The following is a 47266-nucleotide window of genomic DNA, read 5'->3' as shown; positions in this document are numbered from 1 at the left end:
TTTAACCTTTTGGACGGATTGGCTTGTGACCTCGAGGGGCAGGACGCTTGCGCTGGACAATTCTCGAAGCCGAATTTTATACTTTCTTATCTCATGAAAAAGATCAGATTAGAAATCTGATCTTTTTCATTGCTTTTTGTACATGCGGTTATATTTTTTTGAATAACGCTTTTGCACCTAAATATAGAATGGCGAGTGCAAATACCAACATAGCAAGTGCTCCAATAATATGGAATAAAGGTGCAAGGCCTGCCAAGAATGAAACTGCCGGTAGATGAACTAGTGCGTAACCAGCTATAATAGAAACTAAAAATAGAATTGCTAAATCTTTCATTTTAATCCCCTCCTTAATAATAGAGTATGTTTAAGGTGGACAAGCGGTATAATTAAAACGCACATTTATAAAAAAACAGACCAATTTTTTTATTGGTCTGCTTGCTTACATTTTATATAAGAAATCGACTTCGAGAATTGTCCAGGTACAGCGCCTAGCCCCTCGAGGGAAAAAATGAACTGCTTTTTTCCTAGGTTGCTTCCGCTTTTCTTACGATAATACTTCTGATTTGGATAAAGCGATATTTTGAATGTTCTGTTCCTTATCATTCACCTTTTTTGTTACTTCAACATATTTGATATGATGTTCTTCCATATCGAGGATTTTAAAGGTATATGGTTCATAGTGGACGATGTCGCCCTCTTTTGCGTCATAGTTTTCAGTGAGAATCCAACCGCCGATCGTATCAACATCTTCATCCTCAATTTCTACGCCCAGCAAGTCATTAACCTCACTGACTAAAACCTTAGAATCTATTATATAATGATTCTCATGAATTTTGCGGATCATCGGAATTTCATCCATATCCGTTTCGTCCCGAATTTCACCGACAATTTCTTCAAGAATATCTTCAACAGTTACAAGTCCTGAGGTTCCGCCATATTCATCCATTAAAATGGCCATATGCATCCGGTCCTTCTGCATTTTAACAAGCAAATCATGAATAGGAATCGTCTCAATCACTCGAATAATCGGGCGGATAAAATGTTCTAATGTTTGGGTGGCAGGTGTTTCGTTCCCAATCAAATCCGTTGTCATTTCTTTGATATTCACTAGCCCAATAATATGATCTTTATCCCCATCGATAATCGGATACCTGGTGAATTTTTCTTCCCGTAAAACCTTAAGAAAGGTTTCTAGTGTATCGTCTTTGGACAGAGATACGATTTCAGTCCTAGGAACCATAATTTCTTTAGCAATCCGATTGTCAAATTCAAAAATTTTATTTACATACTTAAACTCAGATTGGTTAATTTCACCACTTTTGTAGCTTTCTGATAAGATAATTCGAAGTTCTTCCTCTGTATGAGCTATCTCATTTTCAGAGACAGGCTTTAAACCAAAAAGGCTTGCTGTAACTCGAGCAGATCCATTTAATGCCCAAATGACGGGGAACATCACCTTATAAAACAGGATAAGCGGACGTGATGTAACCAGCGTAATCATTTCTGCTTTTTGGATGGCTAAAGTTTTCGGTGCAAGTTCTCCGATTACTACATGCAAAAAGGTGATGGCTGCAAAGGCGATACCAATCGCCAGCACATGGGTGACGCTCTGAGGAATATGCAAAGCCAGAAATAACGGGCGGAGAAGTCTTTCCAATGTTGATTCCCCGAGCCAACCTAGACCTAGAGCAGTGATAGTAATACCCAATTGGCATGCAGATAGATATTCATCGAGATTGGATATAACCTTTTTGGCTGAAATTGCCCTGGAATTACCTTCATCAATCAATTGATCAATTCTTGTGCTACGAATTTTAACAATTGCAAATTCAGAAGCAACAAAAAATGCCGTCAAAGCAATTAAAATGGCTATAATAACCAAGTTAAATATGTCCAAATAAGTTTCCTTATCTCGCATTTAGACGAGTAAGGAGTCACCTCCCAATTTTATACAAAAGTTAATTTGATACATTCAAAAGAGATTTTAATAACGCAGTTCTTAATAAACTAAGATTATTGGTTAATTTTTCTCTTTGCCTGTCATCCAATTTTTCCAAGAGTGGAAGAAGGTCGAATAAATCATTGTGAAGCTGTTTCATTTGCTGTGTAATCGATTTTACGTATTTATCAACTTCAGAATCAATAATTTTCTCTTTCTTAATATCTAGCTTTCTTCTAATCTCGTCTAATGGATAATGTAAACTCTTACATTCCTCGATAAATTGTAAGTCCCTTAATGACTCTTCGGTGTATATACGGTAATTGGATTTAGAACGTTTCGCATTTAAAAGTCCAATCGAAGTATAATAGTCAATGGTCCTTTTGGAAACATTCGCTCTTTCTGCTAATTCACCGATACGATAGACAGCCCCATCATACCACCTCAATCATCAATAAAATTAACAATAATTATAAAGAAATTAAACTGTACAGTCAAACGTTTCGGTTATGCAACTGGTTGATAATATTATTTTATGGTAAATCGTTAAATATATGAACAGTAAAATTGAAATATTCGAATAATTTAATTGGAGCTAACGCCTTCTTATTCAGAAGGCGTTTTGGTATTGGTTACATTAATATACAGGATATGATGACCCTCGATTTCTGTTATTTCGAAAAGGTATCCATCCCTTTCAAGTGAATCCCCTTTATGTACATCAAACTTTTGCGTTAAAAACCAGCCTCCAATGGTATCAACATCTTCCTCTTCAAGTGCTGTTCCTAATAAATCATTTACTTCCTCTATAAGGACTTTTCCGTCTAAAATATAATGATCGTCGCCTTTTTTCTGGATTAATGGAAGTTCATCAATATCAAATTCATCGCGAATCTCACCAACAATTTCTTCAAGGATGTCTTCAACCGTTACAATTCCTGCCGTTCCTCCATACTCGTCCGATAAAATGGCCATATGGGATTGATTTTTTTGCAGTTTCACCAGTAATTCCTGAATGGGAATGGTTTCAATAACATGAATCACTGGTTTTAAATAAGTCATTAATGGTTCTTTTTCAAGGCATTTTTGTTGAATGCAATCCGTCAAGACTTCCTTAATATTTACAATCCCGTATATATTATCTTTGTCCCCGTCGATGATAGGGTAACGAGTGTACTTTTCTTCCTTAACGGTCTCAATAATCTCTTCCATGGTTGCATCCTTGGACAATGCGACTATTTCTGTTCGCGGAACCATGATTTCTTTTGCAATCCGATTGTCAAATTCAAAAATTTTATTCACATAACGGTATTCTGACTGATTGATTTCGCCGCTTTCATAGCTCTGCGAAAGAATCATCCGTAACTCCTCTTCCGAAAGAACCATGTCATTCCCTGATACAGGTTTTATACCAAAGAGTCCGCTTACTAATCGTGAAGAACGATTAAGGATCCAAATAAAAGGATACATCAGCCGATAAAACCAAATAAGCAGAGGGGAAAAAAGTAAAATAATTTCTTCTGATTTCTGAATCGCAATCGTTTTTGGCGCTAATTCTCCAATGACTACATTAAAAAAAGTAATAATTAAAAAGGCTATGATAAATGAAAGAACTTGTATTAGGGAAGAAGGCAGTTGACTACTATTGAAAACGGGTTCCAAAATTTTTCGAACGGTAGGTTCCCCCAGCCAGCCCAGGATTAATGATGTGATGGTAATGCCCACCTGGGTTGCGGATAAGTACCCATCTAAATTGGTAATCACTTTTTTGGCCAATTGTGCCTCTTTTTTACCCTCTGATATTAATTGATCAATTCTTGTTGTACGTACATTAATCATTGCGAATTCTGAGGAAACAAAAAATGCCGTAAACGCAATGAGTATTGCAATAATCACTATATTCATCCAAACCATTGAACACCTTACATGTGGTAAGGCAGCCACCTCACTTAAAAATTACTCTTTGTATACATTATATCCTCTAATGATCTTTTCTACTTGACATCCTTTAAGAAACCTTATCTATATTATTTCAAAAAAAAGATATGAGGGCAAATAGTTTAGAAAAGCGGAAGCGCCTTGGTCAGACTCAGGCATAGAACAAGCCTAGCCGCTTGCGCTGGACAATTCTCGAAGCAATTTATTTATTCTTATAGTATAAAGCAAGCGAAAGCTTCGTAAGCTTCCGCTTGTTTAACCCGCCCATTCTCTCGCAAGCTTACTATAGATAAAGAGATCATGGAAACGTCCGTATAATTGTTCTCCATCCCTGATAATACCTTCTTTAACAAAACCCAATTTTTCAGGAATGGCGCGGCTTTTTAGGTTTTTTATCCCGCAGCGGATTTCTACACGATTTAAGCTTAATTGAAAAAAAGCATAATTTAACATCGTCCGGACGGACCGTGTCATAATTCCATATCCTTCTGCATGTTTCGCCAGATAATATCCAATACTTGTAAAGCGGTTATGCCAATCAATTTGCTGCAAGCCAATTGAACCGACAAGTTCCCCCTTATAAAGAATTCCGGCATACAGACCATTATTTTCGGCAAATTGTTGGAGCCAGATGGGGATGATTTGTTCGAATTGAAAAGGAGATGTCATGCTGTCCACCCATGGCAGCCATTCTCTTAAATGTTCCCGGTTTTCTTCCACCAGCTGAAAAAGTTTTAACGCATGATGAGGCTGAAATAATTGAAGCTCAATTTCATGATCTACCTTTAAAGTAAACATGTCTTCTTCTCCTGGTTTTTTTATACATCATATGCAGGAGTCAAGAATTGGGTAATTAGAAAAGCGTAAGCGCCTTGAGCAGCCCCGCCAAGTGCTGGAGCTAGACAAACAAAAAATCCCGGAATAGCCGGGATTTCAATCTCTAAGAAAAAATTTATTTATCCATATCAATAGGTAGAGTAATCGAAAAAGTTGTAATTTCCGGTGAGGAATAACAGGATAGACTGCCTTTATGTTTCTCAATGATTTCCTTACAAACAAAAAGACCGAGCCCAGTTCCAAGTGTTTTGGTAGTAAAAAATGGTTCGAAAATGGTCTTTTGCAGTTCTGCAGGAATCATTGGTCCATTATTGGAAATGGTAACTGTAACAAATTGATGGTCTTCGATTGAACTGGTGATGGAAATCGTTGGCTGAGAATGCCGATGATGATTAAGGACGTCAATCGCATTAAAGATAATATTGATAAAAACCTGCCGAATTTCATCCGAATAGCCAATAAGAGTTAAATCCTCTTGTAAATCATTTTTAATTTTGACTTTGCTGTCAAGGATACTTGGATAAAGAAAATTGAGTACGCCCTCAATCAGTTTATTAAGCTTAAAATATTCTTTATCCTTTCCGATAATCTCCTTTTTGGATAAAAGCAGGAATTGTGAAATCCGAAAATTAAGCTGATCTAACTCACTGGAAATGATATCTAAATAACGCATATTTGGAAAATCAGCCTTTAGTAATTGAATGAACCCTTGAATGGATGTGAGCGGGTTTCGAAACTCGTGAATAAAACTGGATGTCATTTGACCAAGAAGGGTCAACCGGTCCTGATGGGTGGAATCAATAAACCTAGTCTTTTCTTCAATAATTTTATTTTTTGCTTCAGAATAGTGAGAAGCGGCAAAATAGATAAACTTATCAAAGCAAAAATTGATCTGATTGATAGATTCCTGCAGGTCCGGCCATTCCAAGCCTGTTTTTCCTAAATAACTATATAAAACTGAACGTCCAAGATTTACATTGTAGACAAAATCTCCAATGTTGACATCTGCATTTACTCTTTCCTCTGAGACCTCGATGGCGAGCTTATGAATCATTTCGATAAGCTTCTCTTCGGTCAAATTATTTATATTAACAATTATATTGAACAGACCTTCCCCATTCGTGCGGATTTTCAGTTTATAGGGGTCCCCATTCGAAATAATTATTAATTTTTCCCATTCTTCTATTAGATTATCTTTATTTTTTGCAAAAAAAGCGAGTAAATCTGACCTTACTTCGGATAACATGCGGAACTTTCCCCCTATGGTCTTAGTACCAAATTAATTCGCTGAAATAGGGGGAAATTCCTTGTGGAAAATGATTGAAAATTTTTTTCGAACTTTTGTCACATTTTTTTAATGCAGAAATACTGCATTTAGTGATAAAATAACCTTATAATAAAGATAATCATTCTCAATTAACATAAAAAAGGGTGATAAACATGTTTGGATTGTTAAAAGCAGGGGAAAAAGGAAAAATTACTGATGTATCACATGTCGGTCACCTTGTTCAAAGACGCTTGCTTGATTTGGGTATTACAGAGGGCTCTGAGATTTGTGTTAAGTGTGTGATGCCTTTTGGCGGACCAATTATGATTGAATCTTGCGGTCAGTGTATTGGTATACGACGTAGGGAAGCCAATCAGATTGGAGTGGAAAAATTATAATGGAAATCGCTCTTATCGGTAACCCGAATACAGGGAAAACATCACTGTTTAATAACCTAACAGGATCCTATGAGTATGTGGGGAACTGGAGCGGTGTAACGGTTGAAAAAAAAGTCGGGGTTTTTAAAAATAATATCGGCAGATTAATAGATTTACCTGGTGTTTATACTTTAAATCCACTTTCAAAAGATGAAGGAGTTGTTACCTCTTTCTTTTTAAAGGAATCGGTTGATCGTTTACTAAATATTTTAGATGCTTCTCAATTAGAAAGGAATTTACATCTAACGCTCCAACTGCTTGAATTTGAAAAACCGGCATTGATCGGTTTAAACATGATTGATGTGGCAAAAAATCGTGGGATCCAAATAGATGTACAAAAGCTTTCCGAAATTCTTGGAGTACCAGTTGTTCCGGTTGTAGCAAGAACGGGAAAAGGTTGCGATCGCCTGATTGAAGCGATTGGAACAGAGTCCTTTCAGTCAAATCGAAAAAATCTGGTTTTTTACGGAAATGAAATTGAAACAGCGATTTCGGAGCTGGGGGCTGAACTATCAGGTAAAACGGAACATTCCACCAGGTGGCTTGCATTGCAATGGTTAGAAGGAAATGAGTACGTCAAAACCTATCTCGCAAAACTAGTCAATGAGCAAAGAATTGAGACTATTTTTACGAATGTAGAATCAAAGATTGTACAAAATTATGATGTTAAATCACTTCCAAACTATATTTATTTAAAAAGAAAAGAAGTCATTGAGAAAATTATTGCAGATTCAGTTATTAGAAATGAATCACATGTTCCACTTTCAGAAAGAATCGACGGGATTGTTACAAATCGTTTTTTGGGAATGCCAATCTTTTTGCTGTTAATGTACTTCATGTTTATGTTGACGTTTGATTGGCTTGGTACACCATTATCAGATGGACTGGACGCTCTTATAAATGGTCCGGTTGCAGTTGGAATTGAAAAAGCTTTGAACCTTGTGCATGCATCTGCTTTTATTCATGATTTAATTTTGCAAGGGTTAGTTGCCGGTGTGGGCGGTGTCCTAGTGTTCGTCCCGCAAATTTTTATTCTATTTTTCTTTATATCATTGTTAGAAGACTCCGGGTATATGGCGCGGGTTGCCCTTGTAATGGATAGGATTATGGAGTCTGTCGGTTTAAATGGTAAAGCTTTTATTCCAATGATGATTGGATTTGGCTGTAATGTACCGGGAATCATGGCAGCAAGAACCATTGAAACCCCGCGTGAGAGGCTGATAACCATATTGCTGACACCATTAATGTCCTGCTCCGCCCGCTTACCTGTATATGCTTTATTTGTTGGCGGCTTCTTTGTTGGACATAAGGCCTTAATTGTTCTTAGTCTCTATGTGCTTGGGATTGTTGTCGCATTAATTTTAGCTAAATTGTTTTCTTCAACGATATTCAAGTCGGAAACATCGTTATTTGTAATTGAGCTTCCACCATATCGTCTTCCTCAATTTCAATCCTTATGGAGAAGTACTTGGGACAAAGGGAAGGGATTTGTTCGGAAAGCAGGAACCTTTATTTTTGGGGGATCTGTTTTTATCTGGCTTTTATCGTACACAGGTCCAAGCGGTTTAAAAGTAGATATGGATCATAGCTTTTTAGCAGCCATTGGGAATGCAATAGCACCGATTTTACATCCGCTGGGATTTGGAACATGGCAGGCGGCTGCCTCGTTAATAACAGGATTCCTTGCAAAAGAAGCAATTATCTCAACGATGAATATAATCTATTTTGTTCCTGAGAAAGCCACCTTGCAAGGGTTGTTGACCAATTATTTTACGCCGCTTTCTGCTTACAGCTTTATGGTGTTCATCTTATTGTATATTCCATGTTTGGCAACTGTTGCTACAATTTTTAAGGAAACAGGCTCGAAGAAGTGGACTGTCTTTTCAATGGTGTATGCATTTATCATTGCTTATGTGTTAGCTTTAATTGTTTATCAGGGCGGGAAATTATTCGGACTGGTATAAACTTTAAAGGAGATGGAAAATATGGTTGCTAGCATCATTATTGGTGTAGCAGTATTTGGATATGCGTCTATTGCAGTGGTCAAATTCATTAATAAATCGAAAAAGGGAAAATGCGCTGCATGCGAGTTGCGAAAATCCTGCTCGAGCGGGTGCGTAACCCCACCGCAAATGAAATAACTTTACTAAAGGCTATTTTCGCATAGATTGTGTTTTTCGTATAAGTTCATCAACCCATATAACTAAATGCTTCGTGGCATCTTTTCGTAAGAACATTTGCGAAAACTGCCTAGAAATTTAGTAAATGACCCTTATTAAGGTTCAAAAGTAACAAAGTTTACGAAAAGAACCTTACTAAAAAACTGCTATCCAATAATGATAGCAGTTTTTTACTTTTAAAAGTGATAAATCTTGTGTAAAATTGCACTAGAATCCACTGAAGGAAGGGTTTCATGTGACCAGGGATGATATTATAAAACTAGTTTCTGATAAGCTCCGTTTGATTCGTACAGAAGCGGGTTACACTCAGGATAAAATGGCCGAAATAATTGGTGTGTCCAAGAAAACACTGGTTCAAATTGAAAAAGGCAGAGTTCTTGCCAACTGGTCAACAGTCGTAGCCATCTGCGCACTATTTAGGGAAACGGAAACCGTTCAATTTTTATTTGGGAATGAACCACTTGAAGTCCTTGAGACGGTAGCTCGTGAAGGAATTGATTACCGAAAGATGAAAACCCTTGGCGGCCGTATCTGGTGGCGGGTGGTTTCAATGAAAAATGGATTTATTCTTCAGCAAAATATTCTTAGTAAGCATTTTCGAATATTGGATTCGAAGAATTATCGAATATTTAGCAGCTTTGATGAAAAACTTTCAAGGCTGCGTTTCAAAGAATTAACAAAAATGAATGAATAAAGCTGAATTTTAAGACGGGCTCTCCCGTCTTTTTTTGTTTTATGAGTAAATTTACTAAAATTAGGGAAAAAGAAAATGATGCCCTAAATCGGTATTTTTTTACTTTAAGGAGATTTTTATGAAAATAGCGATTCGCGAGATATGGAAAAATTGGAAAAGATGGCATATGAGTCAAGTGACGGTATTATCCGTTTCTACGATTGTTCTTTGCTTTATGGGAGTATTACATTTTTATGCAAAGGATGTTGATATATCGGGATTGAAGAATGAATTGCCACAAGCAACTATTTTTTACGATCAAAATAATCAGATAGCAAGTAAAGTATCGGCCAATAAAAATGAAGGTGTATCCATCAAACAAATTCCCGAATCAATGAAAAACGCAGTTATCGCCATAGAGGATCATCGATTCTATCAGCATCACGGAGTGGATTTTGTTGGTACATTAAGAGCATTCATCCGTGATCTAAAAGCAGGCAGGATGATAGAAGGCGGCAGTACCATCACCCAACAATTAACGAAAAATACGCTGCTTACCTCGAAAAAGACTTTTAAGCGAAAAATCGAGGAAGTTTTCTTGGCATTGGAGATAGAGCGGAAATATACCAAACAGGAAATTCTGCAAATGTACTTAAACAAAATTTATTTTGGTGCCGGAGCGTGGGGGATTAAACAGGCAGCTCTTAAATATTTTGCAAAGGATGTAAAAAATTTAACCCTCAGTGAGTCTGCCTTACTTGCAGGCTTAATCAGATCCCCTTCCGCATTAAATCCTTATGAACACATGGAAAAAGCAGTAAAAAGAAGAGACCTCGTTTTGGATGAAATGAAAAAGCTGGGATATATCTCAAATCAGCAATTCGACCAAGCAAAAAAAGAAAAAGTTGTTTTGAATGATAAAGGCGGGGATCCGTTTAGGGGAAAATATCCTTACTATGTGGATCAGGTTTTTGAAGAAGCTCACAACGATTACGGTCTTTCACAGGATGAATTATTAACGGAAGGGTATCGAATTTACACTGAACTTGACCAAACCATGCAAATGGCAATGGAAAATGCTTATCAAAATGATGCCTTATTTCCGAATGGTCATGATCCTCTCCTGCAAAGCGGAGGTGTCCTGGTCGATCCAAAGACTGGAGGAATCCGGGCACTTGTCGGCGGAAGAGGGGAACATACTTTTCTAGGGTATAACCGTGCTTCTCAATTAAAGGCACAACCCGGCTCTTCCATTAAGCCAATTTCTGTTTATACCCCGGCACTTGAAGAAGGCTGGAAGGTCACCGATATGTTAAAAGATGAGCCGATGAAGTTCGGCGATTATGCACCAAAGAATTACGATTTCAAGTATGCCGGAGAGGTACCGATGTATGATGCGGTTAAAGATTCGAAAAATGTTCCTGCCGTCTGGCTATTAAATGAAATAGGAATTAATAAGGGAATTGAATCGATGAAAAGATTCGGGATCCCGTTGGAAAAAAGTGACCGTAGTCTTTCCATCGCACTCGGAGGATTGGAAAGGGGCGTATCGCCGATGGATATGGCGGAAGCGTATATGGTTTTTGCCAATAATGGTTTTCGAGAAAGAACACATGTCATTAATAAAATCGTCGATGCCGATGGGAAAATTGTCGGGCAGTGGAAAGAAGAAAAGATAAGAGTGACAACGAAAGCTGTTACAGATAATATGACTACCATGCTTTTGGGGGTGGTAGAGCAAGGATCTGGGCAGGGTGCCCAAATTCCGGGAAGAGAAGTAGCCGGTAAAACAGGTTCTACTCAAGTACCTATAAAAGGAATCTCTGGAGTCAAGGATCAATGGTTCGTTGGCTACACCCCACAACTCGTTGGTGCCATTTGGGTAGGATATGATAAAACAGATGAAAATCACTATTTAACCACTACGAGCGGCACGGGGGCGGCGATTGTATTCCGTGAAGTGATGAATGATGCACTTGAAAATGCGCCAGTAGAAAACTTTCAGGTCCAGCATATCTCTTCCTACATCGAAGAGAGGAAACAAAAGGATAATAACTTCTTCCACCAGTTTAATAATGAGGTGAATAAGTGGGAGGAGAAGTGGAATAAACAAAAGGAAAAGTGGAAAAAGAAATGGAATAACCGGCAGGGACAGGGCTGGGGTTTTTAAGGAGATTATATAGGAATTTTCTGAAAAATGGGAATTGACATTCGTCTAAACTGGTGATAATCTTACAAAGTAAGAAAAAAAAGGAAAAGGGGGGTTACAAAATGAACATGAACGTAATGAATAAAATGTTTATTAAAAATGAATATTTTAATGTAACCTGTCCGATTAGGCTCTCTAAATGATCCATTCCTTTGATCGAACTTTTTAGAACAACACAGGTTACGTTCTTTACTGATGCGTAATGTGTGTTTTTTTGTCTCGTTTTTTAATTTGAGGCATACTGCACATCTGCCGTGCAGTATGCCTCTTTTTATTTTTATGGCTGTGTTAAATAACATTGTTGATTTTTAAACCTGTTGATTGGAGCGGAAGGCACGCAGACTCCTGCAGGAGTACGGGGCAGGGGAGACCCCACAGGAGCGCAAGCGACGAGGAGGCTCCCCGGACCGCCCTAAGGTGCGCAAAGTGCCTGGAGCGAAAATCAACAGCCAAGTTTAACACAGCCATTTTTATAAAAAAACAAGGAGGAACAGATGATGATGATATTTGGAGGAGTTCGACTTGCAGATTACAAAGGTGAGCTCGATGGCGGTTAGTTGAACAACCAAAAGGAGGAGTAAATATAATGTTTTCGGTCTTGAAAAAATTAAGCTGGTTTTTTAAAGAAAATTGGAAAAGATATACAATTGCGATTTTCCTTTTAATATTTGTGGGGATTTTGGATGTTCTCCCGCCCAAATTAATTGGGATGGCAATCGATGATATTCATTTCGGCGAAATGAGTAAAAATAAAATTTTTCAATACTTAGGAATTCTATTGGTAATAATGGTTTCTTCCTATGGAATTACTTATGTTTGGCAATATCAATTGTTTGGTGGAGCTTTTCTAGTAGAGAGAAAACTAAGATCAAAGTTTATGAGGCATCTCTTAAAAATGACTCCGGCATTTTATGAGAAAAATCGAACAGGAGATTTAATGGCACGGGCCACGAACGACTTAAAAGCCATTTCGATTACAGCTGGTTTTGGAATTCTTACATTGGTGGATTCAAGTGCCTGGATGCTGACACTCCTCTTTACAATGGGGATTTTTATTAGCTGGAAATTAACATTGGCTGCGATTATTCCTTTGCCAATCATGGCGGTGCTTATGAAGATTTACGGAAAAAAAATTCACAGCCGCTTTATGGAAGCCCAGGATTCCTTTGGCGAGTTAAATGACCGGGTGCTTGAGTCCGTTGCCGGCGTCAGGGTCATCCGTGCTTATGTGCAGGAAAAAGCGGATGCGGCTAGATTCCACCAATTAACAGAAGATGTTTTTAGTAAAAATATTAAAGTCGCAAAGATTGATTCGTTATTTGATCCTACTATTAAGATCCTTGTTGGAATTAGCTACTTGATTGGACTCGGATATGGTGCCTATTTAGTGTTCCACCAGGCGATTACATTGGGGGGGCTTGTATCCTTTAACGTATATCTTGGAATGCTGATCTGGCCGATGTTCGCCATTGGTGAGTTAATCAACGTGATGCAAAGGGGAAATGCATCACTTGACCGAGTGCATGAAACACTTTCTTATCGTGAAGAGGTAGGGAATCCACACCAGCCAATCGAGGTTTCTTCTGTTGATTCACTTCATTTTAAACAAATGAACTTCCGTTACCCTTCATCGAAACATGATAACTTGCAAAATATCAATCTTCAATTGCTTCAAGGCCAAACACTTGGCATTGTCGGAAAAACAGGCAGTGGCAAAACGACTTTTATTAAACAGCTATTAAGGCAATACCCGCTTGGGACAGGAAATTTATTTATTTCCGGGGCACCTATAGAAGGATTGAGCTTATCTCAGGTTCGCAATTGGATAGGGTATGTTCCACAGGATCATGTTCTATTTTCAAGAAGTGTAAAAGAAAATATTCTATTCGGCAACAAAGAAGCAAATGAAGTGGATTTGGAGAAGTCAATTGATTTAGCTGCATTCCGTAAGGATTTACAAATGCTTCCGGAAGGACTGGATACACTTGTTGGTGAAAAAGGGGTTGCTCTTTCGGGAGGGCAGAAACAAAGAATCTCGATTGCAAGAGCTTTGATTAAAAACCCGGAAATTCTGATTCTAGACGATTCTTTATCAGCGGTAGATGCCAAAACGGAGAAAGGAATTATTGAGAATATCCGTAATGTAAGGCAGGATAAAACAACGATTATAACGACCCATCGAATGTCAGCTGTCCAGCATGCGGATCTCATTATTGTCCTTGATGAGGGCAAAATTGTCGAGGAAGGGACGCATGAACAGCTCATGCAGGAAACCGGCTGGTATCGGGAACAATTTGTTCGCCAGCAGGTTGAAAATAAGACCGAAGAGGAGGTGTCAGCATGACAACGGGGAAAAGATTAATTCAATATGCATTATCTTATAAAAAGATCATCATCGCAGCACTTTTGATGCTGACCATTTCCGTGGCAGCAGATTTAGCAGGTCCGTTCATCGCAAAAAAAATAATTGATCATCATATATTGGGAATTGAATCGGATTGGTATGAAGCAAGTAATGGCAAAATGGCCGTAAACTATCATGGGAATTTTTATAAACGGGGAAAGTATTTTGCGGACGGTGAACAAAAAGGAAAGCATGTCCGGATTCTCCAGGCAGGGTCAAAATTTGTATTTATTGAACAAAAACTTGATTTCGACGGAAAAAGAAGTTTTCAAAATGGAATCTTGACTGTAAAAAAAGGTAATGAAAAGAAAGAATATAAGGCTGAAATACTTAAAGGCCCTGAATTGCTTGCTTTTTATCAGCCGGAAATACCTGGGATTTTCCAATTAATTTTCATTTATTTCGGTTTATTGGTGGTGTCGGCGTTATTTCAATACGGTGAAAAATATTTCCTGCAAAAATCAGCCAACCGTATTATCCAAAAAATGCGTGAGGATGTATATGGCCATATTCAGCGGCTGCCGATTCAATATTTTGATAACCTCCCTGCAGGAAAAGTGGTAGCCCGTATTACCAATGATACAGAAGCGATCCGCGAGCTTTATGTAACAGTACTGGCGACCTTTTTCACAAGCGTCATTTATATTACAGGAATTTATATTGCCCTGTTTATCCTAAATATAAAACTTGCCGCAATTTGTCTGCTGTTATTGCCGATTCTTTATGCCTGGATGTTGATATATCGGAAATATGCATCGAAATATAATCGGGTCATCCGCTCGAGAAACAGTGATATTAATGCAATGGTGAATGAATCGATACAAGGCATGAGTATTATTCAAGCGTTTAATCGGGAAGAAAATACACAAGCGGATTTTGAAAAATTAAACCGGGAACATTTTAAATATCAAAACAAATTGTTAAGTTTAAATTCTCTTACTTCCCATAACTTAGTTGGTATTTTGCGTAATCTGGTGTTTGTCGCGTTTATTTGGTACTTTGGCGGGCAATCGCTCGTCCCTTCTGTAGTCATCTCTCTTGGAATGCTGTATGCCTTTGTTGACTATGTGAATCGGCTGTTCCAGCCTGTCCAAGGGATTGTAAATCAGTTAGCGAATTTAGAGCAGGCACTGGTTGCCGGTGAACGGGTATTTAAGCTCATGGACGAACGAGGAGAAAATGTTAGCATGGAACGGGTCTCACGCTTTAAAGGAAACGTCAAGTTTGATCACGTTTCTTTCGGTTATAAAGAAGGGGAATATGTGCTGAAAAATATTAATTTTGAAGCGAAACAGGGGGAAACAGTGGCGCTCGTTGGTCATACAGGTTCAGGGAAGAGCTCGATTATGAATTTGCTGTTCCGTTTTTATGATTGCAAAAAAGGGAAGATTACAATTGATGGAAAGGATATTGAAAATATTTCGCGGCAAACGATTCGAAATCATATGGGAATTGTTTTACAGGATCCGTATTTGTTTACGGGAACCATTGCCTCCAATGTAAGCTTGGATGATCCGTCCATTACAAGGGAAAAAGTGGAGAAGGCACTCAAGGATGTTGGGGCTGAAAAGGTGTTTAAAAATCTAGAAAACGGCTATGATGAGCCTGTTATTGAGAAAGGCAGCACGTTATCAAGCGGGCAGCGCCAGTTAATTTCGTTCGCCCGAGCGCTTGCCTTTAATCCGGCGATTTTGATTTTGGATGAAGCCACATCCAGTATTGATACGGAAACAGAAGCTTTAATTCAAAAAGCGATGGATGTTCTGAAAAAAGGGAGAACCACCTTTATCATTGCTCATCGCCTCTCAACGATTCGAAATGCAGATCAAATTCTTGTATTAGACAGGGGAAAGATTGTTGAGCAAGGCTGTCATGAAGAATTGATGGCCTTGGGTGGAAAATACTATCAAATGTATCAGCTCCAGCAGGGCGGAAAGGGGCTTGCTGGATAAGTTGGAAAGGGGACAAAATCGTTTTGATTGGTCCCCTTTTTGCGCTATATAGTATGGCTTTTTTGATTCGCAAATAAAACTTATCAATTCACAAATAAATGATTCAGATTCGAAAAATAAAACCCGAAAATTTATAAAAAAGTGTAATCTTACAATTAGATTCTTTTCTTAAAGAGACTAACTATTACTATAAACAGGAAAACGAAGTTTTAATAAGTCAATCCCACCCGAAAACCGATAAACTCCTCACGAAACAATTGCTGATAAGCAAAATCCCCTGTATCAAATACCGAAATCGACGATGGGTGATTCGGTAGAATGTCCTTTTCGTACCGGTAAACACCCATTCTTTCTCCAATCGGCAAATATGTAGGACAGACAATCGTCCAATTAAGCCCCGATTCTTTCAAAATTAAATAAGCACGTAAATGTTCCTCCGCATCACGGATCGTTTTTCGCTTTGATTCCTTTGATTGGAAACGATAAAGATGCGGTGCCGAACGAGCCTGAAGAATCCCAGCTGTACCAATGGTAACAATTCGTTTAATCCCCTCTCTTCTCATCGAACGGATAATCAGTGGTATGGAATTGGAAAGCGTGGTTGTACCGTCCGTATTTAAAGCACTAACAACTACATCCGCTCCTTCCATCGCCTCTGCTATTTTTATCTCGTCTAACGCATTCCCCTCAATAATGGAGAGTCTGGTATCGGCAACGGATAATTTATGTTGATCTCTCACAAGCGCTTTTACATAGTGTTCATCGGAAAGGGCGTTTTCTAAAATAATCGAGCCCACTCTCCCAGTTGCTCCTAAAAGACAAATGTTCACAAAAAATTCACTTCCTATTAATAAGATGTTGATATTTGTCACAGGGCTAATTCGTTTCCTGTGGTAATGTAAAATTGATTATGTATATTTTAAAAGGAGGGCATGGGGATGTCTGAGTATTCAGTCGTGCTTACAATCGGAAGCTTTTTAATCCTTTCCTATTATATTATATATACCATCGTGAAAGCATAGGGCTGCAGACAAAATGTCTGCAGTTTTTTATTTTGAAACTTGCTCAAATCCAAACACTTTTATAAATAAAATGGATAAGAATGGGAATATATATGTAGAGGAAAAATTATGTGAGGTGGGTTTTTTGGAGAATTTCAGAATTGAAAAGGATACACTAGGAGAGGTGCAAGTGCCTGTAGACAAATTTTGGGGGGCACAGACACAACGCAGTAAGGAAAACTTTAAAATAGGAAAAGAAAAAATTCCACTTGAAATGGTTTATGCTTTAACCTACATAAAAAAAGCAGCCTCCATCGTCAACCAGGAGCTTGGTAAGCTGAATGAAACCAAAATGGAAGCCATCAAGAGTGTTTGCGACGAAATCCTTAACGGGAATTATGATGAGCACTTTCCACTGGCCGTTTGGCAAACAGGAAGCGGGACACAAACCAATATGAATGTAAATGAGGTGATTGCGAACCGGGCAAATGAACGACTCGCTTCCCAAGGAAAAATGGAGAAAATCCATCCAAATGATGATGTAAACATGTCGCAAAGTTCGAATGATACCTTTCCAACCGCGATGCATATTGCGGCTTACAAAAAAATCATCGAGTACCTCATCCCTTCGTTAAAGGAACTTAAAAACACGCTAAAAGAAAAGGAAAATGCTTTTAAAGGATTAGTGAAAATTGGGAGAACTCATCTTCAGGATGCTACCCCTTTAACGCTGGGGCAGGAAATTAGCGGCTGGAGAGCAATGCTTGAAAAAAATGAAAAAATGATCGCCGATGCTTGTAATTATTTACTTGATCTTGCGATTGGCGGGACCGCAGTAGGTACCGGGATTAATGCGCACCCGGAGTTTGGCGCAAAAATGGCTGAAAAACTTTCAGAGCTTACCGGACATCCATTTAGGCCTTCTAGTAATAAATTCCAATCCCTAACTAGTCATGATGAAATTGTCTTTGTTCATGGTGCTTTAAAAGCACTTGCCGCCGATTTAATGAAGATTGCCAATGATGTGAGATGGCTTGCCAGCGGCCCCAGAAGCGGGATAGGGGAAATTTCTATTCCTGCGAATGAGCCGGGGAGTTCAATCATGCCAGGTAAAGTAAATCCTACTCAAAGTGAAGCCTTAACAATGGTCACTTGCCAAATATTTGGGAATGATGCCGCCATCGGCTTCGCAGCAAGTCAGGGGAATTTTGAATTAAATGTTTTCAAACCAATAATTATCTTTGATTTCATTCAGTCCATAACATTACTTTCCGACGGAATGCGCTCGTTTAATGAAAACTGCGCGATAGGAATTGAGGCCAATTTACAGCTGATAAAAGAGCATGTGGAAAATTCGTTAATGCTCGTTACAGCATTAAATCCGCATATCGGCTACGAAAAGGCAGCTGAAATCGCTAAACTTGCATTTAAAGAGAACACAACTCTTAAGGAAGCTGCCGAAAAAACCGGTTATGTTTCACCGGAGCAATTTGATGAATGGATTAATCCTGAAAAAATGGTTTAACTAAATTGAAAGCCCCCTCTGGAAAGAGGGGGCTTAAGCCAGAATATTTATTTTTATTTACCAAAATTACTTTGAATTAACGATTAAATGCTCCGCCGCCAAGTTGAGATTCTGCCATTGCAACTAGACGTTTTGTGATTTCTCCTCCAACAGATCCATTTGCACGTGAAGTAGTATCTGCACCAAGATTTACGCCAAACTCTGAAGCAATTTCATACTTCATTTGATCAAGTGCCTGTTGAACGCCTGGTACTAAAAGTTGATTAGAGTTGTTGTTAGCTGCCATAGTTGAATAACACTCCTCTTAATAAATTTGGGGTCAGTATGGAATTGAACCATAATGGTTGAACCATTGCCTCCTTGGCCTAACCCATTGTTGAAATGTTTCTGTGGTGTTTGTGTTGCTTTGTATTCTCTATTATGTTTAAAAATGAAAGGCTTATGCGGTTGATTGATTGGTAATTTATTCCACTAGTTTTGTTTTTTAAAACGAGCAAACTAAATTCATCTTATAAACTAAAAGGGTGAGAGCCATGTCTGTATGCCCGGTATGTAATGGATTACGGGATATATACTTACTATGTACGAATTGCGGGAATCCTATGTTGGAAAATGGCAGGTTGATGGACTTTTATGATAATTACAGTCCCTATATGGAAATTGATTTAATGAAAATGGAAGATGGTTATCCAGATACCTATTCAGGGAATAAGTGTCCGCACCTTTATCGGTGTCCATCATGTTTGGAAGATAAAGTTGTATTCATAAAAGAATAAGCCCGTATTGAACGGGCTAATAAATAAAAATTTATTTTTCACTGTTTGGACGAATACGAAGTTCACTGTCAACATCGAAGAAATGTGCTTTATTTAAATCAAATGCAAGATCAACAGTATCACCAGGTTTAACATCTGCACGCGAGTCAAGTCTGGCAACGAAATCCTGTTCACCAAATGTTGAATAAACCATTAATTCTGCACCTGTTAATTCAGCTACATCCACTTTTGCGGAAATTTTTGTACCGCTAGAAGCTTCAATGAATACCGGTTCATCATGAATATCTTCCGGACGAACCCCTAGAATGATGGATTTTCCTACAAAGCCTTGTTCGCGAAGGAATTTCATTTTTCCTTCCGGAACAGCAATTAAATTTTTGCCAATTACAAATTTTCCATCTTCTAGTTTACCATTTAAGAAGTTCATCGCAGGAGACCCAATAAAGCCGCCAACAAAAACATTTTCTGGTTTTTCATAAACTTCTTTTGGTGAACCAACCTGTTGGATCACGCCATCTTTCATGACAACAAGTCGAGTTGCCATTGTCATTGCTTCGGTTTGGTCGTGGGTTACGTAAATTGTTGTTGTGTTTAGACGGCGGTGAAGCTTTGCAATTTCTGCACGCATTTGAACACGAAGCTTGGCATCTAGATTGGATAAAGGTTCGTCCATTAAGAACACCTTTGCATCACGAACAATCGCACGGCCTAATGCTACACGCTGACGTTGACCACCAGAGAGTGCTTTAGGCTTACGGGTTAAATATGGCTCTAATCCAAGGATTTTAGCTGCTTCTTTTACACGGCGGTCAATTTCATCTTTAGGAAATTTTCTAAGCTTCAAGCCAAAAGCCATATTATCATAAACGGTCATATGCGGATACAATGCATAGTTTTGGAAGACCATCGCAATATCACGATCTTTTGGAGCTACATCATTCACGCGTTTACCATCAATGAAAAAATCGCCTTTTGAAATTTCTTCCAATCCGGCAATCATTCGAAGGGTTGTTGATTTACCGCAGCCGGATGGACCTACGAAAACGATAAACTCCTTATCATCAATATGTAAATTAAAATCTTCAACAGCTGTTACCTTATTATCATAAATTTTATAAATATGGTCTAATTTTAACTCAGCCATTTTGTTCAGCCTCCCTAAACGATATTTTCTATTCTAAGTTTACAAAGAATACGGAAAATTCGGTATAGACAGGTTGCACAAGAAATGAAAACGCTTTTTTGGGCAATATGCTATTTGGACTGATACTCAAAAAGTAAACAGGCTAGAAACACAGTAAAGGCTCCGTAAAAATCCTTTAATTGAATCCCTGTTCTATCAATAAATTTATCAATTCGATACTGAAGCGTATTCCGGTGAATATACAATCTTTTTGCTGTCAAACTGGCATTTGAATTATTTTCCAGGAAGGTTTTAATCGTAATAAACATTTCCCGGTCTTCTTCAAATACTCCGGAAAGCTCTTGATGAACCATCTTTTGAAGATCATCAGGCAGTTGAACAGTTAAAAAAGCTGGAAAAATTCGTTGAAAGGTAAAAAAGCTGCTTACAGACAGGTGATTTTGTGCGAACGTAAAGTATTCTTTTTCCCGTAAAAATTGCGAAGGAAGTTCTTTCGCAAAAGGAGTGAATTTTCCAATATAAAAGTATGTTTTAAGGTAAAAGTCACTTTCAATCGTTTCGGACATCGTTAATAATTCTTTCTCCGACATAGACATCTCTTTTTTTTCCTCAATCACAATGCCGCTGTTTTCATTTTCCCAAATAATGATAACCTCTTCCGAAAAAAATCCTTTTAAAGCGGATTCCATCTCGTTTTGGTCGAGGCCATTTCCTTTAAAATGAAAATGGATTAGCCTGATTTGCGTATCCGGATTATAGGATGGAGGTTGTCCATTTGTAAATAAAAATTCATACCATCCCTTGGCTAATGTACTTGACGGGGTAACTGGAAATTCAATCGATTCATAAAGAGTTTTTAGCAGTGTGAATTCTTGGTCAGTAATGCTCTCTTTGGGTATACCAATCCATTCATTTTCCTGCCTGTCAAAAAAGAAAGTAAATTTTTCTGAAGCGTGTTCAGGTTTTTTAGAAAATAAAACTGAGCCATCATACAATGATAATATTTTTTTTAACATCGGTCATTTCCCCGCACTAACGAATTTAAAACTTTATTTCATTATATCAGTTCATTAAATAAGGCTGAACCGAAAACAGTTCAGCCGGAGATATTATTCACATTCATATGGCGGTGCTTCTTCTACAAGGTCGCGTGCTTCTTCAATATTGGAGGAATCATAACGGGCATGAACCGATCCGCCGGACATTCCCTCATTTATCATTCGGTCGATATCAAGATAAGCCTTATCTCGGCCTTCATATTCCACATCTGTTCCGCTTACAGTGTCTTTATCTTTTTTCATCTTATCGCTCCCTTTCCGATTTACTACTTTAGTTTGCGGAAAGGTTTTATTTTCATTCGTAAAAGAAAAGTTTAATGATCATAAACATGATAAAGCATTAGTTCATGGACCTGAGTGGTTAGCAAGTCGATTTCATCTTGTCCGGGAGTAACAAGAGTCCATTCAATTTTTCCAGTTTGATGATAGATTCCAGTATATCTGTGCTTCTTATAATAAAAGGAAAAACTCCAGCCGGGAATATTTTGATTTTTAAATAGCGGCTTAAACTGAAAGTGCATGAGCATGAACATCATCCTTTCTGAAGTATCTCCTTTTAGCTTACCTTGTACTACGCTGGAATGAAATATGGAAAAAGAAAATATTTTAAAAATTTGCTTTTTGGAAAAATAAGCTGCAAAGCCGTTCGATTTTTCTTTCCTCGATTTCTGTTTCGTCGAAACTCATTGGTTTTGAATTGACCTCAAAAAGATAGTAGTGACCGGACTGGCTAACACAGGCATCAATGGAAAATTCACCGAAAAATCCAAGCTCTCCCGATAACACTTTTCCAGCATGCTTCGCGATAGTTTGAATGAAATCATCGTGTTCATCTGTTTGGACGCGCAGGTAAGGAAGCAGTCTGCCGCCTAAGGGAATGTGAGTGGTGAGTTCTTGTTGATCTGACCCGCGGATTCCGATACCGGTAACTTCATAATCATCTTGTTCCGCATGAACGAGAATTCGAAAATCAAAACGCTTCCCTTCAAATTGGGCCGATTCAATTTCTTCCTGCGCTAGATATTCCTTTGTGGTTAATTCCATTTCCCATTTCTCCCAAAACGTTTGGAAGGTTGGGAACAGTTCCGTTTTTATTACTCCTTGGAGGAAAATTTCGTTATCCCCGTTTAGTTTCAATCGGTAAATTCCTTTCCCTTTCGCCGATTGAGCAGGTTTTAGATAAATGTTTTTATGTTTATAAAGAAAAGAATACAGGTCTTTTTCTTGGTAAGCTAAGATTGTTTCAGGCAAATATTGCTTTAGAATCGGGTGGTTTTTAAAGAGGGAATAAAGCTCATATTTATCGATAAAACATGGATTAAAAAATGGGATATTTTTTTCTTTTAAGGTTTGGAAAAAGCGTTGACTCTTTCCATCCTGTTCTGATTTGCGAAAAGGAATACGATTATAAACAAGATCAGGGTAGGGGACGGTAATTTTAAACCATTTTTCTTGAGCAGGAAGGAACATAAATCCCTCAATAAAATCATCTCTCACTCCTTCGGATGTAAAAATAAAGCTTATTCCACCGTGTGAAATAAGCTTTTTTTGGAGTTCTATAAAGAGGGGACCATTTCCTGTGACCGCCCCATTTCCTTTTCTCGCCGTCATGATGCCAATGAGAGGCCCAAGATGATTATTTTTCATTCCCAAATCAAAGCTAAAATCATCTCCTGCAGCCGGATCGAAGCGAATCATTTTTTTATCTCCTCCTAGTGTATAGATCCCCTCCATTTCATTTTGATACCACTCGGCTGCAAAACGGTCATAGAAAATTTTCATTGGAACAATTCCTCTGGATGTAAAATAGATTGTTCGGTAATAAAGACAGCAAATGCAATCGTAAGTTTACGAGTTAATAGGTCAAATTCCTCTAAATCAGGATGATTGAAAATCGATCTTCCCGGTTTCGAATTGGCTTCAAAAAGCCAAACGTCCCTGTTTCGGTCAATTCCTAAATCGAAGCCAATTTCACCAATGATTCCTTCGATATTTCGTTCCAAAGCCTCGCTTAGCAAGAGGGCTGCATTTGAAAGTTTCTCGGTATAGAGCGCACTTTCTTCTTCCGAAAAAATTTCCCCGATGGTTTTAATATCCCCGCCGCTTCTCTTATGGGTTGTGACACTGCCTTGCCCCGCAATTTTGGCGGCGATTGCTGTTACTTGCCATTTCCCTTCATCATCCTTGTTGGTGTGAACACGAAAATCAATCGGCCTCTTCTCATGCCGAAGCAAATGGATTCCCTGCTGTACCAGATTTTTATCTAAACGTTGATTGGCAAATACATTTGGAAATAATTTTTCAAGGCTTGAGAACTTCCTCAAGCGATTAGCGAAAACTTTATCCTGGTAGCGGCAGAAATAATCGCCAGTATGTTTATCATAAATAATTTGATGGACACCCAATCCAAGGCTGCCATTTTTCGGTTTGATAAAGACATGGCCGTATTTGGATAGCATGGTTTCAATTATTGAAAAGGAAGTAAACGGAAAGGATTCTGGTAAAAAGTTTGCTGCGAAAGGATCCTGCTGGAGTCTTTCATACACATCCAATTTATTGAAAAAACCTGGATTATACCAGGGAATAAGATAATCCTTTTGAAGCCGTTCCTTCACTTTTATTAATTTTGGATTTCTTTCACTCTTTCGATTAGGGAGACGGTCATAAATGACATTTGGGAATGGAACTTCAAAATTCTGCCAAGTATCTTTGTGATAAAAATATCCATTAATCATCCCTTGCTCCCAATCAATATGTTGTTCGCCAAAAACAAAAGGCATGGCACCTACAGAATTCTTTACGGAAAGTAGCTTTTCAAAAAGCTGTGTTCTGTCGCCAATCGGCTGTTCGGGAAATGGGGTGAATCCAGACGTAAAAATGCCGATTAGTGGTCCAATATGAAAAGTTTGCTTATCTAAAAAAACATGCATCGGAACCGCCAGGTCAGGAAAAGACAGTGCTTCCTGGATTGGTTTACTAAGAACAATTCGGTCATTCTTATCAGGATGGGGGAAAAAATGAACCTCGATTGATTTGGAACCAAAGGCCATTCGATTAATTTTCTTTCCCTTCATGATAGAAGGTGGACAAAAGACGATGTTTTGGTTGTTTGGAACAATTTCAATTCGATAGTGTTTTCTCATATAAGTTCTTCCTTTCTTGTAAATCAGTCTGAGAAAGGTATTTTCCATAGAGAAGCGGCGCAAGGTCGAGCGTTTCCTTTATGTTTTTCCGGGTCTGCATGAGAACCTTTCTTCCGGGCTTTGAATTCATATCAAGAATCCAAAGCGAACCGTTTTTCGCGAGTCCAATATCCACCCCTATTTCAAATAAAGGCATAAACGCTTTTTCAAGTAATGGAGGAAGATGAGTAATAATATATTCTAACTCACTGCAGATAAAGTCCTTATTGTGTGCCGGCAAGGCCGCGAGCCATGTGGAAAAGTCGATGGCTGAACCTCCCGCGCTTAAGTTTGATAGGATTCCACCCGTTATACCGACTCGAACTCCTTTACCACGCTCAACCCAGACTCCGGTTTCGTTTTTTTGAAGAAAAATGCGGATATCAAATGGTTGAGAATCATCATTGGATAGTTCCAAGTATGGTTGGTAAAGGTATTTGTGCTGTCTCAATAGAGTCTTTAGCCAAGTGATTAATTTTGCATCATTTGGAAAAATTCGTGAAATGATTTTTTTATTTTTTTCTGTTTTGACATGGAAAGTTTTATCATTCTTTTTGACAGAATATATGCCAAACCCTTGTGAGCCATTAATCGGCTTTAAAATAATTTCTTTTGTTTTATCAATTTCTTTTAATAATGAGGTAAAATCAAGCACCGGGTATGTCCCCGGTAAATAAGCGGATAGCATTGAACTTCGTAATGCTTCGTAGAGTTCTAATTTATTTGGCAAACCATAACCTAAAAAGGTAATATCATCTCGGCTCTTTAACCAGGATACAATCGGTATGCATTGCTTTGAATGTTCATCGTCCCCGTAAAAGCAGCGATCATATAGAATGGACGGAATCGGAAATTCACAATCCACCCAGTTCTTTAATTCTAAATCGAATTTTTTCCCTTTTACTTGGAGGGTATGAGGATGAATTTGGGAAGGGATAAAGCGGAAACATTGGATCCCGCATGCGTGTGCGTTTCGTGCAATTCCATCAAAATAGGAAGTCTCACTATCCATATTTAATGACATAATACCAAATGTAATCATTGATTATTCCTCCTTTTCAATAGAGAGTTTTGTACAAAAGCGGATTATAGCCTTTGCTGACGGGCGGATTTTCCTGTTTCCATCGTCAAAGTTTTTGGATGGCTTGGAATTCACTTCGATAAGCCAAAGCTTACCTTCCTTGTCTACTCCAATATCGATCCCAAGTTCACCTGTAATTCCTGGGGAATACGTGCTGATTGTTGTGGCCGTTTCAATTGAAAGTTTTTTCATTTGCAAAATAATTTCAGCTGCCTTTTCTTTTTCCAAGTTCTCACTTAAGGCTTGATGAGGCTTCATAATGGTTCCGCCCCTGGAAATGTTTGATACAAATTCATCTTCGTGCGAAATCCTTGCAATCAGGGAGGTAACTGACCATTGATTCTTGAGATTTTTATGGCATAAGGCTCTAAAGTCCATGGGGCAGTTTTTATTCAGCATGAGATGAATTCCTTGCTGGATAATATAAATGCGATTACCCTGAAGCTTTTTTAACTGTTTATACATTTTTTCGATGGATTCAGCCGTTAAAATTTTATTAGAAATTGAATTTATGGAAGTTTTCAAATTAAATCCGTTTTGATCACGAATTAACCTTAAAATATTTTTTCCTTGGCTCCCATGGATGGGTTTAATAAAAACCATTTCATATTTTTGTGTAAACTCTTCCAGATTTTCCTTCGTGAAAATTTTTGTATCGGGAATATAGGAGTGAAGGAGATTTTCTTGGATTAATTGTTCATATACATCCCACTTGGAGAGAAATCGGTCGTTAAACATTGGAATCTTTAATTGTTCCAATCTTTCGCGAAAGCTGTGAAATTGGCTTGATTTTTCCCGATTCCGCGAATGAACCCGATTGTAGACCACATCCGGTAAGGGGACTTTAAATGGTGTCCATTTCCCTTCTTCAAGGTAATACCCTTGATCGGAAAATTCATCATCGGAAAAAACATAAAAAAATCCCCCAATTTCAGAAATACCGTGGTGAAGTTCCTCACAAAAGCTATGGATGGATCGAAAATTAGGTTCTTCCTGGCTTTTAAAATTAAAATCTGTTAAAAGTCCAATAATCGGTCCGAGTGATAATGTGGTGGTTTCTACATCAAATTTTGCCTGAAACGTATGTTGTTTTAAAGGCAAGCACAAATCTTTTATGAAACATTCGGAAATAGATAGTTCATTCACCGCCATGTTGATTGTTTTTATTTTGGTCATAATGTTTTGTTTTCCTAATGATACATTGAACTCTTGTTCTCTTTTTATATGCAATTTTTGAAATAATTCATTCGATATCCATACAAGATTATCGTCATTGGAGGTGGATTTCCTAGGGACGATAGTGACCTTGGTTTTAATTTGGGACATGATCACTCCTCATTTACTAAACAAGAATAAAATAGGCATTAGCTGATATAGTATCCTATGTAAAAATAATCAGAATTGTGATAAGAAGTGAAGTTTTCCGGAGATTGGTGACATTCTCGCATTACTCTTCATAGTTTGGTATAGTTGAATGTAATTGTTGATTGAAAAGGAGAGTGCAAAAAATGGCTGTTAATTTATACGATGCAGCATATGCATTAGAAACATCGATTCGTCAAAGTGATGAGTTTGCGGAATTAAAGAAAATGTATAGCGAGGTAAATGCAGATCCGGCAGCAAAAAAAATGTTTGACCAATTTCGGGATATTCAAATGAATCTTCAGCAAAAACAAATGATGGGTCAAAATATTACAGAAGCCGAGGTACAACAAGCACAAGCAACGGCGGCTCTTGTACAGCAAAATGAAAAAATCTCCCGTCTCATGCAGGCAGAACAAAGAATGAGTATGATCATCGGGGAATTAAACCAATTAATCATGAAGCCGTTAGAAGAGTTGTACGGCAAAATGTAACGAAAGATAAAGCTTTTGGATGAAGAAATCCGAAAGCTTTTTATTTTGATTTTCCCCTTTGTTCTATAAATTGGTGAAAAAACATAAATGTGATATAAGGGTAATTTCATCAAGAACAGGGGGCAACATTATGATTTATCGCTTGCTGGCGTTAAATATCGATGGCACACTTCTTCAGTCCAATGGGAAAATTCAAAAGTCAACAAAGGAAGCCATTGAATATGTTGAGCAAAAAGGCATTTACGTAACACTGGTAACTTCGAGAAGCTTTCCCTCGGCACGTAAAGTAGCTAGGGCTTTAAAAATAAAAGCACCATTAATTACCCACCAGGGTGCCTTTATGTCCAGTGTGCAAGAAAAGCCCATTTACGTTAAAAGGATTACTGAAGACATCACCTATGATACTGTCCAATTGTTAGAAACGGTGCCATGCCAAATTCGGCTTGTTCATGAACAATTTTCATTAGCCAATAAATTAAAGCTTCATAATAATTTGTTGGCGAAAACGATTTTTACTTCCGGTGACCCTGTGTTTTATTCCCAGCAATTTGTTCCATCATTAAGTGAATATTTACATGATCAGCCGGTAACACCGCCGAAAATCGAGGTATATTTTGAAAAAGAAAGCGACCTGAAAGATGCAAAAATAGCGATCGAGAATATGTACACCGAAATTGATGTGATTGAACTGGATTCACTCCGTTTAGATATCGTTCCTGAAGGGGTTTCGAAATTAAGCGGATTGACATATCTTGGAGGGCAGCTCGGGATTAGTAAGAAGGAAATGGTCGTGATTGGCGAAGGAATCGATGATATCCCGCTTATTGAAGAGGTTGGTCTTGGTGTAGCAATGTGGAATGCCAGTTTCGAAGTAAAAAGAGCTGCCGATTGGGTAACACGGTCCCAAAACGAAAATGGAGTCGCCTATATGGTAAAAGAACACTTCAGAAAGCAGCAGCCAATTGAATTTTTACGGAAAATGAATATAATCAAAAAATAAACTGTAAAGGATATCATAGAACTTGTCTATGGTATCTTTTTGTTTCCTATAAGAATTTATAAATTGCTTTGAGAATTGTCCAGCTCCAGCGCCCAGCGACTAGTGTACTTCACTCGCCTCCCTACGATAAGTCAACATCGAATCGCTATCGCTCTCCGTGTTTCCTTTATCTCAGTCGACTCGCTCCAGTCCTGTCGTGCGCTAAACGGGCGCTTCCGCTTTTCTTAATATTGACCTCGAATTAGCGATTTTGTACACTTAAGGAAGTTTAATTTGAGGTGATTTTATTGAGAATATCCATAACAGGTTTAGAGGATACGAGATTTGACCGGCCGCTTCAGTTGATTGCTAACTTGTTTTTTGAGGAATCACAGATTCTAAAAGAATATGCTGAAACAGCAGATATAAAAATTAAGTTTTCTTTGCAAATAACCGAAACCGTAACAGTTGCGGCAGAATTAATCGGTCTTTCCGGAAAAAAGGCTGCAGCGGATTATCAAAAAGTCTTGCAGCCTGCTGTAACCGATAAAGAAACCTTTAAACAAATAAAGAATGCTGTGGCACATGTCTATTTAATGGTGCTGCAGGATTTTACAGGAATGATTCAAAAATGGGGAATTTTGACCGGTGTTAGGCCAACAAAATTACTTCATCGTAAAGTTCAAGAAGGAGTCCCTAAGCAGCTTGCCCACCAGCAATTAAAAGACGATTATTTGATTACAGATGAAAAAATCAATTTAATGCAGCAGATTGTGGACAGACAGCTGGCCGTCGTACCGGATTTATATTCACTGCAAAAGGAAGTCAGCATTTATATTGGGATTCCCTTTTGCCCGACAAAATGTGCTTATTGTACGTTCCCGGCCTATGCCATTAACGGCCGTCAGGGGTCAGTAGATTCATTTCTAGGTGGTCTCCATTATGAAATGAAGAAAATCGGCCAATGGCTAAAGGAAAAAGACATTCGGATTACAACGGTTTACTATGGTGGAGGTACGCCGACAAGTATTACAGCAGAAGAAATGGACATGCTTTATGAAGAAATGTATGAATCATTCCCGGATGTAGATCAGATTCGTGAAATCACGGTTGAAGCAGGAAGACCTGATACGATTACTCCTGAGAAGCTGGCGGTATTGAAAAAGTGGAAGATTGACAGAATTAGTATCAATCCACAGTCGTATACTCAAGAAACCCTAAAAGCAATCGGCCGGCACCACACCGTAACAGCAACGATTGATAAATTTCATTTGGCTCGCGAAATGGGGATGAACAATATCAATATGGATTTGATTATCGGATTACCTGGTGAGAATTTACCGGAATTTACCCATTCGTTGGCTGAAACAGAAAAACTGATGCCTGAATCGTTAACTGTTCATACTTTATCCTTCAAACGGGCTTCCGAAATGACCCAGAATCGGAAAAAATACAAGGTTGCTGACCGATCTGAAGTGGAGAAGATGATGGAGCTTGCGCAAGTTTGGACAGAGGACCATGGCTATGTACCGTATTATTTATATCGTCAGAAAAATATTCTTGGTAATTTAGAAAATGTTGGATATTCATTTCCGGAACAAGAAAGTATCTACAACATTATGATTATGGAGGAGCAGCAGACAATCATTGGTCTTGGCTGCGGTGCTGCTAGTAAATTTATTGACCCTGTTACAGGAAAAATCACTCACTTTGCCAATCCAAAAGACCCGAAATCCTATAATGACGGTTTTGAAGCGTATACGGAAGACAAAATTAAAATATTAAATGAACTATTCTCAGAGAAAGGTTCCCCAGCCTAGGCGGCAGGGGATTTTTTCTTTTAGAGAAAATTCCATATTTTAAGAAAACTTATTTTTATTCCTTCCATTTCCATTTATAATAGAATTGATTAAAAAATGGGGGGCGTGTGAGGTTGTCGAATAAGTCTGTATCAGAAAAGGTAAATGTTATCACAAATGGCCGTGTAGTAACAGTGGAAATGAATCGACCGGAAGCATTAAATGCAATGGACATTGAATTAATTAGGCATCTAACCAGCTGTTTAAAAGAAATCAGTGTATCCGATGATATTGATATTGTTGTTTTAACTGGAAAAGGAAGAGCCTTCTCCGCGGGCGGAGACATTAAAATGATGCAATCGAATATTTATGAGAATGAATTTTTCTCCTTTATGGATTCAATTAGTGAACTGGCCGTAACATTGTACAGTATTCCAAAACTGACAATAAGTGCCGTTTCTGGTGCAGCAGCGGGCTTAGGATTTAGTTTGGCATTAGCAACAGATCATATTATTGCTGAGGAGTCCAGTAAATTAGCAATGAATTTTGTCGGTATTGGATTAATTCCTGATGGAGGAGCACATTTCTTTTTAGAGAAAAGGGTTGGAGAATTAAAAGCAAAGCAAATTGCTTGGGAGGGGAAAATATTAAATCCAAATGAAGCCTTGGCCCTTGGTCTCATTCAGGAAGTGGCAGAAGGTGATATTAAGAATACGCTAGAGGCTAGAATTTCGGATTGGTTAAGCCGCCCTATACAAGCAATGATTAAAACGAAAAAGATATTAGCTGAAAAAAACCGTCCACAGCTGCTTAAAATTTTGGAACTGGAGAAATATGGACAAATAAAAATGCGGCAAACACATGACCATCAAGAAGGAATTCAAGCATTTATTGAAAAAAGACAACCAAAATTCATTGGAAAATAAGTAAAAAAGAAGCCCTCGGGCTTCTTTTTACCTTATGAATGGAATAATAATAGTTTTCCGTTCGGTGAGGTAACACGATGGGTTTTTTCCAATAAATTTTTTTCTGATAATAGTTTTGTACCCAATTCTTTCGCAGCATCATCATTGTCAGCTTGGAAGGTTTCATCTAAAATCTTTTCCCCATTTGGTTCGAAGGCGGTAATTTTATAAGGTTTCATCAGGCACTCCTCCTATGATTTGTTTATTACTATTATTTTTGCATAATTCTATCAATTTAGTAAAGAAAAAAAAGGAAACTTTTAAGCTGAATCTCTCGTATAATTTATAAAAGGAGTGATGGAAAATTGGGACTTCAACTTGAGAATGTATCAAAACGGTTTGGGCAGTTTACGGCTGTAAATGATTTATCGCTGACAATACCGGAAAAAGAGATGTTTGGTTTTTTAGGGGCAAATGGCGCAGGCAAAACAACTACTTTCCGTATGATATTAGGACTTCTTGAACCAAATTCAGGGAAAATAACCTGGGATGGCAAATCGATTGATTATTCAACAAGTCATTTAGTTGGCTACCTCCCTGAAGAAAGGGGATTGTACCCAAAATTAAAAGTCCGGGACCAAATTGTTTATTTGGCACGGCTTAGAGGGATGCAAAAGCAAATGGCTGTTAAGGAATTACACACATGGCTTGATCGCTTTAAAATCCCGGAATATGAGAATAAAAAAATCGAAGAGCTATCAAAGGGAAACCAGCAAAAAATTCAATTTATAGCTGCTGTCATACATAAACCAAAGCTGTTAATTCTAGATGAGCCCTTTAGCGGCCTTGACCCAGTAAATGTAGAACTTTTAAAGGAGGCCGTGGTCTCCTTAAAGGAAAACGGTGCGACCATCGTGTTTTCAAGTCACCGGATGGAGCATGTGGAAGAAATGTGTGAACACCTATGTATCTTGCATAAGGGAAATCCTGTTGTACATGGATCATTAAAGGATATTAAGCGTACTTTTGGGAAAAAGAATCTCGTTATCCATGCGGATTTTCCATTGGGTTCTTTAAAAAGCTATCCCGGGGTGTTAAAAGCAAAAACGACGATGGAAGGAATTCATCTTCAAATTGAAGGGGAAAAGGTTGCAGAACAAATTTTAAAGGAAATTGTTGGGAAAGGCTTTATTCGAAAATTTGAGCTTGAGGAGCCTTCTTTGAACGATATTTTTATTGAAAAGGTAGGTGATTCCTATGAATAGGTTTTGGATTATCTTATTCCACACTTATGTAAATAGATTAAAAACCAAATCCTTTCTATTTACTACTCTTTTAACGGTCGTTATTGTCCTTGCTCTAACAAATATTCATAACATCATTGATGCTTTCGATAAAAATGACGGTAAAGAGAAGGTAGCTGTACTAGATGAAACAGGACAGTTATATGAGCCATTAAAGAAACAGGTTAGCATCATTAATAAAGATATTTCACTTTCTCTTTACAATGGGCCAATAGAAAAAGCTGAAAAAGCAGTTGCAAAAGGAGATTACAGCGCAATCATGCAACTCCGGTATAACGACGAAAAGCTGCCGGAAGCAACTTTTAAAGCAATGAGCATTTCCGATTCGGCGTTGTTTACCGATTTGCAAACCAGTCTTCAACAAATCAAAACGATGCTGGCTGCTTCGAAGATTCGTTTAACTCAGGCGCAGCTGCAAAAGCTTTATGAACCTGTTCCATTTAAAAAAGTGGCTCTGGAGAAAAATGCGAAAACAGAAGAGGAATTAAATCAAGCGCGGGGACTTGTTTATGTACTCCTTTTCATCATTTATTTCTCTGTAATCATGTACGCCAATATGATTGCAATGGAGGTTGCAATCGAAAAATCTTCCAGGGTAATGGAAATCTTAATATCCAGTGTTTCGCCGATCAAGCAGATGTTTGCAAAGATTATAGGGGTTGGTCTTTTAAGCTTGACTCAGCTCGCTATTTTTCTATCAGTCGGTTATGTCTCGTTAAAACGAAATATGGAATCACTGAAGGAAGGATTTTTCGGTGTTTATGGTTTTGGGGACATCCCAGTTGAAACGATTTCCTATGCGGTTATTTTCTTTATTCTTGGCTATTTTCTTTATGCGACACTTGCAGCCTTTCTAGGGTCGCTTGTCAGCCGGATTGAGGATGTGCAGCAAATGATTACACCAATGACCTTACTCGTCGTCGCAGGCTTTATGATTGCTATGTTTGGTCTCGGAAAGCCAGATTCATCCTTTATAACGGTTACATCCTATATTCCTTTTTTTACCCCAATGATAATGTTTTTACGGGTCGGGATGCTGAATATTCCTGCATGGGAGTCACTTATCGGGATCGGCCTCCTGATTGCAACCATCATCTTTTTAGCGGTATTTGGCGCGCGGGTTTATAAAGGTGGCGTTTTAATGTATGGGAAATCGAATTCCTATAAAGATATTAAAAAAGCACTGCAATTAACGAAAAATAAATAATCTTCTAAAAAGAATATCGGGCACTGCCGATATTCTTTTTTAAAATTTTTCGCACAGAACGTGCATTCGGTTTTTGAGGGTGATACAATGAAGAAAAGTGGAAGCGCCTTGGTCAGCCCCGCCGGTGAAGTCGTTCTTTGACTTCATCGGCGGGACCGAAGCAACCTAGGAAAAAAGCAGTTCATTTTTTCCCTCGAGGGGCTAGGCGCTGGAACTGGACAATAAAGAAAAGACCGTGAGAGGAAAATTTTATGAAACAAATATCCTTTATTCATGCTGCTGATCTTCACTTGGATAGTCCAATGGTTGGATTGAAATATTTGCCGCCTGACATTTTATCAAGAATCAGGGAAAGTACGTTTGTGGCTTTAAAAAAACTGACCTCAGAAGCCATTCATCGTAAAGTTGATTTTATCATTTTTGCCGGAGATTTATTTGACGGGGAGGACCGCAGCTTGCGTGCGCAATCTCGTTTTCGGACCGAAATGCTGAAGCTTGCCGAACATAATATTCCCGTTTTTATTATCCACGGCAATCACGATCATTTAAATGGAACTTGGGTACATCTGGACATGCCGGGGAATGTACATATATTTGGTCATGAGGTTGAAATGAAGCCATTGGAAACGAAAAGAGGTTTACAAGTTCATCTTTATGGGTTCAGTTACCCTGAACGCCATGTATTTGAAAAGAAAATAGAAGATTATCGAAAAATCGAGGGGGCAGATTTTCATATTGGCATTCTCCACGGAAATGAAAGCGGCCGAGAGGAGCATGGTAATTACGCACCCTTTTCAGTCAAGGATTTATTTGAGAAAAAATTTGACTATTGGGCATTGGGACATATTCATAAACGGGCAGTTTTATCTGAACATCCCCCGATTCTTTATCCCGGCAATTTGCAAGGAAGAAATAAAAAAGAAAAGGGGCCAAAGGGCTTTTATCATGTCACCTTAAATGGTTCAGAAGCAAATCTCGATTTTGTAGAAACCTCTGATATTGTTTGGGAAGAAGCTGTAATTGATGCTTCGTCAGCAGAAAACTTTCATCAAATTCTCCAGCTATGTCAAACAACAATAAATGGTTTTAGGAAAGAGAATAGCGGCACACTTTTAACGTTGTTTTTAGAGAATGTCAATTTAGAAGATGCAAAAGAACAAAAGAGTATAAACAATGAACTTCTTGAACTCCTTCTCGATGAGGAAAAGGAGGAAAAGTCCTTTGTCTGGATTGTTGAACTTATTGTACTTGAAAACATTCATGTGGATAAGGAGCACTTAAAAGCGGAGGCGAATTTTTATGCTGAATTGTTTCATACCGTTGAGGACTATGGAGCAATAGAAGAGACATTGGCTCCATTGTATGATCATCGCTTAGGAAGAAAATATCTCTCCGTTTTAACAGATTTTGATCAAAGAGAATTGGTTGAAAAAGCAGAAAAGCTGTTAATCAACTTACTTTATAAATCATAGCAGAAAGGGGGAGTTTATATGAAAATTGTCGAAATCCAAATTTATGGCTATGGGCAAATGGAGAATCTGCAAATCAAAGACTTAGCTGATTTCCAAGTTTTCTTTGGAGAAAATGAAGCGGGCAAGTCAACAATAATGGCATTTATTCATGGAATTTTGTTTGGTTTTCCGACAAAACAGCAGTCTTCAGAGTTGCGCTATGAGCCGAAACATAATGCCAAATACGGTGGGAAAATCAGAATCTATCATGATGAATTTGGTTTTGCTATCATTGAACGGGTAAAAGGGAAAGCTGCTGGGGATGTAAAGGTTTCATTAGAAAATGGGACAGTGGGTGGAGAAGACCTTCTTAAAGAATTAATGGGGAATTTTGATAAAAGTTTATTTCAAGCAATTTTTTCCTTTAACCTTCATGGATTGCAGAACATTCATCAAATGAAAGGTGAAGAGATTGGAAGGTTTTTGTTTTCCGCGGGGACATTAGGAACTGAACGCTTATCCGAAGCAGAGTCGAGCTTGCAAAAGGAATTGGAAACTAGATTTAAACCAAACGGGAAGAAGCCATTAATCAATGAAAAATTACAAGAACTACATGAACTTAATAGACAGCTAAAAATAGCTTTAGCCAAGAATGAAGAATATGATTCTTATATCACCAAACGGGAAGCTAATAAAAAGGAAATGGAAGAAGTCCATCAAATACTCTCCGAAATACAAGATTCTACTGAAAAATTGAATGAGTGGAAGAAAATTGAGTCCCTTGTCAAAGAGGAATTATCGACGAAGGGGGAGCTTTCTGAATTAGGGGAGATTCAATTTCCGGCTCAAGGAATCGAGCGGTTTGATCGATTAAATCAATTGCTCCTACCGTATAATGCTCAAATCATAGGCGTTCAGGAAAGAATTGAAGGCTTAAAAAAAGAATTATCAGCCTTACAGCCGGACGAGGTATTTCTTGAGAACGAATCCGCCTTAACAACGGCTTTGGACCAGTTGCCTTTATTTGATCAGTTAGAGCTGGAGAAACAACAATGTCTCACAAAAGTGCAGGACCTAAAGGGAAGGCTTGCTGAAACGCTTGACCGCCTTCATTTTCCATTAACAGAAGAAGAACTACTTGCCATTAACACCAACATCTATGTGGAAAGTGAAGTAGAAACCATAACGACCCGCGGCCAAAAGCTTGATGAATGGAACCTGGAATTGGAAGCGTCCTTTCAAGAAGAAAAGTCTGCACTTGAAAAACTGGAGCAAGAGGCAGAATTTGCAGAAAGTCAGCTGCTTTCCAGTAAAGACAGGGCCTTCCTTGAAGAAAAACTTAATAATGGGGATAAAAAAGGTTTAGAAAATGAATTAAGTTTCATTAAAGATAAAATTGATTATTACCGTCTCGCAAATGAACGTGAACAAAGTACTTGGAAAAGCCTTCAAAAGCAAAGGAAGACACAACTCCTGCTGTTTGAATTCATTTTGCTTGTGTTGGTCTTATACGGAATTTTTACTAAACAATGGGGATTTACAGCCATTGGTGTCATTGCTGCTATTTTAACTGCCATATTTTTGTCTAGAAGTTTTCAAGAACCAAAAGCAAAAAATCTCAATCAAACCTTAGATTCATTGAGGGAAAAAGAGAAACAGATCAGCCAAAAACTTAATTCTGCCGATTATGCAAACTTTGAAAAACTGCAGGAGCAATTACACCTTGATAATCGGCGAAAAGAGCAATTACAGGTAATGAAACTGCGGCTTGAACAGCAGAATGCCCAATATGAAAAGGTTATCTCCAAATTTGAAGTATGGGAAACAGAGACTTCCAAATATAAGGAGCAGCTTTTAAAGATCGCCAGCCAATTAAAAATTCCTGATCATATTGCAAAATCCCATTTACAAGAGGCATTCCAGCTCATTGAACAATATAAATTATTATGGAGAGAAAAAAGCCATTTGCTTGAGCGTGTATCCCAATTGAACGAGAAACAGTTCGCTATTGAAAATAGTGTTGATTTTTTTGCCAAACGCCACTTATCAGAAATCCATGTAGATCTGCATAAAAAGGGTTATGCACTCAGGGAAAAATTTAGAACGGAACACGAGAAAAAGATAATGACGCAAGAAAGAAAACGCAAGCTTGAGGATTTTGCTGCAGATTTAAAACAGAAAAGTCAGGAACAGCACCACTTACATGAAGAAATAGAAAAACTTTTTGATGAAGCGATGGTTGAGAATGAACAGCAATACTATGAACTTGGGGTTAAGGCTGAGAAACAAGCACGGCTTAAAGAAAGATTAAAAGATATTCATCAGCAGCTTCAATATTCAATTATTCCTGAAAGTGAGCGAGACCAATTTTTACAAATTCATAATCTTAATGAAATACGAGATCGTCAGCAAAAAGAAGCCATTCGATTAAAAGGTAGATTGAAGGAATTGCAGGAGGAAGAAGCTACGATTAAATATGAGGTTCAGGTCCTCGAAGAGGGTGGTGTTTATTCTGAATTTCTTCATCAATTTAAACAGAAAAAATGTGAGTTTGAAGAGTTGGCAAAGGAATGGTCAGTGTATTGCCTTGCACAAGATATCCTGTCCAGGACCGTTGAAAAATATAAAAATACTTATTTACCAAGAATGCTTTCCAAGGCGGAAGAATACTTGTTTTTTCTCACAGAGGGGAGATATCATCGTATTCATCTTCAAAAATCGGGGACCGGCTTTTTAATTGAAAGAATGGATTACACAATCTTTGAGGCAAATGAACTTAGCCAGGCAACAACTGAACAGGTATATGTATCCATCAGGCTTGCCTTGGCGACCACGCTATATGAAAAGCATCACTTCCCAATTATCATTGATGATAGCTTTGTGAATTTTGACGCCAAGAGAACAAAAAAAATAATCGAACTACTTAAGAGATTAAAACAAAATCAAATATTATTTTTTACTTGTCATAACCATTTACTTTCGAATTTTTCACATGAAAATATATTATTGCTAAATAAAGGGATTGTAGAGATTCCTTCATAGTGCCATAGACCAATATGTTATACTAGTTTTCAAAGGGAAGGGGCGTTGGAATAGGATGAATAAAGGAATTCTTTATTATAATGTCGGTGATCAGGTTGAATTGTTTTTACTGATTAAAAGCGCCACGAAAGGGAAAGCCAGCAACGGAAAGCCTTTTTTGACGCTTATATTACAAGACCAAAGCGGAGAAATTGAGGCGAAACTATGGGATGTCGGTGAAGAAGATGAAATAAACTATGCACCTCAAAATATCGTAAAAATATTAGGGGAAGTTCAAAATTATCGTGGGAAAAGTCAGTTGAAAATTAGACAAATCCGCAAATCAGGGCCTAACGACCACGTTAACCTGGATGACTTTATTGAAACTGCGCCGCTCAGTCAAGATGAAATGACAAGTAAACTGACCCAATATATTTTTGAAATGAAAAATCCTAATATCCAAAGAATCACAAGGCATTTAATAAAAAAGCATCAGAAAGCTTTTTTAGTCTATCCGGCTGCTACAAAAAATCATCATGAGTTTGTTTCCGGTCTTGCCTATCATGTAGTAAGTATGCTTGATTTAGCTAAGGCTATTTCTGCTTTATATCCTAGTCTAGACAGAGATCTTCTTTATGCAGGGGTCATTTTGCATGATATGGGGAAAGTGTTAGAGCTGTCAGGTCCTGTCTCGACTGTTTATACTATTGAGGGAAACCTTCTTGGCCATATTACCATTATGGTGAATGAAATTGGCAAAGCAGCTGATGAATTGGGAATTTCCGGGGAGGAAGTGTTAGTCCTTCAGCACCTAGTTTTAAGCCATCATGGAAAGGCTGAATGGGGAAGCCCGAAGCCGCCAATGATTAAAGAAGCGGAAATTCTGCATTATATTGATAATTTAGATGCAAAAATGAACATGCTCGATCGTGCGCTTGATAGAGTAAAACCAGGGGAATTCACCGAGCGGATTTTTGCCTTGGACAATCGTTCATTCTATAAGCCAGTTTTTCATAAGTAAGATAGCCCAGTGGGTTATCTTTTTTATTTTAATAAGCATAAATATTGGAATCTCGAATAAAGTGTAATAAAAACATGGACAACCAATCGTGGAGGGAGTAATAATTATGTCTATTCCTTTATGGGTATTTGCAGTTGTAGCTGGAATCGTTATAAGTGCCATTATGGCTATTAAGACAGGCAGGGAAGAACGCCAGTTGGAAATGGAGAGCATTGAAAAAGAAGGAGAAATCTATTTAGAGCGTTTGGAAAAGGAAAAAGAAAAACGAGAAAATGAGAAGGTTGCGGGAGTATAAGAAAAGAGTGACTCATGGGGAGTCACTCTTTCCTGTTTTTTACTGCTGTGGAGCAGTGGGTGATTCTGTAGATGGATTAAGAGCGTTTTTAAGGTCTTTATCGCTTACAGTTACATTTGCCGCTTTTAATTCACGCTGCATGGCTTTGTTAATTTCATCATTCGTTAATTTTGATGATTTTACTTGATTCTCTAAATCTTTTTTCATTTGTTCAAATGATTTTTTTGGTTTTTTGTCTGTAACCTGGATAATATGATAGCCAAACTGAGATTTAACCGGGTCACTAATTTCATTGACCTTCAGTGCATAGGCAGCTTTTTCAAAAGCAGGGTCCATTTTTCCGGTGCCAAACCAGCCTAAATCGCCGCCGTTTTGAGCTGAACCTGGATCCTGTGAATACTTTTTAGCCAAATCTTCAAATTTTGCGCCTGCATCTAATTGCTTCTTAATTTCTTTTGCGGTTTTTTCATCATTCACAAGGATATGGCGTGCCTTAATTTCAGGCTGATATTTAGCGTAGGCATCTTTTAATTCTTTATCAGTAACCTTTACGTCTTTCATGGCTGCCTTTTCCTGCATCATGCCAACTTTCATTGTTTTCTTCAAGTCAGCTTCACTTTTATAGCCATATTGAGCTAGAGCAGCATCAAAATTTGAACCAAGTTGTTCTTTTAATTGAGCAACTTTGTCGTCCAATTCCTTGTTTGTCACATTGTATTTCTTAGCAAGAACCTTTTCATAAACTAATTGCTGCAGTGCTTGAGTTCCAATCTTATCTTTCATTGCTTGGTAAAGCTCATCTTTTGTTACGTTACCAGCATCCGTTTTTGCTACAATATCCGATGAACCCGATTGATTACATGCACTTAATGCAATAACCCCGCCGGCTAAGGTAAGGGCTAATAACCATTTTTTCACAATGAACCTCTCCTAAACAGTAGTTTCTTGTGGCACACAATACTTGACCACAACCTATACTATAACATAAAAGGGAAAAACAGCAAAAATTTAAGACATGTAATTTAGGCTTTTATCAAAAATTTATATGGAGCCTAGGCGAATTAAGCCTATCTTGAATAGGATATTGTAAGCAGTATGAAGGAGGGAAAAGCATGACAGGTGCAGCTGGAGGTTATGGTGGAGGGTTTGCGTTAATCGTTGTCCTTTTCATCTTATTAATTATCATTGGAGCAGCTTGTGTTTGGTAAAATTGATAAAACTAAAAGCGATGGGAAAATCTCATCGCTTTACATTTTATAAAAGAATTTACTTACTCATCATGCTGGTAATTAAGGTATTCATGTATATAATATCTCCACGTATGACGATACAAGTAAAATGGTAATAAGGACATTAATGGTCCGGAATACCTTATGCTGCCGATCTTCTGGAATTTCCTTTTGAATACAAAGGGAATTAGTCATTTTATTTACATAAAACAGGATAAAAATTGCAAAGACAATAAAAATGGAGATCATCAGCGATTCCCTCCTTGATGTTCATCATTATACTCTTACTACAATATCAAAAAAAATAAAAAAAAGATAGTCTAAAAGAGTGAAAGAAAAAAGGCTTAAAATGTTATGATGTTAATAGGCTCTGATGCGTGAAAACAAAAAAGTGTTTACCTTTTTGTTGAAAAGGTAAATAATGAACATAAAGGTATTGATCCGAAATGAGGTAAAGCCCCAATGGAAAATCAAGAATTACTAAATAAAATTCGTTTGCTTGAATATCATCAAAAACTTCTTCTAACAATGATCAACAATCCTAAACAGGAATTTTACAGGATGATTATTGAAATAGGCCTTTCTGAGCAAGAAGTAAGGGAGTTCATGCAAATTTGTGACGAATTGAGCATAAAAATGGAAGAACAAAAAGCGGAAGGATTTATTAATTTTCAACCGCTTTTTACCGAGTTTTTATATTTACTACCAGAAAAACTGGATTATAAGGAAGTAATTCTGGCTTGTTCTTCCCAGGGACTTTATTTACCACTTATGTCGGAATTGAATAAATATATATACGCTGATTAAACAAGTTCTTGTTCTGATTTTGCTTTTATTAGTTTGCCCTCTTGCTCCGTAAATTCACTTTCAACGTTATGGAAGGATCGTTCGAAAATCTCCATGAAATCATCCCCGTAAATATTTCGAACAATCGCCATCATTTCAATGATGTCCGGGAATTTTCCGTATAAATCTCGAAGTGGTAAAGCACCGGTATATACGGCATTCTTGTTTGGGTCATATGACTCCATCAATTGAAGCAATATCTTTTCCCCTTCAGGCGTAAGTTGGATATACGTATTCCTTTTGTCATTTTCTTTTTTGGAAAATTTCAGCAATCCTCTTTCTTCTAACTTTTTTGAAAAATTAAATGCTGTGGAGACATGCATGACCCCGAATTTTGCCACATCGGAAATGGAAGCACCGTTTAAATGATAGGCGATCCAAATAATATGATGTTCATTAATATTTAAATCAAAAGGTTTTATCCACTGTTGCCAATCCTTCTCAATCGACTTCCATAAGGCTTTACTTAATTGAGCAACTCGTTGGCTAAAAAGCATCGCTTCTTTCATAGAATATTGTTTCTCTGACATCCCCAATTTCACCTACTTTTTTATTTCTCTATTTTCATTATGCCAATAAAATAAAAATTAATAAAGATATAAATTTACTAAATCTTTAGAAATTACAATAATCTTGCTAATTTTTTGATAACTTTTTAGAAACTAAGGGGTACGAAATAATTCTTATACCTATTTTACGAGTTTTTCGAATTAATTCCAACCTTTTGAATATTCTATTGCTAAAAAAATCTTCAATAAGATTTTTCTCTATGTACCCAAAAATGTCAGGTCCATAAAAATGGAACAAAAAATGAGAAATATTATATAAAGAAAAGAACCCTGTGGGTTCTTTTCCAGATTGTAATCCAAACATTATTTTTGAATAACAGACGGTGTTGCCAATTTTGTTCTTTTTACAACTGATTGAGCAATTGGATATAAAATCACCATAGCAATAGTATTGACAACCGTTGCAGGTAAAACTACTGCGGCGAAAAGTCCAACAAAGGGACCAGGTAATCCAACAATTACAAAAGCAGACGATAAAAAGACAGTTCCAGATACCAATGTACCAAGCGCTGTTAAAACAGCAGCACTAATTATGGAATTACGAAATTGTTTTAAAGCAGCAAATAAGCCAAAGAAAACAAAAGCAGTGACAAGTTTGTCAATGATATTTGGAATTTGACCACCTGGAAAACCAGTTGTTAATGCAGAAATAATTCCGGTAACAAGAGCTAAAAGAAGAACATTCTTAAACTCAGGAAATAAAATAATTCCTAAAAACATCATTAATAACATCATGTCAGGCTTCATGCCCAGAAAAATTGGCGGAATCACCGCGTGTAAAACAGCCCCAATCCCTACTAGTAATGCCAAGGCAACAAGATTCTTTGTATTCATTTCTCAACTCTCCTCTTCTAATCTCTTCTGTTGGTTTCTCCTGCAGTGCACTCATTGCCTACAGCGAAAAACTTGTAATCATTATATCACATTATTATTAAAATGATAAAGAGATAATTTTCAGATAATTATAAATTAAAGGTGCCTTTTTATTCCAGACGCCATGTCCTGTAAGATTGCTGGGGTATAATCACTTTGGTTATTCTTCCATACTGCACCAAAACCATCACCTTTACCGTAGCGTGGAATTAAATGCATATGATAGTGAAATACTGTTTGTCCCGCTTGATCACCATTATTATTAACCGTATTTAATCCAACAGGTTCAAATTCCTGCTTTAAGGCATTGGCGATTTCTGGGACCACTTCAAAAAGGTTTCGGGCAATTTCAGGTGTTAATTCAAAAACATTTTCCTTATGTACTTTCGGGATAACAAGGGTATGGCCCTTTGTGACTTGGCTAATATCTAAAAATGCCAGTACATGTTCATTTTCAAATACTTTTGCTGATGGAATTTCACCATTAACAATTTTGCAAAAAATACAATCGCTCATTATTTGCACAACCTTTCAACAAATGTTTGTCTTATTTTACCATGCCTTGGAGGAATACAAAAGAAAAGAGCAGAATCCGCATAGGATTCCGCCCTCTCGAAGGGGAATTGCTTCAATTGGAACGTTCATTTAGGAGTGTTCTTTGATAAACACCTCATTTGTCCTTAGAGTGTTTTTTATAAAGAAACATCATTGTTCAAGCTGACCATCCCCTATGTTGTTTTTAAAGTTTAGTGTTTAGCCTAACTTATAAAAACAGGTGGCGATCTGCGGTAAACACCTCATTTGTAGTTTATTTGTGAATAAACTTGGTTTATTTTTCAATAAACCTTGGTGTTAATGAACTTTAAATGGTTAGCATACACTTTGTACAACACAACCATCCCCTTATTTTGAAACGATTAGAAGCTCACTTGTTTGAAAGGAAATTGTCTTTAACAGACACCTCATTTCAAGTTTTGATGAATTTCTTCATCGAAGTAAGTTGTTTCCCCTTCGAATATTATGATGTCCCATCTTGCGAGTTCTATACAAAAAAATATAAAAAAATTGAATTTCTATTTTTATCGCGGCCAATTTGCTAAAATGAAAATTAATATCAAGCATTGGAAGGGCGTTGTACATGTCTTTATTAACGATTGAACACCTTGTCGGGGGATACACCAAAAATCCCGTACTGAAAGATGTTTCATTTGAAGTAAATGAAAAAGAAATCGTCGGACTTATTGGCTTAAATGGTGCCGGAAAAAGTACCACCATTAAACATATTATTGGATTAATGGAACCAAGGTCAGGGGAAATCAAAATTAATGGTCAAATTTTCACTGAAAATAAAGAAGCATATCGAAGACTGTTCACCTTTGTACCGGAAACCCCGATATTATATGAAGAGCTTACACTTGATGAACATTTGCGCCTAACTGCGATGGCTTATGGCCTAAATGAAACGGAATATAAGTCGAGAGTTACACCATTGCTTAAGGAATTCCGAATGGAAAAACGGCTAAATTGGTTTCCTGCCCATTTTTCAAAAGGAATGAAGCAGAAGGTCATGATCATGTGTGCCTTTTTAGTTCAACCTGCACTTTATATTGTGGATGAACCATTTCTAGGCCTAGACCCACTCGGAATTCAATCCCTTTTGGATTTGATGAAAAAAATGAAGGAGAATGGGGCAGGGATTCTTATGTCAACCCATATCTTGGCCACTGCAGAGAAATATTGCGATCGTTTTGTCATTCTACATGAGGGGAAAATCCGCGCAAAGGGAACCTTAACTGAGTTACGTAAAGAATTTTCTATGCCGGAAGCGTCTTTAGATGATCTGTATATTCAATTAACAAAGGAAGAAAATTATGTTTGATGAAAAAAAGCTTTGGAAAGATCGATTTGGACGAAGGCTAAAGGATTTAGGAAGTTATTTGCGCTATATTTTTAATGGCCATCTAGTGGTTGTGTTGTTATTTCTTATTGGTTCAGCTGCTTTTTATTATCAGAATTGGATAAAAACACTCTCTGAAGGTTTTCCTGCCGAACTGATTATCGCAGTGGTGATTGGGTTATTTTTAACGTACAGCCCAGTTTATAATTTTCTGCTTGAGGCAGACCGGGTTTTCCTAATTCCACTTGAAACCCGGCTTCGTGATTATTTTTTGCGTTCGGGGATTGTAAGTCTTGTTTTCCAAGGCTATATCCTTTTAATGGTTTTGGCCGTTTTGATGCCAATGTATGCTCGTGTAAGCTCTAACGGTTTTCATTCCTTTTTGCTGTTTTTTGTAGTGTTATTGATGATTAAAGGGTGGAATTTAGCGGTAAACTGGAAAATTCACTTCTTTGTTCAGCCCTCAATTTATCGCTGGGATATGGTCGTACGCTATTTTATCAATGGAGTATTTACCTTTCTTCTATTTAAACAAGCCAATTTCCTGATTCTGTTGATTATGTTTTTAGTGATAGGTTTCTACTATTGGACGTTTTGGAGTCGAACAAAGAAGCTTGGGTTAAAATGGGACATGCTGATTGAACAGGAAGAGAAAAGAATGGCGGCATTTTATCGTCTTGCGAATTTATTTACAGATGTTCCAAAGTTAAAAGATACGGTAAAAAGAAGAAGATGGCTCGATGTTTTCCTGAAGCGAATTCATTTTACACAGAAAAACACATATTTATATTTGTTTTCACGGACGTTTTTGCGATCCTCGGATTACTTGGGGCTATTTGTTCGCTTAACAGTCATTGGAGCGCTCGCTTTGTATTTTATCTCGTTTGGTTTTGGGCAAATATTGCTGGCTGTTTTATTCTTATATTTAACTGGATTTCAGCTCATGCCGCTTTGGAATCATCATCAAAACAAACTTTGGGTTGATCTTTATCCAGTCTCAACTCCATTTAAGTCAGCTGCGTTCCAATCCCTATTAATGGTCATTCTAGTGCTGCAAGTAATATTGTTTGCCTTATTTATTTTGATAAAAGGCGATATCATAATTGCAATGCTCGAATTCGCTGCAGGACTAGCGTTCTCCTATATTTTTGTTTACGTTTATAGTAGGAAGAGGTTAAAAGCCTGAAAATTACCTGCGCCAGGCAAACGCCTGGCGTTTTAAGTGGAGAAAGTGGAATTGATAAGGGTAAAAAGAGAATTGGAAGGTAAAAGGTGAAAAGTGGTGGGTAAAAAGGAAGAGCGGAATGTAAACTCCCCACAGTTGTGGGTAAAGAGCCAAAACTGGTGGGTAAACGAAATAAGGATGAAGCTGGTACCCGAGCTGGAGTTGGAAATTTCCTCAAAATGGTAACCGTTAAAATTGCAAATGATAACCTTTACCAATTTCCATTTATCTTTTACGGGAAAATTTAAGGATCGTGTTTACCATCAGCAGCAGAATGAAACCTTTATAAGGTGATTTCCGTAAAATAAGAGAAGGCGGTATAAAAAAGGTGTGTTTCCCATGAATGATTATGAATTAAAGGTGTATGATGAGGTAACGGATTGGAAATTTAAAATGACGAAACGCTCGGGGATGGTGAGTCGATTTTCAAAAAAAGCACAAGGAAAAATAAACGGATTAATTCCCGAAAAAGTTCATCAGGTCATTACCGAAAGTATTAAAGCCATGGTGAAAACCACATTATTCGGCTCACAAATGACCACAAACCAAACACAGGCAGTAGGTATAACCCTCAAGGAACGTGATGACTTAATGCGAAAGAAAACGGCAGTCTTTCAAAAAACAGCACTAATTGAGGGAGCGGGAACCGGTGCCGGGGGAATCCTACTCGGACTTGCGGACTTCCCCTTACTGCTTACAATCAAAATGAAATTTCTTTTTGAAGCAGCTACCATTTATGGCTTTAACACGAATGAATATGAAGAAAGACTGTTTATTCTTCATGTTTTCCAGCTGGCGTTTTCAAGTGATGCAGTTCGAAGAGAGACACTAAAGAATATCGAAAATTGGGAGGAGCGGAAACAGGCGCTCATGGAAATGGATTGGCGCAAGTTTCAGCAGGAATACCGTGATTACATTGATTTTGCCAAAATGCTGCAGCTTGTACCCGGAATTGGCGCATTTGTCGGTGCTTATGCCAACAACAACCTTCTCAAACATTTAGGCGAAACGGCAATGAATGCCTATAGGCTGCGGATATTAACAAAAGCCCCTGAACTTTAAACCATTCAAGGGGCTCTTTTTTTATGAGATAAGAAAGAAAATTCGGCTTCGAGAATTGTCCAGCGCAAGCGTCCTGCCCCTCGAAGTCACAAGCCAATCCGTCCAAAAGGTTAAAGAACAACCT

At 37.8% G+C, this 47266-nt stretch carries 45 protein-coding genes; 23 read left to right on the top strand and 22 right to left on the bottom strand.

Translation table 11 applies throughout. From position 1 onward, the window contains the following. Positions 1 to 148 precede the first annotated feature (148 nt). From BIV60_RS16545 to BIV60_RS16520, 6 genes are all read right to left on the bottom strand, one after another. Entirely contained in the window at positions 149 to 334 is a 186-nt protein-coding gene (locus BIV60_RS16545) for a hypothetical protein (protein WP_071356810.1), read from the bottom strand. 210 nt (positions 335 to 544) lie between these two features. After that, positions 545 to 1897: a hemolysin family protein gene (locus tag BIV60_RS16540; protein ID WP_071356814.1), complete on the bottom strand. Its 1353-nt coding sequence runs from the start codon at positions 1895 to 1897 to the stop codon at positions 545 to 547. A gap of 61 nt (positions 1898 to 1958) precedes the next feature. Then, complete coding sequence (locus tag BIV60_RS16535) at positions 1959 to 2387, bottom strand: MerR family transcriptional regulator (RefSeq protein ID WP_071356809.1); 429 nt, start codon at positions 2385 to 2387, stop codon at positions 1959 to 1961. 158 nt (positions 2388 to 2545) lie between these two features. After that, positions 2546 to 3853: a hemolysin family protein gene (locus BIV60_RS16530; RefSeq protein ID WP_071356808.1), complete on the bottom strand. Its 1308-nt coding sequence runs from the start codon at positions 3851 to 3853 to the stop codon at positions 2546 to 2548. 279 nt (positions 3854 to 4132) lie between these two features. Then, positions 4133 to 4675: a GNAT family N-acetyltransferase gene (locus BIV60_RS16525; RefSeq protein WP_071356807.1), complete on the bottom strand. Its 543-nt coding sequence runs from the start codon at positions 4673 to 4675 to the stop codon at positions 4133 to 4135. 154 nt (positions 4676 to 4829) lie between these two features. Further along, positions 4830 to 5960, bottom strand: a complete 1131-nt coding sequence (locus tag BIV60_RS16520; protein ID WP_071356806.1) for a histidine kinase N-terminal domain-containing protein — start codon at positions 5958 to 5960, stop codon at positions 4830 to 4832. 194 nt (positions 5961 to 6154) lie between these two features. Between BIV60_RS16520 and BIV60_RS16515 the strand changes: the two genes are divergently transcribed. The 7 genes from BIV60_RS16515 (at position 6155) to BIV60_RS16485 (ending at position 15836) form a co-directional block, all read left to right on the top strand. Continuing rightward, positions 6155 to 6379, top strand: a complete 225-nt coding sequence (locus BIV60_RS16515; RefSeq protein ID WP_071356805.1) for a FeoA family protein — start codon at positions 6155 to 6157, stop codon at positions 6377 to 6379. Continuing rightward, the gene (gene feoB / locus BIV60_RS16510; RefSeq protein ID WP_071356804.1) at positions 6379 to 8382 is read left to right on the top strand and encodes a ferrous iron transport protein B; all 2004 of its coding nucleotides are present in this window, start codon (positions 6379 to 6381) and stop codon (positions 8380 to 8382) included. Before BIV60_RS16515 ends, feoB begins: the two co-directional genes overlap by 1 nt. Before the next feature lie 21 nt (positions 8383 to 8403). Next, positions 8404 to 8559 (top strand): FeoB-associated Cys-rich membrane protein, encoded by a 156-nt coding sequence (locus BIV60_RS16505; protein WP_071356803.1) that lies wholly within the window; start codon positions 8404 to 8406, stop codon positions 8557 to 8559. A gap of 274 nt (positions 8560 to 8833) precedes the next feature. After that, on the top strand, positions 8834 to 9292 hold the full coding sequence (locus BIV60_RS16500; protein ID WP_071356802.1) for a helix-turn-helix transcriptional regulator: 459 nt from the start codon (positions 8834 to 8836) through the stop codon (positions 9290 to 9292). Between the two features lie 118 nt (positions 9293 to 9410). Next, positions 9411 to 11441, top strand: coding sequence for a transglycosylase domain-containing protein (locus tag BIV60_RS16495; protein ID WP_071356801.1), 2031 nt, complete (start codon positions 9411 to 9413; stop codon positions 11439 to 11441). Between the two features lie 625 nt (positions 11442 to 12066). Beyond that, complete coding sequence (locus BIV60_RS16490; protein WP_071356800.1) at positions 12067 to 13824, top strand: ABC transporter ATP-binding protein; 1758 nt, start codon at positions 12067 to 12069, stop codon at positions 13822 to 13824. After that, complete coding sequence (locus BIV60_RS16485) at positions 13821 to 15836, top strand: ABC transporter ATP-binding protein (RefSeq protein WP_071356799.1); 2016 nt, start codon at positions 13821 to 13823, stop codon at positions 15834 to 15836. Before BIV60_RS16490 ends, BIV60_RS16485 begins: the two co-directional genes overlap by 4 nt. Before the next feature lie 209 nt (positions 15837 to 16045). On the opposite strand, the gene BIV60_RS16480 is transcribed toward BIV60_RS16485, so the two are convergent. Next, the gene (locus BIV60_RS16480) at positions 16046 to 16666 is read right to left on the bottom strand and encodes an NAD(P)-dependent oxidoreductase (protein ID WP_071356798.1); all 621 of its coding nucleotides are present in this window, start codon (positions 16664 to 16666) and stop codon (positions 16046 to 16048) included. Between the two features lie 316 nt (positions 16667 to 16982). On the opposite strand from BIV60_RS16480, the gene fumC reads away from it, so the two are divergent. Further along, entirely contained in the window at positions 16983 to 18362 is a 1380-nt protein-coding gene (gene fumC / locus BIV60_RS16475; RefSeq protein WP_071356813.1) for a class II fumarate hydratase, read from the top strand. 76 nt (positions 18363 to 18438) lie between these two features. Here the strand turns inward: fumC and BIV60_RS16470 are convergent, their stop codons facing one another. The 9 genes from BIV60_RS16470 to BIV60_RS16425 form a co-directional block, all read right to left on the bottom strand. Next, entirely contained in the window at positions 18439 to 18648 is a 210-nt protein-coding gene (locus BIV60_RS16470; RefSeq protein WP_071356797.1) for an alpha/beta-type small acid-soluble spore protein, read from the bottom strand. Between the two features lie 521 nt (positions 18649 to 19169). Then, a complete protein-coding gene (locus BIV60_RS16460) occupies positions 19170 to 20282 on the bottom strand; it encodes an ABC transporter ATP-binding protein (RefSeq protein ID WP_071356795.1) in 1113 nt (370 codons plus the stop codon). A 110-nt stretch (positions 20283 to 20392) separates the two neighbouring features. Beyond that, complete coding sequence (locus BIV60_RS16455) at positions 20393 to 21298, bottom strand: PucR family transcriptional regulator (RefSeq protein ID WP_071356794.1); 906 nt, start codon at positions 21296 to 21298, stop codon at positions 20393 to 20395. Positions 21299 to 21391: 93 nt separating this feature from the next. Then, positions 21392 to 21583: a hypothetical protein gene (locus BIV60_RS16450; RefSeq protein WP_071356793.1), complete on the bottom strand. Its 192-nt coding sequence runs from the start codon at positions 21581 to 21583 to the stop codon at positions 21392 to 21394. 71 nt (positions 21584 to 21654) lie between these two features. Continuing rightward, on the bottom strand, positions 21655 to 21867 hold the full coding sequence (locus BIV60_RS16445; RefSeq protein ID WP_071356812.1) for a YheE family protein: 213 nt from the start codon (positions 21865 to 21867) through the stop codon (positions 21655 to 21657). A 79-nt stretch (positions 21868 to 21946) separates the two neighbouring features. Next, positions 21947 to 23122, bottom strand: a complete 1176-nt coding sequence (locus BIV60_RS16440; RefSeq protein ID WP_071356792.1) for a YheC/YheD family endospore coat-associated protein — start codon at positions 23120 to 23122, stop codon at positions 21947 to 21949. Continuing rightward, positions 23119 to 24483, bottom strand: coding sequence for a YheC/YheD family endospore coat-associated protein (locus tag BIV60_RS16435; protein ID WP_071356791.1), 1365 nt, complete (start codon positions 24481 to 24483; stop codon positions 23119 to 23121). The genes BIV60_RS16440 and BIV60_RS16435 overlap by 4 nt, the downstream gene beginning before the upstream one ends. Beyond that, the gene (locus tag BIV60_RS16430; protein ID WP_071356790.1) at positions 24461 to 25564 is read right to left on the bottom strand and encodes a YheC/YheD family endospore coat-associated protein; all 1104 of its coding nucleotides are present in this window, start codon (positions 25562 to 25564) and stop codon (positions 24461 to 24463) included. The genes BIV60_RS16435 and BIV60_RS16430 overlap by 23 nt, the downstream gene beginning before the upstream one ends. 3 nt (positions 25565 to 25567) lie before the next feature. After that, positions 25568 to 26929: a YheC/YheD family endospore coat-associated protein gene (locus tag BIV60_RS16425; protein WP_071356789.1), complete on the bottom strand. Its 1362-nt coding sequence runs from the start codon at positions 26927 to 26929 to the stop codon at positions 25568 to 25570. A gap of 182 nt (positions 26930 to 27111) precedes the next feature. On the opposite strand from BIV60_RS16425, the gene BIV60_RS16420 reads away from it, so the two are divergent. From BIV60_RS16420 to BIV60_RS16405, 4 genes are all read left to right on the top strand, one after another. Further along, positions 27112 to 27459 (top strand): YlbF/YmcA family competence regulator, encoded by a 348-nt coding sequence (locus tag BIV60_RS16420; protein WP_071356788.1) that lies wholly within the window; start codon positions 27112 to 27114, stop codon positions 27457 to 27459. A 130-nt stretch (positions 27460 to 27589) separates the two neighbouring features. Continuing rightward, a complete protein-coding gene (locus BIV60_RS16415) occupies positions 27590 to 28459 on the top strand; it encodes a Cof-type HAD-IIB family hydrolase (protein WP_071356787.1) in 870 nt (289 codons plus the stop codon). A 287-nt stretch (positions 28460 to 28746) separates the two neighbouring features. Next, the gene (locus tag BIV60_RS16410; RefSeq protein ID WP_071356811.1) at positions 28747 to 30258 is read left to right on the top strand and encodes a coproporphyrinogen III oxidase; all 1512 of its coding nucleotides are present in this window, start codon (positions 28747 to 28749) and stop codon (positions 30256 to 30258) included. Positions 30259 to 30371: 113 nt separating this feature from the next. Further along, positions 30372 to 31163: an enoyl-CoA hydratase gene (locus BIV60_RS16405; RefSeq protein ID WP_071356786.1), complete on the top strand. Its 792-nt coding sequence runs from the start codon at positions 30372 to 30374 to the stop codon at positions 31161 to 31163. 32 nt (positions 31164 to 31195) lie between these two features. Here the strand turns inward: BIV60_RS16405 and BIV60_RS16400 are convergent, their stop codons facing one another. Further along, the gene (locus BIV60_RS16400) at positions 31196 to 31381 is read right to left on the bottom strand and encodes a YhzD family protein (RefSeq protein ID WP_071356785.1); all 186 of its coding nucleotides are present in this window, start codon (positions 31379 to 31381) and stop codon (positions 31196 to 31198) included. 126 nt (positions 31382 to 31507) lie between these two features. Here BIV60_RS16400 and BIV60_RS16395 point away from each other — a divergent pair, with 126 nt between their 5' ends. The 6 genes from BIV60_RS16395 (at position 31508) to BIV60_RS16370 (ending at position 39441) form a co-directional block, all read left to right on the top strand. Next, on the top strand, positions 31508 to 32407 hold the full coding sequence (locus tag BIV60_RS16395; protein ID WP_071356784.1) for an ABC transporter ATP-binding protein: 900 nt from the start codon (positions 31508 to 31510) through the stop codon (positions 32405 to 32407). After that, positions 32400 to 33653, top strand: a complete 1254-nt coding sequence (locus BIV60_RS16390; RefSeq protein WP_071356783.1) for an ABC transporter permease — start codon at positions 32400 to 32402, stop codon at positions 33651 to 33653. Before BIV60_RS16395 ends, BIV60_RS16390 begins: the two co-directional genes overlap by 8 nt. 251 nt (positions 33654 to 33904) lie before the next feature. Further along, positions 33905 to 35125 (top strand): metallophosphoesterase family protein, encoded by a 1221-nt coding sequence (locus BIV60_RS16385; protein ID WP_071356782.1) that lies wholly within the window; start codon positions 33905 to 33907, stop codon positions 35123 to 35125. An 18-nt stretch (positions 35126 to 35143) separates the two neighbouring features. Continuing rightward, positions 35144 to 38146 (top strand): ATP-binding protein, encoded by a 3003-nt coding sequence (locus BIV60_RS16380; protein WP_071356781.1) that lies wholly within the window; start codon positions 35144 to 35146, stop codon positions 38144 to 38146. Between the two features lie 55 nt (positions 38147 to 38201). Next, positions 38202 to 39146 (top strand): 3'-5' exoribonuclease YhaM, encoded by a 945-nt coding sequence (yhaM, locus tag BIV60_RS16375; protein ID WP_071356780.1) that lies wholly within the window; start codon positions 38202 to 38204, stop codon positions 39144 to 39146. A 106-nt stretch (positions 39147 to 39252) separates the two neighbouring features. Then, positions 39253 to 39441: a sporulation YhaL family protein gene (locus BIV60_RS16370; RefSeq protein ID WP_071356779.1), complete on the top strand. Its 189-nt coding sequence runs from the start codon at positions 39253 to 39255 to the stop codon at positions 39439 to 39441. Between the two features lie 39 nt (positions 39442 to 39480). On the opposite strand, the gene BIV60_RS16365 is transcribed toward BIV60_RS16370, so the two are convergent. Then, the gene (locus BIV60_RS16365) at positions 39481 to 40359 is read right to left on the bottom strand and encodes a peptidylprolyl isomerase (protein ID WP_071356778.1); all 879 of its coding nucleotides are present in this window, start codon (positions 40357 to 40359) and stop codon (positions 39481 to 39483) included. Between the two features lie 194 nt (positions 40360 to 40553). On the opposite strand from BIV60_RS16365, the gene BIV60_RS28550 reads away from it, so the two are divergent. Continuing rightward, complete coding sequence (locus BIV60_RS28550; RefSeq protein ID WP_141770476.1) at positions 40554 to 40649, top strand: YjcZ family sporulation protein; 96 nt, start codon at positions 40554 to 40556, stop codon at positions 40647 to 40649. 90 nt (positions 40650 to 40739) lie between these two features. On the opposite strand, the gene BIV60_RS16360 is transcribed toward BIV60_RS28550, so the two are convergent. Then, entirely contained in the window at positions 40740 to 40919 is a 180-nt protein-coding gene (locus BIV60_RS16360; RefSeq protein ID WP_026574454.1) for a hypothetical protein, read from the bottom strand. Between the two features lie 213 nt (positions 40920 to 41132). Here BIV60_RS16360 and BIV60_RS16355 point away from each other — a divergent pair, with 213 nt between their 5' ends. Next, complete coding sequence (locus BIV60_RS16355) at positions 41133 to 41477, top strand: DUF1878 family protein (RefSeq protein ID WP_071356777.1); 345 nt, start codon at positions 41133 to 41135, stop codon at positions 41475 to 41477. On the opposite strand, the gene BIV60_RS16350 is transcribed toward BIV60_RS16355, so the two are convergent. The 3 genes from BIV60_RS16350 to BIV60_RS16340 all read right to left on the bottom strand — a co-directional run bounded on the left by BIV60_RS16350 (position 41474) and on the right by BIV60_RS16340 (position 43474). After that, positions 41474 to 42046 carry an HTH-type transcriptional regulator Hpr gene (locus tag BIV60_RS16350; RefSeq protein ID WP_071356776.1) on the bottom strand — a complete coding sequence of 191 codons (573 nt, stop codon included), beginning with the start codon at positions 42044 to 42046 and terminating at the stop codon, positions 41474 to 41476. The genes BIV60_RS16355 and BIV60_RS16350 overlap by 4 nt on opposite strands. 342 nt (positions 42047 to 42388) lie before the next feature. Then, positions 42389 to 42919 (bottom strand): tryptophan transporter, encoded by a 531-nt coding sequence (locus BIV60_RS16345; protein ID WP_071356775.1) that lies wholly within the window; start codon positions 42917 to 42919, stop codon positions 42389 to 42391. Between the two features lie 135 nt (positions 42920 to 43054). Beyond that, positions 43055 to 43474: an HIT family protein gene (locus BIV60_RS16340; RefSeq protein WP_071356774.1), complete on the bottom strand. Its 420-nt coding sequence runs from the start codon at positions 43472 to 43474 to the stop codon at positions 43055 to 43057. Positions 43475 to 44096: 622 nt separating this feature from the next. Between BIV60_RS16340 and BIV60_RS16335 the strand changes: the two genes are divergently transcribed. From BIV60_RS16335 to BIV60_RS16325, 3 genes are all read left to right on the top strand, one after another. After that, complete coding sequence (locus tag BIV60_RS16335) at positions 44097 to 44837, top strand: ABC transporter ATP-binding protein (RefSeq protein WP_071356773.1); 741 nt, start codon at positions 44097 to 44099, stop codon at positions 44835 to 44837. Beyond that, the gene (locus BIV60_RS16330; RefSeq protein WP_071356772.1) at positions 44830 to 46041 is read left to right on the top strand and encodes an ABC transporter permease; all 1212 of its coding nucleotides are present in this window, start codon (positions 44830 to 44832) and stop codon (positions 46039 to 46041) included. The genes BIV60_RS16335 and BIV60_RS16330 overlap by 8 nt, the downstream gene beginning before the upstream one ends. A 378-nt stretch (positions 46042 to 46419) precedes the next feature. Continuing rightward, the gene (locus BIV60_RS16325; protein ID WP_071356771.1) at positions 46420 to 47142 is read left to right on the top strand and encodes an EcsC family protein; all 723 of its coding nucleotides are present in this window, start codon (positions 46420 to 46422) and stop codon (positions 47140 to 47142) included. Positions 47143 to 47266 lie beyond the last annotated feature (124 nt).

The organism is Bacillus sp. MUM 116 (assembly GCF_001866655.1).
Lineage (GTDB): Bacteria > Bacillota > Bacilli > Bacillales > Cytobacillaceae > Neobacillus.
The sequence above is the reverse complement of the archived record's forward strand: the minus strand, read 5'-3'. Positions and strand labels throughout refer to the sequence as shown.

Bases quoted from the DNA above. Each gene is read 5' to 3' on its own strand.
- BIV60_RS16545 (WP_071356810.1), bottom strand. From the start codon at position 334: ATGAAAGATTTAGCAATTCTATTTTTAGTTTCTATTATAGCTGGTTAC.
- BIV60_RS16530 (WP_071356808.1), bottom strand. From the start codon at position 3,853: ATGGTTTGGATGAATATAGTGATTATTGCAATACTCATTGCGTTTACG.
- BIV60_RS16525 (WP_071356807.1), bottom strand. From the start codon at position 4,675: ATGTTTACTTTAAAGGTAGATCATGAAATTGAGCTTCAATTATTTCAG.
- BIV60_RS16520 (WP_071356806.1), bottom strand. From the start codon at position 5,960: ATGTTATCCGAAGTAAGGTCAGATTTACTCGCTTTTTTTGCAAAAAAT.
- BIV60_RS16515 (WP_071356805.1), top strand. From the start codon at position 6,155: ATGTTTGGATTGTTAAAAGCAGGGGAAAAAGGAAAAATTACTGATGTA.
- feoB (WP_071356804.1), top strand. From the start codon at position 6,379: ATGGAAATCGCTCTTATCGGTAACCCGAATACAGGGAAAACATCACTG.
- BIV60_RS16505 (WP_071356803.1), top strand. From the start codon at position 8,404: ATGGTTGCTAGCATCATTATTGGTGTAGCAGTATTTGGATATGCGTCT.
- BIV60_RS16495 (WP_071356801.1), top strand. From the start codon at position 9,411: ATGAAAATAGCGATTCGCGAGATATGGAAAAATTGGAAAAGATGGCAT.
- BIV60_RS16490 (WP_071356800.1), top strand. From the start codon at position 12,067: ATGTTTTCGGTCTTGAAAAAATTAAGCTGGTTTTTTAAAGAAAATTGG.
- BIV60_RS16485 (WP_071356799.1), top strand. From the start codon at position 13,821: ATGACAACGGGGAAAAGATTAATTCAATATGCATTATCTTATAAAAAG.
- BIV60_RS16470 (WP_071356797.1), bottom strand. From the start codon at position 18,648: ATGGCAGCTAACAACAACTCTAATCAACTTTTAGTACCAGGCGTTCAA.
- BIV60_RS16460 (WP_071356795.1), bottom strand. From the start codon at position 20,282: ATGGCTGAGTTAAAATTAGACCATATTTATAAAATTTATGATAATAAG.
- BIV60_RS16455 (WP_071356794.1), bottom strand. From the start codon at position 21,298: ATGTTAAAAAAAATATTATCATTGTATGATGGCTCAGTTTTATTTTCT.
- BIV60_RS16450 (WP_071356793.1), bottom strand. From the start codon at position 21,583: ATGAAAAAAGATAAAGACACTGTAAGCGGAACAGATGTGGAATATGAA.
- BIV60_RS16445 (WP_071356812.1), bottom strand. From the start codon at position 21,867: ATGCTCATGCACTTTCAGTTTAAGCCGCTATTTAAAAATCAAAATATT.
- BIV60_RS16440 (WP_071356792.1), bottom strand. From the start codon at position 23,122: ATGAAAATTTTCTATGACCGTTTTGCAGCCGAGTGGTATCAAAATGAA.
- BIV60_RS16435 (WP_071356791.1), bottom strand. From the start codon at position 24,483: ATGAGAAAACACTATCGAATTGAAATTGTTCCAAACAACCAAAACATC.
- BIV60_RS16430 (WP_071356790.1), bottom strand. From the start codon at position 25,564: ATGATTACATTTGGTATTATGTCATTAAATATGGATAGTGAGACTTCC.
- BIV60_RS16425 (WP_071356789.1), bottom strand. From the start codon at position 26,929: ATGTCCCAAATTAAAACCAAGGTCACTATCGTCCCTAGGAAATCCACC.
- BIV60_RS16420 (WP_071356788.1), top strand. From the start codon at position 27,112: ATGGCTGTTAATTTATACGATGCAGCATATGCATTAGAAACATCGATT.
- BIV60_RS16415 (WP_071356787.1), top strand. From the start codon at position 27,590: ATGATTTATCGCTTGCTGGCGTTAAATATCGATGGCACACTTCTTCAG.
- BIV60_RS16400 (WP_071356785.1), bottom strand. From the start codon at position 31,381: ATGAAACCTTATAAAATTACCGCCTTCGAACCAAATGGGGAAAAGATT.
- BIV60_RS16390 (WP_071356783.1), top strand. From the start codon at position 32,400: ATGAATAGGTTTTGGATTATCTTATTCCACACTTATGTAAATAGATTA.
- BIV60_RS16385 (WP_071356782.1), top strand. From the start codon at position 33,905: ATGAAACAAATATCCTTTATTCATGCTGCTGATCTTCACTTGGATAGT.
- BIV60_RS16380 (WP_071356781.1), top strand. From the start codon at position 35,144: ATGAAAATTGTCGAAATCCAAATTTATGGCTATGGGCAAATGGAGAAT.
- yhaM (WP_071356780.1), top strand. From the start codon at position 38,202: ATGAATAAAGGAATTCTTTATTATAATGTCGGTGATCAGGTTGAATTG.
- BIV60_RS16370 (WP_071356779.1), top strand. From the start codon at position 39,253: ATGTCTATTCCTTTATGGGTATTTGCAGTTGTAGCTGGAATCGTTATA.
- BIV60_RS28550 (WP_141770476.1), top strand. From the start codon at position 40,554: ATGACAGGTGCAGCTGGAGGTTATGGTGGAGGGTTTGCGTTAATCGTT.
- BIV60_RS16360 (WP_026574454.1), bottom strand. From the start codon at position 40,919: ATGATCTCCATTTTTATTGTCTTTGCAATTTTTATCCTGTTTTATGTA.
- BIV60_RS16355 (WP_071356777.1), top strand. From the start codon at position 41,133: ATGGAAAATCAAGAATTACTAAATAAAATTCGTTTGCTTGAATATCAT.
- BIV60_RS16350 (WP_071356776.1), bottom strand. From the start codon at position 42,046: ATGTCAGAGAAACAATATTCTATGAAAGAAGCGATGCTTTTTAGCCAA.
- BIV60_RS16345 (WP_071356775.1), bottom strand. From the start codon at position 42,919: ATGAATACAAAGAATCTTGTTGCCTTGGCATTACTAGTAGGGATTGGG.
- BIV60_RS16340 (WP_071356774.1), bottom strand. From the start codon at position 43,474: ATGAGCGATTGTATTTTTTGCAAAATTGTTAATGGTGAAATTCCATCA.
- BIV60_RS16335 (WP_071356773.1), top strand. From the start codon at position 44,097: ATGTCTTTATTAACGATTGAACACCTTGTCGGGGGATACACCAAAAAT.
- BIV60_RS16330 (WP_071356772.1), top strand. From the start codon at position 44,830: ATGTTTGATGAAAAAAAGCTTTGGAAAGATCGATTTGGACGAAGGCTA.
- BIV60_RS16325 (WP_071356771.1), top strand. From the start codon at position 46,420: ATGAATGATTATGAATTAAAGGTGTATGATGAGGTAACGGATTGGAAA.